Genomic DNA, 55730 nt, shown 5'->3' with positions numbered 1-55730 from the left:
CAGGTTGCTGTCGTGGGAGTAGGTGAGCGTGGCGTTGAATTGACCGGTGAGGAACTTGGGGTCGGCGTTGAATTCGGCAAAGGCGTAGTGATAACCGCTGAACAGGGCCAGGCGCTTGCCCCGCAGGTCAGCGAAATAGCTTTGCGGGCGATCCGGCTGGCGCTGGGTGACAAAGATCTCCGCATCTTCCAGGCCCATGTCCACAGACGTATGCGGTACATCCTGCCAACCCCAGTCCGGGTTCTCGAAAATCGCCATATCGACCCGACCTTGCTTGAAGTCATTGAAACGGCGCGGGATCGAAGTCGGCACCAGCACGAACTGGTAGTCGGTTTGCAATCGATTCATGGCTTCGACCATTTGCGGCAACAGGCCGGTGTCGGCGCCATTCTCGGGGCGAACGGTGTAAGGCGGAAAATGGGCTGCGCCGATCCGGACCAGTTGCGCCGCTTCAACCGGCAACGTCAAGAACATGGCCAGTGCGGCCAGCACAATACGCGAGGTCATCCCCATCGATGAAAACGTCAAGATAACCCACTCCCCAAAAGTACCCATCACGACTATCAAGCTAGGTGATTTCAGCCGCTTAGCCAGCGCACGGCCCTTTGAAAGCGCCGCTTGATTATTGTTTTTCTTCAAGTACCAGAATCAGGGCCTGCTCGGCCAACTCATCGAGGCTCAGGCTGCCTTCGGCGCGAAACCAGGTCGTGGTCCAGGACAACGCGCCTGTGAGGAAACGCCGAGTAATGAACACGTCACCGCGAATATACCCGGCATCCTTGGCCTGGCCCAAGACCTCGAGCCACAAGTCCTCATAAATATCACGCAAGGCCAGCACTTGCCTTTGCCCTTCCTGGGATAACGAGCGCCATTCATAGACCAGCACCGCCATCGCCTCGCCGCTGCCGCCCATGATCGACTGCAACTCACAGCGGATCAATGCCAGCACGCGCTCACGCACGCCGCCCGCCTCGGCCAGGGCTGCACGCATCAATGCGGTGTTGTAGCGGATGGTTTCTTCCATCACTGCCCGCAGGATGTCGTCCTTGCTTTTGAAGTGGTGAAAGAGGCTGCCCGACTGAATGCCCACGGCGCTCGCCAGATCACGCACCGTGGTGCGCTCGAAGCCTTTGTTACGAAACAGATGAGCGGCGGTCTGGAGCAGTTTGCCGCGCGCGCTGTCCGGGTCGGTCAGTTGCCCGTGGTCGACCAGCTCACGCATCACGCTCAGGGCTCTTTGCTCGTCCACCCGCTCTCTCCTACAGTCGATCGATCAACGTGCGGCCACGGCACCAAAGCGCAGAGGTGGCGCGGGCAATTTAAGCTGGCCGGCGCAACCTAGCAAGCGCTCGGGACAAAGACCCGCGACATTGGCGCGGCTCTGCACTCATCGGCAGGTTTTGTTGCAGGTCGAAACAGGCACTAGGCGGATGCGCCGGCTTTGACTACGCTCAAACCCATCAGCACGCCGATACCGGGAACCCTGCGATGCCTCACTGGCTGGTGATTGATCTGGAGGCCACCACCGATGAAGGGGGTTGGCCGGTAACCGAAATGGAAATTATCGAGATCGGCGCCACGCTGGTGAACCGTGCCGGCCGAGAGGTGGATCATTTCCAGCGTTTCGTACGCCCTCTGAGACGACCGCTGCTCACGCCGTTCTGTCGCGAACTGACCCACATCACCCAAGCCAACATCGACAGCGCCGCACCGTTGACCGACGTCTGGCCAGCGTTCGAACGCTGGCTGGCGCCCTATCACTCGAACCTGGAAAGCTGGGTCAGCTGGGGTGATTACGACCGCAAGCAACTGCTTCAGGAGTGGCAGCATCAGCAACTGCACAGTGTCCTCGCCCAACTACCGCACATGAACCTCAAGCAACGCTTCGCCAAGGCCCGCCGCCTGGAGCGACCGCTGGGGCTCAATGGCGCGCTGCAACTGGCCGGCCTGCAATTCTGCGGTCAACAGCACCGCGCCCTGGAGGATGCGCGCAATACGGCGCGGCTACTGCCCCTGGTGCTTCCAGGTTGAGCCGCGGCCCACACCCCGGCGCGGCAGATGACGTGTGTTGAAGCCTTGTGCATACTGGCCGGCCTTTTTCAGCCCTTTTCGAGGAATCGCCCATGTTTAAAGTCAACGAGTACTTCGACGGCACCGTCAAGTCGATCGCCTTTGGCACTGCCGACGGCCCCGCGACCATCGGCGTCATGGCACCGGGCGAATACGAATTCGGCACAGCCCAGCGGGAAATCATGCACGTCGTCTCCGGCGCCCTGACCGTGAAACTGCCCGACAGCACCGACTGGGAAACCTTCGAAGCCGGCAGCCAGTTCAATGTACCGGCCAACAGCAAGTTTCAGCTCAAGGTAACCGTCGACACCGCTTACCTGTGCGAATACCGCGGCTGAGTCTGCATCGCCAATAAAAATGCCCGTGTCCAACGACACGGGCATTTTTCATTTCGAGCGCGGTGTTTATTCGAGCACTTCAACCGGCATGCCGACTTCAAGCCGACCGTTACCGTCGTTGACCAGGTTCTGGCCGAACATCGCACCGTCCGGTGTCGAACGATACTGCTGCAACGTCGCGAAGGGCTCGCGGTTCGGATCGCGCTCGCCGGTTTGTGGATCGACCGTGGTCATGATGCAGCGCGAGCATGGCTTGACCACTCGAAACTCTACCTCGCCAATACGGATACGCTTCCAGCCATCCTCGGCAAACGCCTCGCTGCCCTCGATCACCAGGTTGGGCCGAAAGCGCAGCATCTCCAGCGGCCGACCGACTCGATTCGACAGGTCCAGCAATGACGCCTGGCCGATCAGCAGCAATGGGAAGCCATCGGCGAACGCGACTTTGTCGTCATCCTTGCCGTAACCGGCTGCGGTGGTACGCGCCAGTTCCACCGGCACATGCACCAGCCGGGTAGGATGGCCGATGAATTCGCTGACCCAGGCAGCCGCCTCGTCACCGGCATCCGGCACACGCAAGGTGTCGCGCCAGATGATCACCCCGCGCCGCTGCTCTTCAAGGACCGCCGGCAATGACACGTCAACGGTGCCGTGGCCTGGCGCGCTGAGCGTCAGGCCTCCTGCCTCATTCCACAAGGCCGAGAGTTGGCTCATCTTCGCCACGGCGCGTTGGGTCAGGAAACGGCCCGTGCCCTCATCCACCAGCATCCAGCGCCGGTCACCGTCCAACCCGAGCTTATCCAGGCCAATCCCTTGCAGGGGCTGGCCCTTGCCGGACTTCAACGGATACCGATACAGCGCACTCAGCCGCAACATGGTCAACTTCCCTGGAGGCGAAAAAATGCCACCTTATACGAGCCGACCATCGAAGCAAACCACCACCGGATTCAGCCGAGCATCAACCGCTGGCGCACCACATCGACCAGCTTGTCCGGCTGGAACTTGGAGAGAAAATTGTCGCAGCCGACCTTCTTGACCATCGAATCGTTGAAGCTGCCGGACAGCGAGGTGTGCAGGACCACGTAGAGCCCACGCAGACGCGGGTCGTTGCGGATCTCGGTGGTCAGGCGGTAGCCGTCCATTTCAGGCATTTCCGCGTCGGTGAAGATCATCAGCAATTTATCGGTCATCACCTCGCCGGTATCCGCCCAGGCCTTGAGCATGTTCAGGGCTTTCAGACCGTCACTGGCGATGTGCATTTTCACCCCCAACTGACCCAGGGTGTCACGCAGTTGGGAGAGCGCGACGTTGGAGTCATCCACCAAGAGCACTTCACGTCCGCGGGCACGCTCCAGCACCGGGTCTTCGAGTTTTTCCCGGGAGACCTTGGCGTTGTACGGCACGATTTCGGCCAGGACTTTTTCCACGTCGATGATTTCCACCAACTGATCGTCCACCTTGCTGATGGCGGTCAGGTAATGTTCACGGCCGGCACTGGTCGGGGGCGGCAGGATGGCTTCCCAGTTCATGTTGACGATGCGGTCTACGCCGCCCACCAGAAATGCCTGAACCGAACGGTTGTATTCAGTGACGATGATGGTGCTATTGGCCCCCGGCACCAACGGACGCATGCCGATGGCCTGGGACAGATCGATCACCGGAAGCGTCTGGCCCCGCAGATTGACCACGCCGCACACGAACGGGTGGCGCTGCGGCATCAACGTCAGCTTCGGCAGTTGCAGCACCTCCTGGACCTTGAATACGTTAATGGCGAACAACTGTCGCCCCGCCAGGCGAAACATGAGAATTTCCAGGCGATTCTCACCCACCAGTTGGGTTCGCTGATCTACTGAATCGAGAATGCCGGCCATCGATGACTCCTGGACTTGTTCGGATGAAATCTTATAAGAGGGCTATCGGCCGGGTGAGCCGGATCTTGACCCCTGCATGAAAGATGACCGAGGGGAATTGATATCACATTAACATCATGCTTTACTGGCCTCACGGTTTCATTTGCCATTTTCCCCGCTGCGCGACCTCGGTTTGCGTACAAGGTTCCCTTGCATAAGGGATTCCCCTAGAAACAATCAGGTCCAACCTGATATTCCTACTATCCAATAGCCATTAATGTGACGCCATTCTCATTGCTGAATGGAGTCAGGCCTTTGTGCGCGACCGCAGGACTTCGGACCTCCAGCCTTTTGGCCGATCCCGCCAATGCAATCGTTTGCGATTTTGTCATTGCCGGACGGCAACGACATGCTGACGTGTCTTCGTTCGTTGCTGGCGGTGCAGTCCAGCCGTTCGCCACACGCGATTTTCTTTCGCCTGACATGATGTTGTGGAGATAAGCATGCCGAACGATCGTAAGAACTGGAGTCAGCGCCTTCCTGAATTTCTGACCGAAGCCGAGACGCTTCTGGCCAAGTCGGAGGAATGCCTGAGCCATTTGCAACTGATCAACAACGACAAGGACGCCATCGATTGCATGCTCAGCACCTTGTTGAAGCTGGCAAACAAGGCCGACGCCCTCGCGCTGGAAGCCGTTTCGGAGTTTTCGCTGCATATCCATGGCTTGCTCAGCCATGCGCAAAACCACATGGAGCTGCATGAGCAGGCCTTGGGCGCGCTGAAGGATTGTTTCACCCTGATGGCCTGGCAACTGGAACTGGTCGATCACACCACCGGCCAGCTCGGCCTGGACAGCAGCGAACAGGCTTCGCTGATCGAAGCATTTGCGGTCCAGGTAGGCCAGGATCCCTGCGAGACAGTGCCGGCGTCGCGGCCGATGGGTCTGGTGCCCTACCCCCAGAAACAAGCCTGATCACTATGATGCCGGCTCAGTGTGATGGGCCTGGCCATGACGATTTTTTCGCCTCCATGCCGAGCGCGACCAACGATTTATGAAGTGGTACTATCTCCCCGTCAGTCGTTTCAGACAGCGGCACAAAAGCCGTCAACTGAAGATGCCTTCGACCTGAAACGTTTACCCGACCCGGCCTGTCAGATGAGCTGACCGGCTTGCCCGCAGCGAACATTCATTGGCTCCATCCGCTATGTACGCCAGCCTCAAGTCATTCATCACCTGGCCTCCCTCCCGAGAAAACGCCCGCCGCTTCACATTATTACTGTGTATCTGCTCGGCCCTCGGCTGCCTGCTGACTTACCTGTTCGCCCATACGGTGCCATTGAGCCTGCTGGCGCTGAATGTCGCGGCCATGATCTGTGTCTGGATCCACCATCGGCTGTCGCGCAAATCCATCAAGTTCCAGCCCCAGGAACTGGCCGACCGGTTACTTGAGGTCCAGGAAAACGAGCGCCATCGACTCAGCCGCGAATTGCACGACGACATCGGCCAGTTGCTGACCGCGGCGAAACTGCAAAGCGAATGGCTCAAGCGCCGGATGCCGGAAGAATTGCAGGGCCAATGCGCGGTCCTCTGCGACACCCTGGACGAAACCCTGAACAAGGTCCGCGATGTGTCAGCGATCCTCAACCCCAGGCAGTTGACCAGCCTGGGACTTGAAGCCAGCCTGCGTGCGCACCTGCTCAAGACCCTGGCCAACACCCCGGTGAAATGGAGCCTCGATTGCCAGCAGCGCATGACAGGTATTCCGGAGGAAATGGCAGTCGCCGCCTTCCGAATCACCCAGGAGGCCGTCACCAATATCTTGCGCCATGCCCAAGCGAAAAATCTGCTGGTGCGCCTGCAACGCTTACCCGAAGGACTGACGCTGCTGATCAGCGACGATGGCCAGGGATTCGTTCCCGCCACCCACCCCGCTCGCGAAGGCCAACGCGGCATGGCCGGAATGTCAGAGCGAGCCGAGCAACTGGGTGGCACCCTCAAGGTGATCAGCGAGGCCGGCAACGGCACACACATCGAAGCACGCTTTCCCTGGGCGCCCCGAGCCCTGGAACGAGCCAGTAAGAATAAGGTTCTCCATTGATTTGTAATTTGCTCCTGGTAGACGACCACTCGCTGATCAGGGCTGGCGTGCGTGCCCTGGTCATGGACCTGCCCGGCTATGCGGTCATCGGCGAAGCCAATGACGGCACGCAATTGCTGGAGCTGGTAGAACGACTGGTTCCCGATATCGTGCTGCTGGACATCTCCATGAAAAACACCAGCGGCCTGGACGCCTTGCGACAGCTCAAGCAGGCGCGCCCTCACAGCAAGGTGCTGATCCTGTCGATGCACACCGATCCGGCGTTGATCATGCAGGCCCTGGAATCCGGAGCCCATGGCTATCTGCTCAAGGACGCGACTCCCACCGAGCTGGAGCATGCCCTGGAGGCGTTGCGCAATGACGAACGCTACCTGAGCCCGGCCATCGCCCACACCGTGATCAACCAGGCGCTGACACGCGTCCAGAAACATCAGCCCGACCCTGCCCAGACCCACAACCTGACCGCGCGCCAATTGGAGATACTGCGACTGATCGTGCGCGGCAAGTCCACCCGGGAAATTGCCAACGGCCTGAGCCTGAGCATCAAGACCGTGGAAACCCACCGGGCACAAATCATGAAGCGACTACAAATTCATGACGTGGCCGGGCTGGTGCTGTTCGCGGTGCGCGAACAGATCATCAGCCTGGACGATTGAGCCTCGCCGAGCCCCCCAGCAGCGGTGAATCGGACGGCAGGTGCAGACGCAGCGCCTTTGGACGTACAGTGAACCGCAGACTGTCGACCTGCAACGGTTCGCCATCAAGATTGATATCCAGGCCTTGGGCGACCTTGATTTCCACCCATGGCAAGCGGGCGCGCACAAACATGTTGTCGATACCCAGGCCACCGGCCAGCAAATCTTTCAGCGTGCTGACCACTTCCTGAGGCGCCGGCAGGATGCTGATATCCAGCAATCCGTCATCGGCCAGCGCCTCCGGACACAGCACATGGCCGCCCCCGGCCTGCCGGCCATTGCCGATACCCAGCGCCAGCAAATCGCCCTGCCATTGGAAGCCGGGCCCCTGCAACTCGCCATAGGCCGCACTTAGCTCACTGAAGCGCGATAGGCCCGTGAACAGATAAGCAGCACCTCCCAGGACTTTCTTCAGGTCCTCGGAGGTGTTCGCCGTCACCTGGCTGCCAAAACCGCCTGTCGCCATGTTCAGGAAAATCTGGCCGCCGACTTCGCCTACATCAACAGCCTGGGGCGCAACATCCAGCAAGTCCAGTGCCTGGGCCGGCTCCAGCGGGACGCCGGCCGCCCGGGCAAAATCATTGGCAGTGCCCAGCGGCAGCAACACCAGGCTGGCATCGCTCGACCTGTGGGCAATCGCCTCGGCGATATCACGCAAGGTCCCATCACCGCCACCTGCGATCAGCCGCGTGTAGCCAGCGTCCAACGCCTCATCGACGCAGCGTCGGGCATCACCGGCCTCCCAGGTCAACCGTACTGCCAGGTCCCAGCCCTGCTTGCGCTTGAGCATCACTGCGGCGCGAACCTCGTCGTTGAGCGCTTGCTTGCCATGCAAAATCATCAGCGCCTTGCCTTTGCTCATCGTTGTCTCCGTCAATGGAAGGTTCTGGGGAATGGGACCGCTCATTCGACCAAAAAAGCCCGGCTTGTCTCAATTTAATAAAAAACACGATATCCGACGCCCAGGAAAAACGGTGGAGCAACCCACCTGATCGATACGTCTCCATTCGAAGAATTTTCTTACAAGACCTGGCGAATCAGGTCAATTGACCCTCTAGCCGTATTGAGACACCTTGGCGCTCTGTTGTGCTGGACCTTTAAAACGCTCATTTACACAAGGACGTGCTAACTCATGAATGGATACATCACGACCCACCGGGGCCGGATCAGTGGTTCGAACCGTTATGGCCAAAGGGATAAAGCGTCCCATGCGTAGCCATGAATACAAGATCTCGGCCCCGCAGCCCCCGTCCTTCGGGAGTAGGCGGGCCGATACTCGAAACGAATGCAAAAGTTGCAGTAATCCCATTGGAGGAATTGATTTGGAACCGCGCGTCGTTGAACTGGAAACCCACCTCAAATACATCCGCAAAGACATGGATGAAATCCGCACCGACGTAAAGGTGATCCGCCACAGGCTGGCTTATTCGGCCGGCGCGGCAGCGGTGGTCATCGGTCTGCTGGGATGGATTGCGAACAGTCGTTTCGATCAGGTGGTGATGCTGCTCACGCGATAAGGCAACGGACAGAGGGCCCGAGTATTCGACTTGGGCCGCAGCTCGTTACCGCAGTAGCACTAGGCCAGGACCTCGCTCAAGGGGATAAAGCCTACCGGATCACCCTCGACCAGCGTCTGCCCTTCGAGCACTTCGACAAGGCCTTCAGCCCAGGCTGCACTGCGCAGAACACCGGAGCTTTGGTTTCGGTAGATGATCGCGCGACCATTCTCCATGCGGCCTCGCAGGTATTCTCGTCGACTGCCGGCTTTCGGCCAGGCGAACCCGGCCGGCACCGTGAACTTGAGCGGTGTTACCGACTGGACGCCCTGGCGTCGTAGCAGGTAAGGCCGCGCCAGCAGCGCGAACGTCACCAGTGTCGAGGCGGGGTTTCCAGGCAGGCCTATCACTGGCACACCACGAAAATGCCCGAACGTCAGCGGCTTCCCAGGCTTGATGGCGAGCTTCCAAAGCGTCAACTCTCCCTCCTCGCGCAATGCGATACCCAAAAAGTCCGCCTCCCCCACCGATACGCCGCCAGTGGACAGGATCAGGTCGACGTCCGACAACTGTGCCAGGCGCTTGCGAGTGGCCGGCAAATCATCGGGTAGGATGCCCGCGTCAACGACTTCACAACCCAGGCGCTGCAACCAGCCACAGAGCAACACGCGGTTACTGTTATAAATCTGACCCGGGCCCAGCGCCTGGCCGGGCTCGACCAGTTCATCCCCCGTAGACAGGACGGCAACGCGCACCTTGCGCACCACTTCCAGCGATGCACAGCCCAAGGATGCCGCCAGCCCCAGCTCGATCGGCCCCAGGCGAGTACCGGCAGAGAGGACTTGCTCCCCAACGGTTGTTTCCTGCCCTTGAGGGCGGATGTTCTGCCCACGGACCAGAGGCTCGGTAAACCGCACCCGCTGGTCGCTTTCAATCACAGCGTTTTCCTGCATCTCGACGCAATCGGCGCCAGCAGGGACTGGCGCCCCCGTGAAGATCCGTGCACAGGTTCCAACCGCCAGCGGCTCCGGGGCCTGTCCGGCGAAAATCCGCTGGCTGACCACCAACGGCTCTGCGTTCCAGTCAGCCAGCCGCAAGGCATAGCCGTCCATGGCGCTGTTGGGCCATGGAGGCAAATCAAGGGTCGATACCAGATCCTCGGCGAGCACCCGCCCTTGTGCGGCGGCCAAAGGCAAACGCTCGCGCTGGACAATCGGCGTGGTCGCCGCCATCTCGAGCAGTCGCTCCAAGGCGACTTCGACAGCCATCAAGCTGCCGGCCTTGCCCGGTTTACCCACGGGATTCACAAGCCGCTGCCTGTTTCAGATGGGGTACGAAGTTACACGGGCGATGCCGCGCATCCAGTTGCTCGGCGAGGATCCCGTCCCATCCGGTGCGTACCGCATTGGTGGAGCCCGGCAGGCAGCACACCAGCGTGCCATTGGCCAATCCCGCCAGCGCCCGGGACTGAACCGTGGAAGTGCCGATGTCCGCCACGGATATCTGCCGGAACAGCTCACCGAAACCGTCAACCTGCTTGTCCAGCAAGCATGCAACGGCTTCCGGAGTGCTGTCGCGACCCGTAAAGCCGGTGCCGCCCGTGATCAACACCACTTGCACCACGTCCTCGGCAATCCAGGTCGCGACTTGCGCCCGAATCTTGTACAAATCATCTTTGAGCAGGACCCGCTCCGCCAGGTTGTGGCCGGCCGCCGTGAGCCGGTCGACAAAAACCTGCCCGGACGTGTCGGTCTCCAGGGTACGGGTATCACTCACCGTCAGCACCGCGATATTGAGCGATACGAAAGGTACATCAGCCTTGGCTTTCATAGGCTCGTCCAGTTGTGGAGGAAACAGCCCGGTGTTATATCACAGCGCTTCATTTTTTCGCCTCTGCGGAGACACGCCATGACCACAAACACGCCGCTGCCATCATGCTCCATTCTGCTCCTGGCGGGCGGCCGTGGACAACGCATGGGCGGGCAAGACAAGGGTTTGTTGGAGTGGCAAGGCGAGCCGCTGATTGCCCATCTCCATCGCCAGACCCGGGCGTTGAGCGATGACCTGATTATCTCTTGCAACCGCAACCCGGAACGTTATGGGTTGTATGCCGATCAATTGGTGCATGACGACGAAGGTGGCTTTCCCGGTCCATTGGCCGGTATCCGCGCGGGCCTCAGGGTGGCCAGGCATCCGTATCTGCTGGTGCTGCCCTGCGACGTTCCACAGATCGACTCGAACCTGCTCGACAGCATGCGCGAAACGGCAAGCCGACATCCCGATGTGCCACTGATGGTGCGTCATGGCGAACATTGGGAGCCGCTGCTGTGCGTTATTCCTCGCGCCCTGGCCGGGACCTTCGAGCAGGCCTGGAACGCAGGCGAACGCAGCCCCGGCCGTATCATGCGCAACCTCCACGCTGTAGCCTTGCAATGCTCTGCCAACGATCCTCGGCTGGCGAATCTCAATACACCGGAACTGCTGGCCCAACACAAAGGCGTGTCAGATTGACACTAGCCAGGAACTTGCATGCGATGTATACGTCTGAAGGTTAGTAACTTGAAGAATCCATTTCGGAGAAACACCATGACTCAACGGACCCTCGCCACTTTCATGCTCGCACTGGGCCTTGCCACTCTCGCCGGTTGCGCATCGCCAACAGTGATCACCTTGAATGACGGTCGCGAAATCCAGGCCGTCGACACGCCCAAGTACGATGAAGAGAGCGGCTTCTACGAATTCGAGCAGTTGGACGGCAAGCAAACCCGCGTGAACAAGGATCAGGTTCGTACCGTTAAGGACCTGTAATCTTCAACACCGCAGTCAGATACAGGAAAGCCCGCACTCTATGCGGGCTTTTTTATGCCTGTCCGAAAGTCGGGCTGATTACCACTGCAGCACGATGCCGCTTTCAAAGACACGCTCCTGGCCAGTGACAGGATCGATGAAACGCAACCCTTGGGCCAGCAGCTTGAGCGGATTGGCGTAATCGTCCTGCGCGTCGCGGATGACCTCGGGGTAAAACGGATCGTTGCAGATACCCGCGCCAAGGGCATTCATATGCACCCGCAGCTGATGCTTCTTGCCCGTGACCGGGTACAGACCGTAGCGCCACAGCTCGCCGTTTCTTTCCAGCACTTCAATGGCCGTTTCGGTATTGGGTTCACCCGGCCCTTCCTGCATTCGGAAGAACGGCTCGCCATCGATCATTCGGCTTTTATGCACCCGAGGAAAGGCCAGCGCAGGCAACGCGCGGGCAATGGCCTGGTAGCGTTTCTCGATCCGACGCGTGGGAAACAGTGTTTGATAAGCCGAACGGGTCTGCGGGTTGGCTGAAAACAACACCAGGCCGGCCGTGTGCCGATCGATACGGTGCAGCGGCACCAGATGGGGATTGTCCAATCGCCGGATCAGGCGTCGCAACAAGGTTTGCTCGACATACTCGCCCGCCGGGGTGACCGGTAGAAAATGCGGTTTGTCCGCCACCACCAAGTGCTCGTCGGCGTACAGGATCGACTCCACCACCGGGATCGGCTTTTCGTCGGGCACTTCACGAAAATAGTGGATACGCAGGCCTTCACGGTACGGCAAGTCGACATGGATCGCCCTGCCCTCCCCGTCCAGCACCCGCCCTCGGGCAATTCGGTCCAGCCACTGTTCGCGACTGATGGCGCTGAAATGCTCGCACAGACACTCCAACACTGTTTGCCAGGCGCCGGGAGGCAGATACAGCGTGCTGGCCTGATGGTGCGCGGCGGAAAACGAGGAACCGGACATTAAAAACTCTTAGCTTTTTTGCAGGGCAGCATTATCCGACAGTCTCGCCCGCTAACCCAACACTGATTGCTTCACGCCGGGATCGACGTTGGCTTTGCCGCCGCCTCGGTGAACTCTTTCAACCAGCGCAGCACCTCCACCGCCTCCCAGCGACCCGGATCGTACAACGCATACAACAGGCCCTGGTAACCCACCACATCCAGCTGTTTGTGGTAACCGGCACGCTGGAACAACGCTTCGATCTCAGCGAAGCAGGTATTGAAATGCAGTTTGTTGAAGGGCGTCTTGCCTTCGGTCACCAGCCCGTCCAGGCGTAACTCCTGGACCGCCTCGCGCACAACCTCCACGGACATCCGGTTCACGCTATTTTTCAGTTGTTCGACATTGACCAAGGGATGCACTCCAGATAGCTGTATGGGCATACAGTAACCGAAACACCCCTCTATCGCCAACAGTCGTATCGGGAACCGACGGACGAAGCATTCAAATCAGGAATGCCACTATCTGTTCGGTCTCGAAGGGCCATTCCAGCTCGGCCCCGGTATCCAGCCTGCGCAGCACAGGAATACGCAACGCATAATCGTCCATCCAGGCTTCGTTTTCTGAAATATCCACCAGCTCCACCAGCAAGCGCTCTTCAACAACGAAAGGCATCAGCATTGCCTCGGCGACTTCGCAGAGATGGCAACCCAGGGTGCCGAACAACTGGCATTCAGGAAGCATGGCAAGTAGACCTAAAAAAGATAGACGGTCATTCTAGGCTCGCCCCGCGAAACCGTCGAGTTGCTGCCTCGCTTCGGGGTGTTTCGGTAAAACGCTGATGCAAATCACTGATCGCCAATGCTTTTCCAGCGACGCTTGTCGCATTTTCCCCTCTACGCTGTGCGTTGTAGCCTTGAATTGGAGTACACCTTGTTTGCCAACCTGCTGATCATCCTCGCCTCGTCCCTGGTGGTCATCGCCCTGTTCCGGCGACTGCGCCTGCCTCCGGTGCTGGGGTATCTCTGTGTCGGATTAGCGGTCGGACCGACGGCGCTGGACTGGGTGAACGACAGCGAAGAACTGCCAGACCTGGCCGAGCTCGGCGTGGTTTTCCTGTTGTTCTCGTTGGGGCTGGAGTTCTCCTTGTCGAAGATGCTCGAACTGCGCCGACTCGTGTTCGGCCTCGGCAGCCTGCAGGTGCTGTGTTCGGGTGCGATCCTGGCCGCCTTGCTGGCTCTCTCTGGCGCCCCCGTGATCGCGGCGCTGTTGCTCGGTGCGGGACTGGCCTTGTCATCCACGGCCATTGTCAGCAAGGAATTGACCAGCCTGGGGGAGATTTTCAGCAGCCACGGCCAGAACGCCATCGGTGTGCTGCTGTTCCAGGATGTCGTCGCGGTGCTGTTGTTGACCCTGGTGCCGGTGTTCGCCGGCAGCAGCGAGCACCCGTGGTACTGGGCACTGCCCCTGACCCTGGGCAAGACACTGGTGCTGTTCGGCGGCTTGCTATTGGCCAGTCGCCTGTTGCTTCCCCGGCTGTTCCATGAAGTGGCCGCGTCAAAGTCCGCTGAGCTCTTTGTGCTACTGGCGCTGGTGATCGTGTTGCTGACGGCCTGGCTGACGCATCTGCTCGGCCTGTCACCGGCCCTGGGGGCGTTTCTGGCGGGCATGCTGCTGGGAGAAAGCCACTACCGGCATCAGATCGAAGCCGATATCCGACCGTTTCGCGACATCCTGCTGGGGCTGTTTTTTGTCAGCATCGGCATGCTGATCGATCTGCAGCTGTTTGTGGATGACGGCGCGCTGATCCTTGGGTTGACGCTGGGCTTGATGCTCATCAAGGGCTGCGTGGTCGCCGTGCTGGTGAAATGGCGCGGCAGTGACGGAGAGACCGCCTGGCGCAGCGGCCTGGCCCTGGCCCAGGGTGGCGAATTCTGTTTCGCCCTGATGGCCTTGATGCAGCAGAACCGTCTCATGCCCGCCGACCTCAGTGGCCTGCTGCTGGCTGCGACGTTCTGCTCGATGCTACTGACCCCGCTGTTGCTGCGCGCCGCGCCACGCATCGCCGCCCGCCTGTACCGCAAACCCAACGAAGCGGCGCAACTGGACCAGATCAGCGCGCTCAACGCCGGCCTATCGGGTCACGTGGTCATTTGCGGGTATGGGCGCGTCGGCCAGTCCATCGGACGATTCCTGCGCCGCGAAAACCAGGCGTTCGTTGCCCTGGATGATGACCCGGTCATTATCCAGGAGGCCATCGTTGGGGAAAACTGCGTGCATTATGGGGATTCACGACGGGGGGACCTGCTGGCCGCCGTCGGACTGAGCCGCGCCAGGTTGCTGGTGATTGCGGTCGACAAGACCGACATTGCCATCACGGTGCTCAAGGAAGCCCGGAGGCTCAACCCGAAAGTGCCGATCCTGGTGCGCACCCGCGATGACAGCCAACTGGCCGAGTTGCAGGCTGCCGGGGCCAGCGAAGTGGTCCCGGAGCTGCTGGAATCGAGCCTCATGCTGGCATCCCACGCCCTGATCATGCTTGGCCTGCCCGAGCAACAGGTCCAGCAACATGTGGATCAGGTCCGCCATGACCGCTATCGCCTGCTGCATGGCTTTTACCCGGGTAATCAGGACAAGGAGCCGTAGCGCCATGGTCAGTCCTGGCTGACCGCGCCGATCTTGTGAATCGACAGGTCGGCACCGTAATACTCCTCTTCCTGCGTCAGCCGTAGCCCCAGCACGAACTTGATCACGCCATAAACCACGAACCCTCCGGCCAGGGCGATGAAGACACCCAATGCCGTACCGATCAATTGGCTGATCAAGCTGACCCCGCCCAGGCCGCCCAAGGCGCCCTGGCCGAAGACGCCACAGGCAATGCCGCCCCACACACCACACAGCCCATGCAACGGCCAGACGCCGAGCACATCGTCGATTTTCCACTTGCCCTGGGCAGCGGTGAAACACCAGACGAACAAAGCACCGGCAATGACACCGGTCGCCAGCGCGCCTACCGGGTGCATCAGGTCGGAACCGGCACAGACCGCCACCAAGCCGGCCAATGGGCCGTTGTGCAGAAAGCCCGGGTCGTTGCGCCCGACAATCAGTGCCGCCACGGTCCCCCCCACCATGGCCATCAATGAATTGACCGCCACCAGCCCGCTCACCCCAGGCAGGGTCTGGGCACTCATCACGTTGAAACCGAACCAGCCGACAATCAGGATCCACGATCCCAGGGCCAGGAACGGAATGCTTGATGGCGCGAACGCCACCAGGCGACCGTCCCGGTAGCGGCCGTTACGCGGTCCAAGCAAGAGCACGGCGGCCAATGCCAGCCAGCCACCCATGGCATGCACCACCACGGAACCGGCAAAGTCGTGGAAACTGGCACCGAACCGCGCTTGCAACCAGGCTTGCAAACCAAAGTTACCGTTCCAGATCAACCCTTCGAAGAACGGATAGACAAACGCCACGATCAGTACCGTGGCGCACAACTGCGGCGCGAATCGGGCACGTTCGGCGATTCCGCCGGAAATAATGGCCGGGATGGCGGCGGCAAATGTCAGCAGGAAGAAAAACTTCACCAGGCTGTAGCCATGATCGGCGCTGAGCACCGCTGCCGGTTGCAGAAAGGTCACGCCGTAGGAAATCCAGTAACCTATGAAAAAATAGGCCAAGGTCGAGACAGCGAAGTCGCTGAGGATTTTGGACAATGCGTTGACCTGGTTCTTTTGCCGGACGGTTCCCACTTCAAGGAACGCAAAACCGGCATGCATCGCCAGAACCATGACCGCACCGAGCAAGATGAATAGCGTGTTGGAGCTGTGGACGAGATTCTCCACAGCGCTTTGCATATTTTCCATGGTGTTGGGCAGACCTGAAAAAGTTGAAAAAAGCACCAAACCGGTTCGTCCGCCCTGCCAGCGCACCAAGTTGAAACGATGCACTAGCCTGTCGAAAGCTAGTGAACCGCTTTGGTGCGAAAAAACCGACAACACGACGTCCCGCTTTGAGGCGCTTCGCGGGTTTTGATTATTTGGGTTAAGGTTTCGCGGGGTTGTGCCCAGCTTCAGCGCACAGGTGCAGGGTGTCGCACCAGTACATGGCAAAAGCCTGAGCAAAAGTTGTACCAGTCACTTTCACTGAACCTTCCGACAAGGCTCATACTCGAACGCTTCAGACGTCACTTACGGAGATTCACCGATGGCCAGAACCCAGGCAAAGACTGCTCAAGAAATCCTGATGGAAGATTTTCAGACACTGGTCAGCGACACCGAGCGGTTGCTGGATCACACCGCGACGCTGGCGGGTGATCAGGCGGATGAATTGCGCGGCCAGATTCACGAAACCCTGCTGCGCGCTCGCGAAACCCTCAAGTTGACCGAAGACTCAGTGCGCGAACGTGGCCAGGCTGCGGTCGCCGCCACCGAGGAGTACGTACAGGCCAACCCTTGGCAATCCGTCGGCATTGCAGCGGGCGTGGGCTTTTTGATCGGTCTACTGGCAACACGGCGCTGATCATGGGTATCGAACAACCGGGCTCGTCCGAAGCGGGCACACAACCTACGGCGCGCCGCCTGGGCGCGGCATTCCTTGGACTGCTGCACAGTCACGTCGAACTGTTCGGCATTGAATTGCAGGAACAAAAGGCCCGTACCGTCAGCCTCCTGCTGTTTGCCGGGCTTGCGCTGGTGTTCGGCTTGCTGCTGTTAGTCGGGCTTTCGGCGCTGGTGCTGATCCTGGTATGGGATACCTATCGTCTGGCGGGAATCATCGGCCTGTGTCTGTTTTATCTGCTGGCGGCGCTGTTCTGCGGTCTTCGACTCAAGGCAGCGATCTACGATGAGTCCTCGCCCTTCCACGCCACCCTCGAAGAATTGGCCAATGATCGGGAGCGCCTGCTGCCATGAGCCTGCCTGATATTCCCCAAGCCCGGACACGCCAGGAAATGCGCAAGGCGCTGGTGCGCCTGCGTATGGAAATGCACCGCCAGGAAATCCGTCAGGAAACCCGCCAGTTGCTGCAGCCTTTGCAGCGAGTGCGCGGCTTGACACAGAGCTGGCACGAAGGTTTCGGCATCAAGCACGCGCCGTTGTGGGGCGTGGCGGCGGTGTCCTTGCTCGGTTTCATCACCGGCAAACGCAGCCGCAGCGGTCGCGCCGGTGGCCTGGCCGGCCTGATCCGGCTGGCAACAACGCTGCTGCCATTGATCAAACTGGCCAAGGACGTACGTAAACCCTGACCTGGCAGTGCGTGGCGAGAGAGCTTGCAGGGTGCCCCACGAACCGGGAAGCTAGGGCATTGTCCTCATCAAACGGAGTAACCGGCCTTGGATTGGCATACCCTGCTGACTCGCGAACGCCTCGGAAAAACGTTGCACAGCCCAGAAGAACTGGGCCGTAGCCCCTTCCATAAAGACCACGACCGCATCATCTTTTCCGGCGCCTTCCGTCGTCTCGGGCGCAAGACACAGGTTCATCCGGTCTCCAGCAACGACCACATCCATACGCGCCTGACCCATTCGCTGGAAGTCAGTTGCGTCGGACGCTCCCTGGGTATGCGGGTGGGGGAAACCATCCGCGGCACCTTGCCGGACTGGTGTGAACCGAGCGACCTGGGCATGGTGGTGCAATCGGCCTGCCTGGCCCACGACATCGGTAACCCACCGTTCGGTCATTCCGGCGAAGACGCTATCCGCTACTGGTTCCAGCAAGCCGCAGGCCGCGGTTGGCTTGACGCCATGAGCGAAGCCGAGCGCAACGACTTTCTGAACTTCGAAGGTAACGCCCAAGGCTTCCGGGTTCTCACACAGCTTGAGTACCACCAGTTTGACGGCGGAACCCGGCTGACCTACGCCACCCTCGGCACCTATTTGAAATACCCCTGGACCGCCCGCCACGCCGACTCCCTGGGCTACAAGAAACACAAGTTCGGTTGCTACCAGAGCGAACTACCCCTGCTCGAGCAGATCGCCCACAAGCTCGGCCTGCCACAGCTCGAAGACCAGCGCTGGGCACGGCATCCATTGGTGTACCTGATGGAAGCCGCCGATGATATCTGTTACGCCTTGATCGACCTGGAAGACGGCGTAGAGATGGACCTGCTGGAATATCCACAGGTGGAGTCGCTGCTCCTGGACCTGGTGGGCGACGATCTTCCAGACACTTACCGTCAACTTGGGCCACTGGATTCCCGTCGGCGCAAACTGGCGATCTTGCGGGGCAAGGCCATCGAGCACCTGACCAACGCCGCGGCCAGGGCGTTCGTCGAGCAGCAAGAGGCGTTGCTGGCCGGCACACTGCCAGGCGACCTGGTGGAACATATGCACGGTCCAGCCAAACGCTGCGTGCTGAATGCCAAGGACATGGCCCGCAAGAAAATATTCCAGGACAAGCGCAAGACCCTCAACGAGATCGGCGCCTACACCACGCTGGAGATCCTGCTCAACGGCTTTTGCGGAGCGGCCCTGGAACAGCACGGTGGCCGTACGCCCTCGTTCAAGAATCGGCGCATTCTCGACCTGCTGGGCAACAACGCCCCCGATCCCAACGGCCCGCTGCATAGCGCTTTCCTGCGAATGATCGATTTCATCGCCGGGATGACCGACAGTTACGCCAGCGAAATGGCCCAGGAGATGACCGGCCGCACCCGCCAATGAGAGGCGATACGGGGGCTCGGGCGTAGAGCCTGTGGGAGCGAGCTTGCTCGCGATAGCGGTAGATCAGTCAACTTCAATGCTGCTGATCCGATGCGATCTCGAGCAAGCTCGCTCCCACAGGGGATTTGGGATGGATGCCACGTTGAACAATGCCTGCACTTCAGACAGCAGTGTGTAACCCGCTACAACTATTGAATTACCTTGCGGGCCACTTGTTTACATAAATAACATTCTGAAGGAAATATCCTTTCACAAACGGCCAATAAGCCCCCCTTCCCTTTTAACAACTTACTAAAAACCTAATTACACCGTAGTACCTTGCCTCTTTTTTTGTAGGAAACATCTGAAACTGAGGATGCACGCCTCGCGCCTCGTACGACCCCGGCTTTAACTGGGCTAAGGTGCGCGCTTTATTTAAGCGCGTAGGATACTTTACTCATGAACTCCGTTTTCATTGTCGACGATCATCCGGTCATCCGCCTCGCCGTTCGCATGCTCCTGGAACATGAGGGCTATAAGGTCGTAGGGGAAACTGACAACGGCGTCGACGCGATGCAAATGGTGCGCGAATGCATGCCTGACCTGGTGATCCTGGACATCAGCATTCCCAAACTTGACGGGCTGGAAATCCTGTCGCGCTTCAATGCCATGACCACGCCACTGAAAACGCTGGTGCTCACGGCACAATCGCCAACGCTCTTCGGTATCCGATGCATGCAGTCCGGCGCCTCCGGTTACGTTTGTAAACAAGAAGACCTCAGTGAACTTGTCAGCGCCATCAAAGCCGTACTGTCCGGCTACAACTACTTCCCCAGCCAGGCACTGAACCCGGTACGCCAGGATGATCCGCGCAGTATAGAGCTGGATCTTTTCAAGAGCGTCAATGATCGGGAGTTGATGGTTTTGCAACTTTTTGCCCAGGGCCGCACCAACAAGGAAATCGCCAAGGGGATGTTCCTAAGTAATAAAACCGTCAGCACCTATAAAAAACGCCTGATGCAAAAACTAAAAGTCAAATCCTTGGTAGAACTGATTGAAATGGCCAAGCGCAACGCGCTGGTATGAGAAGGAACAGGATGCTCGAATGCATAAAGAATTGTCTCCTGCTGATCGGCGCAGGCTTATATGCAGGAACCCTCGCAGCGGCCTCGGGAATGCCCGAGGCCTATACGCTTCTGGGTCGATCGACCCCGGCCCATAGCGAGGCCAGGCTGGATGACGCCCACCGTGCCTGGCTCCAGGACCGGCGGGAGTTGGTCCTGGGAACCTCTGCGCCGGACTATCCGCCCTTCGATCTCTCCACCAGCGGGCGCGACTATGAGGGCATGACTGCCGACTACGCCGGCGTCATCGCCAAAGCGACCGGTCTGCCCATGAGGGTCCTGCGATTCGATTCCCGTGAGGCGGCCATTGCGGCGCTCAAGAATGGACACATCGACATGCTGGGGACCGCCAACGGTTTCGAAGCCCGTACCCCCGGCATTGCCCTATCGACGCCGTATGCAGTGGACCAACCCGTCCTTGTGACCCGAATGAATGAAAACCGTCCCCTGACTGAAGACCTCAAGGGGCTGCGGCTCAGCATGGTCTATCACTACCTGCCATTGCAGGAAATAGAAAAACTCTACCCCAAGGCGCTCATTACCACCTATCCCTCCTACCAGAACGCCATAAACGCCGTCGCCTTTGGCCAGGCCGATGTATTTCTCGGCGATACCATTTCCACCCATTACATGATCAGTAAGGGTTACCTGAGCAACATCCGCATGGCCAGCTTTGGCAAACATGAGTCCCACGGGTTTGGTTTCGCGGTGCGGCGTGACGATACCCGGCTGCTGGAAGTCATCAACGCCACGCTGAACCAGATTTCCATCGCCGAGCAAGCGGCCATTTTCAAGCGATGGAGCGCAGGCAGTGACCTGTTCCTCACGGAACACAAGATACAACTGACCGACCGGGAAGAGCGCTGGCTGGCCCGGCATCCAGTGATTCGGGTGGCCGTGAACGAAACGTCGGCCCCCTTCACGTTCTTTGATTCGGACGGCGACTTTCGCGGGATCAGCGCCGACCTGCTGGAGCTGATCCGGCTGCACACTGGCCTGCGCCTGGACATCCAGCGGCATCGGAACGACAGCGAAATGATTGCCGCGGTCCTGAATGGCGAGGCCGACATGATTGCCGCGCTGTTGCCGAGCAGCGAACGGCAACAACAGTTGAAATTCAGCCGCCCTTATGTCGACAGCTCGTTCGTCCTGCTGACCCGCAAGCCCTCCGATACACCGGCGACACTCGACCAATTCGGGACCCGAAGCCTGGCGATCGCCAAAGGCAATCCGGTTATCGCTTGGCTGCGCAACCAGTATCCGAACATCAAGATAATCGAAACCATAGACCCCTTGCAGGCTATTGAAATGCTCGCCCAGGGCCAAGTCGATGGCAGCGTGCATTCTCTGGTCATGGCCAACTATTTCATCTCGTCCCACTCACTGCGCGACACCTTGCAAATCAGCAGCACGGTTGGCACTCAGCAGGCCATGTTCTCCTTGGCCACCGCGAAAAATGCCACAGAGTTGAATGCCATTCTCGACAAGGCCTTGACCAGCATCGACCCCGACGAGCTGGGCGTCATCAACAACCGCTGGCGCGGCTACGTCTCGGCCTCGGAACAGACCTGGCGCACCTTTAACCGCCTGTTCTTCCAGATCGTCGCAGGCGTCGGCCTGTTGCTGCTGCTTTCGCTGGCGTGGAATGCCTACATGCAGCGCCAGATCCGGCAGCGACAACGGGCGGAACTGGCCCTCAACGATCAGCTCGAATTCATGCACTCGCTGCTCAACGGCACCCCTCACCCCATTTACGTGAGAGATCGCAATGGCTTCCTGCAAAGCTGCAACGACAGCTACCTGGAAACGTTCGGGGCCAAACGCGAAGACGTCATCGGCAAGAACGTCATGCCCGGGTCCATGAGCAATGCTTTCGAAGCGCAGGAGTACCAGGCGGACTACCAGCGCGTCATGGCCGAAGGCACCGCCCTGATCGTGGATCGGCCGCTGCACATCGGGGATAGAAAGCTGACGATCTATCACTGGATCCTCCCCTATCGCAATTCCGCCGCTCAAGTACAAGGCATCATCGGCGGATGGATCGACATCAGCGAGCGGCGCCAGCTCTTTGAGGAACTGCGAGCCGCCAAGGAACGGGCAGACGATGCCAACCGGGCCAAAAGTACCTTCCTGGCGACCATGAGCCATGAAATCCGCACCCCCATGAACGCGGTGATCGGCATGCTTGAACTGGCCTTGAAACATGCCGACAAGGGCCATTTTGACCGCTCGACAATCGAGGTCGCGTACGAATCGGCCGCCGGGATGCTGGAGTTGATCGGCGATATCCTGGACATTGCCCGAATCGAATCAGGTCATCTGAGCCTGGCGCCCGAGCGCGTCAATCTCAGGGCCATGCTGCAGTCGGTCATTCGGGTCTTCGAAGGCGTGGCCCGGCAGAAAAACCTGGCGTTGTCGCTGCACTTTGAGCCTGGCGAAGGCAACCCGGACGTGTTGATGGACCCATTGCGATTCAAGCAGGTGCTGTCGAACCTGATCAGCAATGCCCTCAAATTTACCGAACAGGGTCAGGTGCAGGTCAAGGTCCAGCTGTCTCGAACCGCCAAGGACAACGTCGTGCACATGCACCTGGAGGTCAGTGACAGCGGCATCGGCATCAGCCCGGCGGATCTGCAACGGTTGTTCGAACCTTTTGCCCAAGTCGACAATACCGGCCGGATGGCCCGCAAAGGTGCGGGGCTGGGCCTGGTGATCAGTCGCAACCTGTGCCAGATGATGGGCGGTAGCCTGCACATGAGCAGCCAGCCGGGCACCGGCACGCAGGTCCAGGTTGGCCTGCAACTGACCGTCTTGCCCACGACGACGGTTGGTGCACTTCCCGATCCGGTGATCGAGACGACCGCGACGGCGTTGAACGTTCTGGTGGTGGACGATCATTCCGCCAATCGCTTGTTAATGTCGCAGCAGCTGGAATACCTCGGTCATCACTATCAGGTCGCCCACGATGGTGCACAGGGGCTCGAGGCCTGGCATGCGGGGCATTTCGACCTGGTCATCGCCGATTGCAACATGCCCATCATGAGCGGTTACGAACTGGCGCGATCGATTCGGCGGCAAGAGGCCGAACAACAACTGCCGCCCTGCACCATCCTGGGGTTTACCGCCAATGCACAACCGGAGGAAAAGCAACGCTGTCAGGACGCCGGCATGGACGACTGCCTCTTCAAGCCGATCAGCCTGAGCGCCTTGAGCCAATGGATGAAGGCGATAAAACCCGTCAGCCGGCCACGGGTGTTCAATATGCTGAGCCTGCAGGCATTGACCGGCGGTGACCCCTCATCCACCCGGCGCCTGTTGGCCGAATTGCTCAACAGCAACCGCTCGGACCGCCAGGAATTGCTCGAGGTCGCCCGTGGCGGCAACCGCCAGGCACTGATCGAAGCGGCGCACAAAATAAAAGGCGTCGCCCGGATTGTGCAGGCGACCTCGTTGATCCAGCGGTGCGAGGCGCTGGAGCAGGCGTGTCATCAAGCCCAGGCGCCTGAGCGAATGATCGAATGCGCCGAAGCCCTCGACCACGCCATGACGGAACTGGGGCAGGCCTTGGAAACAGAGATCGCCAAGGCAAAATAATCCGGCATTTACTATGCTGTTCGCTCAGCCGTGCGTGTCAGGGGGCGTTCTCAATCAGTTGCCCCACCGCACTGGAGAAACTGATTGAGAACGCCCTCTATCACTTGGAGTGACTGCAATGCCCAGCGCACCGCGTCCGGAAAAACGCCGGTTTCCCCTGCATGTCCACATCAGCCTGATGTTTACCCTGCTTCTGCTGCTGACGGGTGTGGTGCTGGGCATTTTCAATTACCGACAAACCACGCAAATCATCCTGTCCAGCAGCGAAAAGCTGTTCAACCGCATCGAGCAGGATGTGCGCCTGGATTTGTACGACACCTACGAACCGATCCGCCATCTGTTGGGCCTGCTGGCCGACTACCCGGCGACTCGCTCGCCCCATATGGCCCAACGCCTGGCCTTGCTCGTGCCCTTCAGCCAGGCGCTACGGGACAACCCGAACCTGGCGTCGCTGTACCTGGGCGACAGCAACGGCAACTTTCTGATGGTCCGGCCACTGCGCACCGCCGACCTGAAAGCGACCCTGAAAGCGCCGGCCAACGCGGCCTATCAGGTCTGGACCGTGGAGCGGGCGAACAACGAAGGTCCGGTCCGCTCCCAGTCGTTGTTTTACGACGAGGCCCTGGTGCTCATCAATCGCCATGACATTGCCGACGAATCCTACGATCCGCGCAGTCGCAGCTGGTTTCGCAGCGCACTGAACAACACAGGCCAGATCACCACCGAACCCTATGTGTTTTTTTCTACCCGCCATATCGGCACCACCCTGGCCCGGCGCAGCGGCGAGGGGGCGGTCATCGGTGCCGACCTGACCCTGGCGGCCCTGTCCCAAACCCTGGCCAAGCACAAAGTGACCGCCGGCACCGAGATCGTGCTGCTCGACCCCGAAGGCAACGCGGTGGGCTACCCCGACAGCGACCGGCTGATTGCCGACATCCAGTCGGCTCGCCTGATCAAGGCCCGTGACCTCAGCCCGGCCATCGCCGCCGCGCTCGACGACAACACTGGCACCCCACGTCTGACGGCGCTCGGACGCCAGTGGATCGTGTCTCGCAGCCACATGCAGGAAGGCGGGCCGCGGGGTCTGGAACTGGCGTTGCTGGTCCCTGAAGACGAGTTGCTGGCCGATGCCTATCGCCTGCGCTGGCAAGGCGCGCTCATCACCCTCGCCACCTTGCTGCTGTGCCTGCCCCTGGGTTGGCTGACCTCCAGGATCCTGGTCAAGCCCCTGCATGCGCTGGTGCAGGAGGCCGATGCCATTCGCAGCTTTGATTTCAACTACCCGGTGTCGCGTCGCTCCCCTGTGCTGGAGGTCGATCAGTTGAGCGTCTCGATGGCGCGAATGAAAGAAACCTTGGCAAGCTTCTTTGAAATCACCGCCAGCCTGCGCGCCGAAACCCGCTTCGCTCCCCTGCTGGAACACGTGCTGTTCGAGACCGTAAAAATCGCCCAGGCCCAGGCCGGCCTGATCTACCTGCGCGAAAACGACGAGGATCGGGTCAAGCCGTACGGGCTGGTGATCGATGGAGCCCCTCGTGACCTCAAGGCCTTCGAGCTGAAAGGCTATGGGCTTGACACTGACGACAGCCCGCCATGGCTCCAGCCACTGGCCACCTCGGAAAACCTCGTGACCTCACTGGGCTTCGAGCAGGCCGCCGACCTGCGGAGCGTCCTGCTGGCACTGGACGCTCCACGGGTTCATCTGATCGGCATTCGCCTGCGCAATCGCCATCAGGAAACCATCGGCGTACTGGTACTGCTGATCGCCGACAGCGGCACCGAAGCCGACCTGGAAAAACTGCAACCAGACCGCATCGCCTTTCTGCAGGCAGTGTCCGGTGTCGCCACCGTGAGCATCGAAAGCCAACGCCTGCAAGCCCGGCAAAAGCAACTGCTGGACTCGTTCATCCAACTGCTGGCCGGTGCGATCGATGCCAAGAGCCCCTACACCGGTGGCCATTGCCAACGGGTACCGGCCCTGACGCTGATGCTCGCCCAGGCTGCCGCCGCCAGCCAGGCGCCGGCGTTCCAGGCCTACCGACCGACGGAAGATGAATGGGAAGCGCTGCACATTGCGGCCTGGCTGCACGATTGTGGCAAGGTCACCACGCCGGAGTACGTGGTGGATAAAGCCACCAAACTGGAAACCCTGAACGATCGGATTCACGAAATCCGCACCCGCTTCGAAGTGCTCAAACGCGACGCCTGGGTCGACTACTGGCAGGCCGTGGCGACGGGGGGTGAACCGTCAGCGCTGGCCCAGCGGCGCGACGCGGCATTGGCCAGCCTCGATGAGGATTTTGCCTTTGTCGCCCGCTGCAATCTGGGCTCCGAAGCCATGGCCGACGCCGATCTGCAACGCTTGCAGCACATCGCTCAGCGCCGATGGACCCGGACCCTCGATGATCGCCTCGGGGTGTCCTGGGAAGAAAATCGGCGCCAGGCGCGCACGCCCAAGCCAACCCTCCCGGTCACCGAGCCGTTGTTGGCGGACAAGCCCGAGCACCTGCTGGAACGGCACGCCGCCGAGCTGATCCCGACGGACAACCCGTGGGGCTTCCAGCTCGATGTGCCGCCATGGAAATACAACCGTGGCGAACTCTACAACCTGAGCATTACCCGAGGCACGCTGACCCGTGAGGAACGCTATGTCATCAATCATCACATGGTGCAGACAATCCTGATGCTCAGCCAGTTGCCCTTCCCCAGCCACCTGAACAATGTGGCAGAGATCGCCGGCGGTCATCACGAGAAGATGGACGGCAGCGGCTACCCCAAGCGGCTCAAGCGCGAGGAGATGAGCCTGCCGGCCCGCATGATGGCGATTGCCGACATTTTCGAAGCGCTGACGGCGGCCGACCGCCCCTACAAGAAAGCGAAGACCCTGAGCGAAGCCCTGGGCATCATGGCCACCATGTGCCGTGACGCCCACATCGATCCCGAACTGTTCGGGTTGTTCATCGATGAACAGATCTACCTCGATTACGCCAGCCAGTTCCTCGACCCGCAGCAGATCGACGACGTCGACCCGGACAGCCTGCGGGTCAAGGCGGGGCTGAAGGCATGATCAGCAATCCGTCAGGCGCAGGAAGATCGCTGCCAACTGTTCAATGCCGGCCTGGTCATGCTCGGTAAAGCGCGCCAGTTTCGGGCTGTCCAGGTCGAGCACGCCGATCAGGCGTCCGTCCTTGACCAGTGGCACCACCAGCTCGCTGTTCGAGGCGCTGTCGCAGGCGATGTGGCCGGCGAAGGCATGGACATCTTCGACACGCTGGGTCTGGCGGGTCGCCGCAGCGGTACCGCACACACCGCGGCCGAAGGGAATCCGTACGCAGGCAATCTGGCCCTGGAACGGTCCCAGCACCAGTTCTTCGTTGCGATTGAGGTAAAAACCAGCCCAGTTCAAGTCGTCCAGCTGACTGAACAGGAACGCCGAAAATTGCGCGGCATTGGCAATGAAATCACGCTCATCGGCCAGCAAGGATTCAAGCTGTGCCGATAACAAGCCGTAGCCGTCGAGGCCTGCTCCCGTATTCTGCAAATCGATCATGCCTTGTGCTCCAACAGTTTCAGGCCCACCCAATAACGGGCAAACTGATAAGCGCAACGCCCGTTGCGGTTGCCGCGTCCGGTGGCCCAGCGCACCGCCTGGATGTCCAGCGCCTCGTCGCGCTGCCAGGCCAGCCCGGCCTTGGCCGCCAGCTCGCCGATCCAGTGCTCCACCACGTTGAGGAAATGCTCCTGGGTAAACGGATAAAACGACAGCCACAGCCCGAAACGGTCGGACAAGGCGATTTTGTCCTCCACGGCTTCGCTGGGGTGAAGCTCGCCGTCGACACGTTTCCAGTTTTCGTTGTCACTTTCCTTCTCCGGCACCAGATGGCGGCGGTTGGAGGTGGCGTACAACAGCACGTTGTCCGGCGCCTGCTCGAGCGAACCATCCAACACGCTTTTGAGCACGCGGTAATCTCCTTCACCCGACTCGAACGACAAGTCATCGCAGAACACCACGAAGCGCTGTGGCAGTTTCGCGATCTGCTCGACCACCCGGGGCAGATCGGCCAGGTGGTCGCGCTCGATCTCGATCAGCCGCAGGCCATGCTGGGCGTGCTCGGCCAGCAACGCACGCACCAGGGACGATTTGCCGGTGCCCCGCGAACCCCAGAGCAGCGCATGGTTGGCGGGCATGCCGTCGATGAACTGTCGGGTGTTGCGACCCAATTGTTCGACCTGGCGATCCACGCCAATCAGGTCCGACAGGCGCATGTCGAGGCTGACCTGAAGCGGCAGCAGATAACCGCTACGCCCGTCCCGCTGCCAGCGCGCGGCCAGGGTCTGGGTCCAATCGATCGCCAGCCGGGGCGCGGGCAGCAAGGGTTCGATACGCGCCAGCACGGCATCGGCGCGCTCAAGAAAAGCATTCAATCGGGAATCCACGTCTTCTCCTCGGACAGGTTCACAGTAATGATGGCGCCAATGCGACGAAACGTCGTAGCCAATGGCGGGTCTATCCCACACAACACACACCGGCAGCACCGGTATTCAGAGATGATCAGCTATGCTTGACCGGCGAAGGGAAACGTAAGTGGTTCATCACTCCATGGACATCAGATTCACCCAACGGTTGTCCTATAAACAGGCCCGACTGACCGTCCTGGTGGGCTTCGTGCTGGGCACGTTGCTCAGCCTGATGCAGATAGGCATCGATTATGCCAGCGAAGACGCCTCGATCAACCGTGAAATCCTGTCGTTGCTGGAAATCAGCCACAACCCGGCCTCGCGCATCGCCTACAACATCGACTCCGAACTCGCCCAGGAGCTGTCCATGGGCCTGTTGCGTTCACCGGCCATCATCGGTGCCGAGCTGATCGACAATAACAATACCGTGCTGGCCAGCGTCAAACGGCCAGAGTTGCAAAGCAGTTACCGGTTCATCAGTGACTTCCTGTTCGGCGCCCAGCGCCAGTTCGAAGACCGACTCTACCTGGACCACTTGCCCGGCGAATCCTTGGGCCTGTTGCGGCTGGACGTCGACACCTACGCGTTCGGCAGCCGCTTCCTGCGCCGCGCCGAGGTCACGCTGCTCAACGGTTTTGCCCGCAGCCTGATCCTGACCGGCCTGCTGCTGGCGTTGTTCTATGTGATGCTGACCAAGCCCCTGGTCCGGGTCATTCGCGAGCTGAGCAGTCGCGACCCGAGCAACCACGAACAGAACCGCCTGGAATGCCCTGCCGGCCACCAGTCCGATGAAATCGGTGTACTGGTGTCGGTCGCCAACCAGCAGTTCGACAATATCTCCACCGAAATCCAGCAGCGGCGCACGGCCGAAAACCGTCTGACCGAATACCTGGCGCAACTGGAAAACATCGTCTCGGCACGCACCGCCGAACTCAAGGCCATCAACGCCCGCCTCAGCCAATCCAACGAAGAGCTGGAGGTGGCCCGGCGCACGGCGCTGGACATGGCCGAAGCCCGCTCTGCCTTCCTGGCCAACATGAGCCATGAGATCCGCACGCCACTCAACGGCCTGCTGGGAATGATCGCCCTGTCCCTGGACGGCCCCCTGACGGCCGAACAACAGCAACAGCTATCGATTGCCCATGACTCGGGCAAGGTCCTGGTCGAACTGCTCAACGATATCCTCGACCTGTCGAAATTCGACGCCGGCCAATTGGAACTCGAGCGCATCCCGTTCGACCTCGGCGCCCTGGTCGAGGATACCGCCAACCTGCTGTCCCAGAACGCCGCCCCCAGCGTCGAGCTGGCCTGCCTGATCGACCCGCAGTTCCCGGCGCAGATCCTTGGCGACCCGACCCGGGTGCGGCAGATTGTCAGCAACCTGCTGTCCAACGCACTGAAGTTCACGCGCTTCGGCCGGGTCGATGTGAAATTGAGCCACCACGACGGCGGTGTGCGGATCGAGGTCTGCGACACAGGCATCGGTATCCCCCAAGAGGCCCAAGCGAGAATTTTGCAGCCATTCACCCAGGCAGGCGCGGGTATTACCCGCCAGTTTGGTGGCACCGGGCTGGGCCTGGCGCTGACCTACAACCTCTGCGAAGCCATGCAGGGTCGGTTGACCATCAGTTCCGAAGCCGGCTTCGGCAGCCAGTTCTGCGCCAATCTGCCCCTGCCCTGTCATACCCCTGCGGCGCCTGTCGAACCCCTGCGCGGTAACGTCGTCGCCATTACCTCCGCCAGCAGTGGCCTGGCCGAGTTGCTGGAAATGTTGCTGCCGGTCTGGGGGCTCGACTACGTGAGGCGCTCCGTGGATGACAGGCTGCTGGGGCTCAAGCCGGATATTCTGATCACTGATTGCCCGGAATGCCTGTTCACCCTGCGGCCAACCTTCGACGCTCCGATCCTGTTGGTGACCGCCTATGGCAGTTTCATGCCCAGCGAAGAGGCCGCTGCCCTCACGCCCCTGTTACAGCAGGCTCGACCGCTGGCACGCCATGCGCTGTACCAGATCCTGCGACGCGCCCTGCAAAGCGAGGCAACCACCATCAATGACGAGCAGATCGAGGCCCGGGCGCCGTCCAAGCGCGGACGGGTGTTGCTGGTGGAGGATAATCCAGTCAACCAACTGGTGGCCAAGGGCATGCTGGTCAAGCTGGGCTGCGAAGTCATCGTCGCGGGCCATGGCGCCGAGGCCCTGGATCAGCTTGAACAACAGGTTTTCGACCTGGTGCTGATGGACTGCAACATGCCGGTGATGGACGGATACGAAGCCAGCCGGCAGATTCGCCGAAGCGGGCGCTGGCCGGATCTGCCGATTGTCGCGCTGACGGCCAACGCCATGCCCGAGGAACGCGAGCGCTGCCGGGCGGCCGGCATGAGCGATTACTTGTCCAAGCCGTTCCGCCGCGAAGAGTTGGCGGCGCTGCTGGATCAGTGGGTTCCTACTACGTCAGCGCTTTGATCTGCCCCAGCAGATGATCGAGGCCGTCGCGCAAACTCGCCAGGCGGTCCAGATCGACCCCGCTGTCGCACAACAGGCGAGCCTTGAGCGGGCCGACCTGCTCACGCAAGGCCCGACCTGTCGCCGACAGACTCAAGTGCACCTCCCGCTCGTCGCGGGCCGAACGCTGGCGCTGGACCAGGTCCAGTTGTTCCAGGCGCTTGAGCAGCGGCGTCAGCGTGCCCGAATCCAACAGCAGCCGTTCGCCCAGGGCCTTGACCGTGGGTTGTTCCGGAGCGTTCACCTGCCACTCCCACAGCACCAGCATCGCGAGGTACTGCGGGTAGGTCAGGCCGAGCTGATCCAACATCGGCTTGTAGCCACGGATCACCGCCCGGGATGCGGCGTACAGCTTGAAGCACAACTGGCTGTCGAGCTTCAGCGAATCGACTGACAGATCATTCATTTGAGCAGCGCTTCAATCTCGCCGGTCAGGTCCTGGGGTTTAGTCGTCGGGGCAAAACGCTTGACCACCTGACCGTCCTTGCCGATCAGGAACTTGGTGAAATTCCACTTGATCCCTTTGGAGCCCAGCACGCCAGGCGCCCGTTGCTTCAGTTGGACAAACAAGGGATGGGCGTTGGCACCGTTGACTTCGATTTTCTTGAACAGTGGAAAACTCACACCGAAGTTCAGTTCACAGAACTCGCTGATCGCGCCTTCGTTGCCCGGCTCCTGCTTGCCGAACTGATTGCAAGGAAAGCCCAGCACCACCAGGCCTTGGTCCTTATAGGCCTGCCACAACGCCTCGAGGCCCTTGTATTGCGGGGTGAACCCGCACTGGCTGGCGGTATTGACCACCAGCACCGCCTTGCCGGCGAAATCGGCGAGGGTCTTTTGCTCGCCCTTGATGGTGGTGCACGGGATGCTCAGCAGGTTGTCGCTCATGGCGAGGCTCCGAAGGTATGGGGTCAGGCGGAGAAGATAGCGAGCGATTCAATTGTGTGCAATTTAATTATCGAAACCGGTATTGGCATCGATGAGTTGCAGCCAAACACAGAGCTGTGGCGAGGGGATTTATCCCCGCTGGGTTGCGCAGCGACCCCAAAAGGCTGAAAGCGATCAGCCTGAGACACCGAAGTTACGGTTCTTGGGGCTGCTGCGCAGACCAGCGGGGATAAATCCCCTCTCCACAAAGGACTGTGTTCAATTCACTCGCGGGCCACGAGGTCCAGGCACACCGAGTTGATGCAGTAACGCAGGCCCGTGGGCGGCGGGCCGTCAGGGAAGACGTGGCCCAGGTGGGCGTCGCATTTGGCGCAGACCACTTCGGTGCGGATCATGCCGTGGCTGACATCCCGCACCTCCACCACCGCGCTGCCCTCGATCGGCGCGTAGAAACTCGGCCAGCCACAGCCGGAATCGAATTTGGTCTGCGAATCGAACAGCGGCTCGTTGCAGCAGATGCAGTGGTACACACCGTCGGTCTTGGTGGCGTTGTATTTACCGGAGAATGGCCGTTCGGTGCCCTTCAACCGGCAGACGTTGTACTGTTCCGGGTCGAGCATGGCGCGCCATTCTTCAAGGGTTTTTTCCAACTTTTCCATCGTCCTACCTCGGCAATTGAAAAAGCCCGATCCGACGCTTTTCCGCAGATCGGGCGGCACGTATGATTGCGCCTCGTCAGGCGCCAGTCTGGCAGCCACATCATGCGCATTCAAACGGATTGTCACGCATTTACCGCGTCGGGCCTGGGCACAGACGCAGGATCCCCAGTACGGTAGTTCATACGCCGCCTGGATCGTTCATTTTCGGGAACACATCACCATGCAGGTCAGCAAATCGAACAAGCTCGCCAACGTCTGCTACGACATTCGCGGCCCGGTGCTCAAGCACGCCAAACGCCTGGAAGAGGAAGGCCATCGCATCCTCAAGCTGAACATCGGCAACCCGGCACCCTTTGGTTTCGAAGCGCCCGATGAAATCCTCCAGGACGTCATCCGCAACCTGCCGACCGCCCAGGGCTACAGCGACTCCAAGGGCCTGTTCAGCGCCCGCAAGGCCGTGATGCAGTACTACCAGCAGAAGCAGGTCGAAGGTGTCGGCATCGAAGACATTTACCTGGGTAACGGCGTCTCCGAGCTGATCGTGATGTCGATGCAGGCCCTGCTCAACAACGGCGATGAAGTGCTGGTGCCGGCGCCGGACTACCCATTGTGGACCGCCGCCGTAAGCCTGTCCGGCGGTAACCCGGTGCATTACCTGTGCGACGAGCAGGCCAACTGGTTCCCTGACCTGGCGGATATCAAGGCCAAGATCACGCCCAATACCAAGGCGCTGGTGATCATCAACCCGAACAACCCGACCGGCGCGGTGTACTCCAGGGAAGTGCTGCTGGGCATGCTGGAACTGGCCCGCCAGCACAACCTGGTGGTGTTTTCCGACGAGATCTACGACAAGATCCTCTACGACGATGCCGTGCACATCTGCACCGCCTCCCTGGCACCGGACTTGCTGTGCCTGACTTTCAACGGCCTGTCCAAATCCTATCGGGTCGCCGGTTTCCGCTCCGGCTGGATCGTCATTACCGGACCCAAGCATCACGCCCAGAGCTATATCGAAGGCATCGACATGCTGGCCAACATGCGCCTGTGTGCCAACGTCCCGAGCCAACATGCGATCCAGACGGCACTGGGCGGCTACCAGAGCATCAACGACCTGGTCCTGCCCCAGGGGCGCCTGCTGGAACAACGCAACCGTACCTGGGAACTGCTCAACGACATTCCCGGCGTCAGTTGCGTCAAGCCGATGGGTGCGCTGTATGCCTTCCCACGCATCGACCCCAAGGTTTGCCCAATCCACAACGATGAAAAATTCGTACTCGACCTGCTGCTGTCCGAGAAGCTGCTGGTGGTCCAGGGCACGGCGTTCAACTGGCCGTGGCCGGATCACTTCCGCGTCGTGACCCTGCCGCGGGTCGATGACCTCGACCAGGCCATCGGTCGGATCGGCAACTTCCTCAAGTCCTACCGTCAATAAGCCTCACCGCGTGCGAGGAGTCCTCGCCTCGCACGCTGTTTGATTCAGCAACATATCCATGCCACTGGTTTCGGCCGGCCCTCTACACTAGGGGCTGACCAGCCGACGGACACCCGGGCTCAACGTTCACGGGGTACAGGCAGCACATTTCTTTTCCACGGTCACTTTCAGAAAAGTCTTTCAATCATTTAGGACGCCTGTAGGACACAGTTTGAAATAGTCAGTGAGTTGAATAGCCTGCGGCAGCACCTTATATACCCCGCATGACGCTACATTTTTAGCATGAGGAGATTTCTACAACCATGATGCGCATCCTGCTGTTTTTGGCCACTAACCTGGCGGTCGTGCTGATTGCCAGCATCACCCTGAGCCTTTTTGGCTTCAACGGGTTCATGGCGGCCAATGGGGTTGACCTCAACCTCAATCAGCTGCTGATCTTCTGTGCGGTGTTCGGTTTCGCCGGTTCCCTGTTCTCGCTGTTCATCTCCAAGTGGATGGCGAAGATGAGCACCAGCACCCAGATCATCAGCCAGCCGCGCACTCGCCATGAACAATGGCTGCTGCAAACCGTCGAGCAGTTGTCTCGCGAAGCCGGTATCAAAATGCCGGAAGTCGGGATTTTCCCGGCCTACGAGGCCAACGCCTTCGCCACCGGCTGGAACAAGAACGACGCACTGGTCGCGGTCAGCCAGGGTCTGCTCGAGCGGTTTTCACCCGATGAAGTCAAGGCCGTGCTGGCCCACGAGATCGGCCACGTCGCCAACGGCGACATGGTGACCCTGGCGTTGATTCAGGGCGTGGTGAACACCTTCGTGATGTTCTTTGCCCGCATCATCGGCAATTTCGTAGACAAGGTGATCTTCAAGAACGAAGAGGGCCAGGGTATCGCCTACTACGTGGCGACCATCTTTGCCGAACTGGTCCTGGGCATCCTCGCCAGCGCCATCGTCATGTGGTTCTCGCGCAAACGCGAGTTCCGCGCCGACGACGCCGGTGCACGCCTGGCGGGCACCAGCGCCATGATCGGCGCCCTACAACGCCTTCGCGCCGAGCAAGGCTTGCCCGTCCACATGCCCGACACCCTGAATGCCTTTGGCATCAACGGTGGTATCAAACAAGGCCTGGCGCGCATGTTCATGAGCCACCCGCCGCTGGAAGAGCGTATCGACGCACTGCGTCGTCGCGGCTAATCGTTCAGGCTTTTTAGACCTGCAGCAAAGCGGTTCACTCTAAGAAAAAACGGTGCTTCTTCCTGAGGTGGAGGCGCCGTTTTTTTTGGGGCAGGTCTTTATGGGTCTTTATGGGTCTTTATGGGTGGGCTTTTTAGTTCGTGTGTATATCCGTTTCTGCGGTAACGGCCGCTGGCGGTTCCGCTTTTACAGCGGCTCACTTTTGAGAAGCGCAAAAGTAAGCAAAACGCTCATGCCCACCACTCGGTGCCTCGCTAGGGCTCGGCATGCCCGAACGCAGGCATTGCTCCGTGGGCCGCCGCGAAGGGCCATCCATGGCCCAGCGCGGCTAACCCGGCATCCATGCCGGGTTGCTCACTGCGCAATGCCTGCGTTCGGCCAGCGTGGTTAATGGGGCGCCGAGATCAACGTCCACTGCGAGGCGGCCTGATAGCCGACCTGGTTCTTGATGGGGATCGCGTTTCCCCTGTGGGAGCGGGCTTGCTCGCGAAGGCGATGTCACTGTCGATGAAGATGTTGAATGGACTGGCCTCATCGCGAGCAGCTCGCTCCCACAGGTTTTTGTGTCGTGTACAGATGCTGTGAACACCCGCGAATCCATGTGGGAGCGAGCTTGCTCGCGATAGCGGTGGTTCAGCCACATAGATGCTGGACGTCTCCTGCTCCTGCTTTTGCTCTGCTCGGATATACACACGTCCCCCTCAGTAAAGGGCTGGCCCCCTTCCCCCCTTGGAAATCCGATACGCCCGCTCATCCAGCCGCGTCACGCCAGCCTGCAAGAACTTCCAGCTTTCACCCAGCACATCCTGCTCCTGCAAGACCTCCAGCCGCCAGGCATCCCCCAGCAGCCGCCGCACTTCGTCATCCCCGACGGAAAACGGTGGCCCGGGCATTTGTGCCTGATCGTAATCCAGGGTAATCAACAGCCCCACGCACTCCGGCAGGATGTTCTGCAGATGGGCCGCATACCGCTCCCGCATCGACACAGGCAAGGCAATCAATGCCGCGCGGTCGTACAACGCAGTGCAACCGGCCACCTCCTGCGCACCCAAGGCAAAGAAATCGCCACAGCGAATCTCAATGCCACCGGCCCGGAACACTTTGAAAGCCCCCTCTTCACTCACGCGAGGCTCAAGCTGATGCTCGAGGAAAAAATCGACAGTGGCTTTTTCCGACAGCTCCACGCCCAGCACCGAATATCCCTGATGGGCGAGCCACAACAGATCCAGGGTTTTCCCGCACAGGGGCACCAGTACTCGACTGCCCTGCGCCAATCCCAGTTGCGGCCAGAAACGTTGCAGATAGGGGTTCACTTCTGGCAAGTGAAAGCCGATCTGATTCGATGACCACCGCTTATGCCAAAACTCCGGCTCCATGATTCGCTCCAAAAAATCGATCAAAACGGGCTAAAACTTATATTAGATTTAGATCATTGACCTGGCGGAAGATGACACCATCTTAACGCTCAGGAGTCCGTTCATGCTGCCCAGCCTGTTTATTTCCCATGGCTCACCGATGCTGGCCCTGGAACCCGGCGACAGTGGCCCGGCACTGGCCCTTCTCGCCGCCCAACTGCCCCGGCCCAAAGCCATCGTCATCGTGTCCGCCCACTGGGAAAGCAATGAACTGCTGGTCAGTGCGAACCCGCAACCGCGCACCTGGCACGATTTCGGCGGCTTTCCGCCGGCACTGTATGAGGTGCAGTACCCTGCGCCGGGCGATCCGCAACTGGCCGCGCAAGTAGCAGGCATGCTCGATGCCGTACATCTGCCGGCACGCCTCGACAACCAGCGACTCTCCGACCACGGCGTCTGGGTACCACTGTCCTTGATGTACCCCGAGGCCGACATCCCGGTGGTACAAGTCTCCCTGCCCAGCCGCCAGGGACCCGCGTTGCAGACACAGGTTGGCCGGGCCCTGGCGAGCCTGCGCCAGCAGGATGTCTTGCTGATCGGCTCTGGCAGCATTACTCACAACCTGCGCGACCTGGATTGGAATGCCGGCCCGGAAAGCATCGAGCCCTGGGCGAAGGCCTTTCGCGACTGGATCGTTGAGAAGCTGGCGGCCAACGATGAGGCTGCGTTGCATGATTACCGTCGCCAGGCACCGAACGCCGTGCGCAGCCACCCCAGCGATGAGCATTTGTTGCCGCTGTATTTTGCTCGGGGTGCCGGTGGGCAATTCAGCGTGGCTCACCAAGGGTTCACGATGGGGACGTTGGGGATGGACATTTATCGGTTTGACTGAGGGGCACCGAGGCGATCCAATCGCGAGCAAGCTCGCTCCCACATTGGATTTCGGTGTTCACAAACCCCCTGTGGGAGCGAGCTTGCTCGCGATTGGCCTCCACCCACTCCCCCTGAAGGCACACCAAACACCAGGCATAAAAAATCCCCGAACCAGTCGGGGATTTTTTATGTTCGATCAATCAGCCCGAGAGCCGATCAATCTTCGCGATAGCGACGCAGCTTGAGCTGCTTGCCGGCTACGCGAGTGTCCTTCAGTTTGGTCAGCAGACGCTCCAGACCATCTTCCGGCAGTTCCACCAGGCTGAAGCTGTCACGCACCTGGATGCGACCGATGGCTTCACGCGCCAGACCGCCTTCGTTGAGGATGGCCCCCAGCAGGTTCTTGGCGGCGATACCGTCACGGGCACCCAGCGCGGTACGGCAGCGGGCACGGCCTTCGGCCAGCGGGATCGGTGCACGACGTTCACGATCACCACGGTCAGGACGATCACCGGTACGTTCAGGACGGTCACCACGTGGTGCGCTGTTCGGCACCAGTGGACGCTCCTTCTCGATCGCAGCCAGGGTCAGCGCCTGGCCATTGGTGGCCTTGCGCAGCAGAGCAGCGGCCAGGGCACGCGGGGTGCAACCGATGTCGGCAGTCAGGCGATCCAGCAGATCACCGTGGGTCGATTCGGCGTCAGCTACCAGCGGCGACAGGCTGTTGGTCAGTTTCTTGATGCGGGCGTCGAGAACGGCCTGGGCATCCGGCAGGCGAACTTCAGCTACTTTCTGACCGGTTACACGCTCGATCACTTGCAGCATGCGGCGTTCACGCGGGGTGACCAGCAGCAGGGCACGACCTTCGCGACCGGCACGGCCAGTACGGCCGATGCGGTGAACGTAGGACTCTGGATCGTACGGCATGTCCACGTTGAACACGTGGGTGATGCGCGGAACATCCAGGCCACGGGCGGCGACGTCGGTTGCCACGACGATGTCCAGGCGGCCATCCTTGAGGGACTCGATGACGCGCTCGCGTTGGTTCTGGGCAATGTCACCGTTCAGCGCAGCGGCTTTGTAGCCTTTGGCTTCCAGGGCACTGGCCAGGTCCAGGGTCGCTTGCTTGGTCCGTACGAACATGATCAGGGCGTCGAAATCCTCGACTTCCAACAGGCTCAGTACAGCCGAGGTCTTCTGGTCGGCGTGAACCAGCAGGTGAGCCTGCTCGATCGCGGTGACGGTCTGGGTCTTGGTCTGGATCTTCACGTGTTGCGGATCGCGCAGATGGCGTTCGGCAATGGCACGGATCGACTGCGGCAGGGTAGCCGAGAACAATACGGTCTGACGGGTGGCTGGCAGGGCCTTGAAGATGACTTCCAGGTCATCCATGAAACCCAGCTTGAGCATTTCATCGGCTTCGTCGAGAACCAGGTGGTTCACGGTCGCCAGGACTTTCTCGTCACGACGCAGGTGGTCGCACAGACGACCCGGAGTGGCGACAACGATCTGCGCGCCATTACGGATGGCTTTCAGTTGTGGGCCCATCGGGGCGCCGCCGTAAACGGCCACAACGGTAACGCCAGGCATTTGCTTGGCGTAGGTTTCGAAAGCGGTGGCTACTTGCAGCGCCAACTCACGGGTTGGCGCCAGGATCAGGGCTTGCGGCTCGCGCTTGGCAGGATCGATGCGATGCAGGATCGGCAGGGCGAACGCGGCGGTTTTACCCGTACCGGTTTGCGCCTGACCAATCATGTCGTGGCCGGCCATGATGATCGGGATCGATTGCTGCTGAATAGCCGAAGGTTCTTCGTAGCCGGTCGCAATGACAGCTGCAAGAATGTTCGGATTGAGATTAAAAGCGGCGAAGCCGCCGGTTTCCTGGGTCATGGGTCTGCCTCTAAGTGCATCCGCAAAGACCCATGCTCCAAAGCTGCGCGTGCCGTGTTGAGACTCAAGAGTCGCCCTGGCTGCTTTGTCGGCGGGGATTTGCGAAAACGAATGAATGAAAAAGAACGTCGCGGAAGCATCCGTTGTGCGGACATGCAGCCGAAGCTGACTTCGGAGAATTGCGCTACCTTGACGCGGCCCGGCTAAAGGCCGGCGCGCACTATACCGGAATTCGCCCGAAAAGGGAGCTTTTTTTATCGCAGAGCCCCAGTACGGAGCTCGCTGTCAGAGGGCCTTGGGACAGCCAGCTAAAACGGTTCACCCCCAGACGACACGAACTTCATTGTGGCGAGGGGATTTATCCCCGCTGGGCTGCGAAGCAGCCCCCGACTTATCTGAGACATTTGCGAATGACTGAGCCTCGATAGGGCCGCTGCGCGCCCCAGCGGGGATAAATCCCCTCGCCACAGGATCTTCGCGGTGCTCTGATTTGTGTCAGGTCGCAGGCCGGATCGCCTTGATCAACGACTGCAACGAATAACCCAACCGCGGCGCCAGCCCTTCGGCCCGGGCGACCAGGCTTTCCATGTCCAGCATCTGGTCCAGATCTGCCGGCACGATCAGGATCACATTGCCCTCTTTCACCGGCAGTTCCCAATAGTGTCGGTGGTACAAGCCGCGCAACAGCGCCGCGCCCAATGGTTTGCCGTCATCGGTGGCCCATTGGTTGATCACCAGCCAGCCGCCCGGGTTGAGGCGCTTCTGGCAGTTTTCCAGGAAGCCCCAGGCCAGGTGCCCGACGCCAGGGCCTACATCGGTATAAAGGTCGACGAAAATCAGGTCCGCCGGCTCGGCGGTCTCAAGCAGCTCCAGGGCATCGCCGACGCGGATGTACAGTCGCGGATCGTCGTCCAGCCCCAGGTATTCGATGGCCAGGCGCGGAACATCGGGGCGCAGTTCGATGGCCTCGACGTCTTCCAGCGGCAGGAACTTGAGGCAGGCCTGGGTCAGCGTACCGGCACCCAGCCCCAGGAACAGCGCGCTTTCCGGCTGCTCGTGACACAACGCACCGATGAGCATGGCGCGGGTGTAGTCATATTCGAGCCAGCTCGGATCGGCTGTGAACACGCAGCTTTGCTCGATGGCATCGCCAAACTCCAGAAACCGGTAATCGGCCACTTCGAATACGCGAATCATGCCGAACTCGTCGTGCACCTCGGCGAGCAAATGCTCGACGCGCTCCTCTGTCATTTCATCTCCTGATGGTTGCCGTGCCGGCATGAGCCTGCGGATACGGGACAAAGGCGCGATTGTCCGCGAAGCAACCGGAACAGGTCACGTACTAATTTGCTGATAACATGGCCGTCCGAGCGTAAATCACCTAGAGATCATGATGAGCCAACCCTGGAGCCCTGACAGCTGGCGCGCCCTGCCGATCCAGCAACAACCCCGTTACCCCGACGCGACGCACCTGTTGCGGGTAGAGCAGACCCTGGCCAGCTATCCACCCCTGGTGTTTGCCGGTGAAGCCCGGGAGTTGCGCCGTCAGTTCGCCGAGGTCACCCAGGGCCGGGCGTTCCTGCTGCAAGGCGGCGATTGCGCCGAAAGCTTTGCCGAGTTCTCGGCGGCCAAGATCCGCGACACCTTCAAGGTGCTCTTGCAGATGGCGATCGTCATGACCTTTGCCGCCGGCTGCCCGGTGGTCAAGGTCGGGCGCATGGCCGGACAGTTCGCCAAACCGCGCTCGGCCAACGACGAAACCATCGACGGCGTGACCCTGCCGGCCTACCGCGGCGACATCGTCAACGGTATCGGTTTCGACGAAAAAAGCCGCGTACCGGACCCGGAGCGGTTGTTGCAGTCCTATCACCAGTCCACCGCCACCTTGAACCTGCTGCGCGCCTTTGCCCAGGGCGGTTTCGCCGATCTGCACCAGGTGCACAAGTGGAACCTGGACTTCATCGCCAACTCGGCCCTGGCGGAAAAATACAGCCACCTGGCCGACCGCATCGACGAAACCCTGGCATTCATGCGCGCCTGCGGCATGGACAGCTCGCCGCAACTGCGCGAAACCAGTTTCTTCACCGCCCACGAAGCGCTGCTGCTCAATTACGAAGAAGCCTTCGTGCGCCGTGACAGCCTGACCAACGATTACTACGACTGCTCGGCCCACATGCTGTGGATCGGCGACCGCACCCGTCAACTGGACGGTGCTCATGTCGAATTCCTGCGCGGTGTGAACAACCCGATCGGGGTCAAGGTAGGGCCAAGCATGGACCCTGACGACCTGATCCGCCTGATCGACGTGCTCAACCCAAACAACGATCCGGGCCGGCTGAACCTGATCGCGCGAATGGGCGCGAACAAGGTCGGCGATCACCTGCCGCCGCTGTTGCGCGCCGTGCAGCGTGAAGGCAAGCAAGTGCTGTGGAGCTCCGACCCGATGCACGGCAACACCATCAAGGCCAGCAGCGGCTACAAGACCCGGGATTTCGCGCAGATCCTCGGCGAAGTGAAGCAGTTCTTCCAGGTCCACGAAGCCGAAGGTACCTATGCCGGCGGGATTCACATCGAAATGACCGGGCAAAACGTCACCGAATGCATCGGCGGCGCGCGACCGATCACCGAGGATGGACTGTCGGACCGTTATCACACCCACTGCGACCCGCGGATGAATGCCGATCAGTCGCTGGAGCTGGCGTTCTTGATTGCCGAGACGTTGAAGCAGGTTCGGCGGTAGGTTCTTCTTCGCCGGTTAGACGGCTATCGCGAGCAAGCTCGCTCCCACAAGGGGTCCCGGGTGACCACAGGTTTTGTGTTCACAGCAGATCCAATGTGGGAGCGAGCTTGCTCGCGATAGGGCCTGCTCAGTCACCACCGATCTGGGCCAATGCCACCGCCAACCGCACCCCACCCACCCGCTGACAATTCAGCTGAACCCGCTCCAAGCCCAGCCAGTCGGCCATGCGCCGCAGGTTAATCGCCAAGGCCTGCACGCCCTCCTCGTCCAGCCCTGGCTCCTCCTCGTGCACCGCATGCACCGCCAATCGCCCCAGGGCCCGCTCCGCCCGCAGGTCCACCCGAGCGGCGATGCGTTCATTGTGCAGGAAAGGCAATACGTAATAGCCATACACCCGCTTGTGGACAGGGGTGTAGATTTCCAGCCGATAGCGGAAATCGAACAACCGCTCGGTGCGGCTGCGCTCCCAGACCAGCGAATCGAACGGCGACAACAAGGCGCTGGCCGCTACTTTGCGAGGAATCTTCGCCGCGGGTCGGCACCAGGCCGGTTGCTTCCAGCCCTGCACCTCACAGCGCAATAGTTCGCCGGCCTCTTCCAATTCGGCCAGCCGTCCACGGCTGTCGGCCGGCCCCAGGCGAAAGTAGTCGCGCAGGTCCTTCTCGGTCGCGACGCCCAAGGCCTCGGCGGCATGCAGCAATAAGGCGCGCTGGGCCTGGGCCTCGTCTGGCAGGGGCTGTTGCAGGACCGAGGCTGGGAATACCCGCTCCGGCAGGTCGTAGAGCCGCTCGAACCCGCGCCGCCCCGCCACGGTGACTTCGCCGGCGGCGAACAGCCATTCCAGCGCATGCTTTTCGGCGCTCCAGTCCCACCAGGGCCCGGCCTTCTCCTGGCGCGTGGACAAGCTGCCGGCACCGAGGGCGCCCTGCTCCCGGACCGAAGCGAGGACACGGCGAATGACATCCTGGCGTTCATGACCGAAACGCGCCAACTGTTGATAAATACCTTCGCCACGGGACGCCCGAATCATCCGCCAGCGCATCAGCGGATACATGGACATCGGCAGCAGCGACGCTTCATGGCCCCAATATTCGAACAACGTGCGACGTCGTCCTTGGCTCCAGGCCGCTTGATCGAGCAAATCTGGACTGTAGTGACCGAGACGGGAAAACAGCGGGAGATAATGCGAGCGCACCAAAGCATTGACTGAGTCGATCTGCAGGACGCCGAGGCGTTCGATCAGGCGGTTGAGGCGCGAGGGTTGCACCGAAGCTGGCGATGAACGCCCATCGAATCCTTGGGCGGCCAACGCCAGACGCCGGGCCTGTTTGAGGGTAAAGGACACAGTCGCGGGCATGGAGATCTCCTTGTCTGCTCGCAACCTACCTCACCAATAAGGGGTTTGTGTAGGGAAGGATGGCTCATTTGTGCATTGGGTCATCCCAGAATGGCCGAACCACTTCCTGTTCCACGTCGGCACGACTGACGCCAATGTCCTTGAGCGCCTCGTCGCTCATTCCGGCGAGCAATTCGCGTTCATGGTGCAATTCGTACCAGCGGCTAAACTTGTGCAACAGGGCGCTGATCGAGAAGCCATGGGAGAGTTTGTCTATCAGTAGATAACCTTTTTGACCTTTCATCGTGATGTCCTCCGTTGGGGATGGCTCAAGTCTCGCGCTAACGCTAAGATCAATCCAACGAATGTTTCTTATGCAATACATCTCGGAGATTGATCAATTGTCGAGTTACCCGAGCATCGATACCGAAGTGCTGCGGACCTTTGTCGCCATCGCCGACCAGGGCGGTTTCACTCGTGCCGGGGAATTGGTCAATCGCACCCAGTCTGCCGTCAGCATGCAGATGAAGCGGCTGGAAGAAGATGTATTGCAGCGGCGGCTGTTCGAGCGTGACGGGCGCCAGGTCAAGCTCACCGCCGAAGGCCAGGTATTGCTGGGTTACGCCCGGCGGATCCTCAAGCTCCACAGCGAAGTGTTCAATACCCTGCGCGAACCGCACATGGTCGGCACGGTGCGCATCGGCACGCCAGACGATTATGTGATGCGCTTCCTGCCGGGGATCCTGCAGCGTTTCGCCCAGTTCTATCCCCTGATCGAAATTGAAGTGCACTGCGAATCATCCAAGCAGTTGCTGCAGCGCCAGGACCTGGACCTGTCCATCGTCACCCGCAAGCCGGGAGACGAAATCGGCCAGTTGCTGCGCAAGGAACGTTTTGTCTGGGCCGAGGCCGCGTGCTTCAACGTCCACGAAAAAACACCGCTGCCGCTGGCGATGTTCAACAGTGACTGCTTCTGTCGGCAATGGGCTTGCAATGCGCTGGATGCCATGGGTCGCGATTATCGCGTGGCGTACAACAGCTCCAGCCTGTCGGCGCTCATGGCGGTGGTTGGCGCGGGCCTGGCGATCACCGCGCAGCTGGAGAGCCTGCTGCCCCCGGACATGCGCGTACTGGGCGAGGCCGAGGACCTGCCGGAACTGCCCGAGGCCAGCATCATGCTGATCCGCAACCTGCACAACCCGTCGCCGATTACCGAATGCCTGGCCGAGCACATCGTCGAAGGTTTCAAACTTTAAGGGCGAGCAGCACCGCGCACAGCACCAGGAAACCGCAGAACAGCCCGTGCAGCAGTCGCTCCGGCAGGGCGTGGGCGACTTTCACCCCCCAACTGATGCTCAGCAGGCCACCGACGGCCAGCGGCAGGCCGATCCCCCAGTCCACCTCATGGTGTAACGCATAGGTGGCGAGGGTCACGCCGGTACTGGGCAAGGCCAACGCCAGGGACAACCCTTGAGCCACCACCTGGGTGGTGCCGAACACGCTGGTCAGGATCGGCGTCGCGACAACGGCCCCGCCGACGCCGAACAGACCGCCCATGGTCCCCGACGCCGCCCCCAGCACGCCGAGCCATGGCCAGCCATAGCGCATTTGCGCCGAGGCTGGCGTGGTGGCGGCGAACATCCGGACAAGGTTGTAGACCGTCAGCGCAATCAGGAACGCCACGAAGCCGATCCGCATGCTTTGCGCATCGATGCCGACGGCCCAGATCGAGCCAAGCCAGGCAAAGCAAAAACCCATGGACGCCAGCGGCAGGACATGGCGCAATTCGATGCGATTGCGCTGGTGATAGCGCCACAACGCGAGCATCACGTTGGGCACCACCATGACCAGGGCCGTACCTTGAGCCAGTTGCTGGTCGAGACCGAACCAGACGCCCAGCACCGGAATTGCAATCAGCCCACCGCCGATCCCGAATAATCCCCCCAGGGTGCCCAACACGGCACCGAACACCAGAAACATCACAAATTCGATCACAGACGACTCCCCTCTCCAGGACGCATATCCTACGCAGTCGGCGCCAGCGAGGAAACGCAGCATCTGACAGATCGTCAGAATTATCTGGCGCATTAAAGGCTCGCCCGCTAAATTCGTACGATCATTGATCTGAAGGTTTTGCCATGAGCACCCCGCGTAACACCCCCGAACCCTGCGAAGCCCTGCTGCTCGACAACCAGGTCTGCTTCGCCTTGCACTCCACGTCGCTGATGATGACTAAAGTCTATAAGCCATTGCTGCAAGCCTTGGGCCTGACTTATCCGCAGTACCTGGCGATGATGGTGCTGTGGGAGAAAGACGGTTTGACCGTCGGGGAAATCAGCACCCGCCTGCTCACCGACCCCGGCTCGCTGACCCCGCTGCTCAAACGGCTTGAGGTCGAAGGCCTGTTGAGCCGCACCCGCAGCCGTGAAGACGAACGCGTGGTGATTGTCGAACTCACCGAACAGGGCCGTGCCCTGCATGAAAAGGCCCGCGACATCCCCCAATGCATCCTCGCCGCCAGCGGCCAGACCCTGGAGCAGTTGAAAAAGCTGCAACAGGACCTGCAACAATTGCGCAGCCACTTGCAAGACAGCCTCTGACTTTCCCCTGTGGGAGTGTGCTCGCCGGGACGGCGGCACATTTCAACATTGATGTCGATTGCCCCCCGCTATCGCGAGCAAGCTCGCTCCCACAAAGAGATTGGCGGCGCGCCTGAATTTTGCGTCAACCACGATCAAATGTGGGAGCGAGCTTGCTCGCGATAGCGTCAGCCCCGCCTCCGCTTAAACCATCAGTCCATCCGCAAAAAAAAATCAACTCACCGAACAGCTCTAACTCAAGGGTTACACGTCCTTTCAGTTGATTTATTCGATCTCGCTTCAAAAATTTATCTTGCGCGCAAAATATTTGCGCTGTACATTCACTTCACACCTACTTAGCGCGCAAACATTTAGCGCAACAAACCAACCTGAAGCGAGGCTCTCACCATGCAAACTCTCTACACCGCAATCGCAACCTCCACCGGCGGCCGTGATGGGCGTGCCATCTCCAGCGACAACGTCCTCGACGTCAAACTCGCCACGCCCAAGGAACTCGGTGGTGCTGGCGGTGCGGCAACCAACCCCGAGCAGCTGTTCGCCGCCGGTTACTCGGCCTGCTTCATCGGTGCACTGAAATTCGTTGCTGGCCAAAGCAAACGCAAGATCCCGGACGACGCCTCGATTACCGCCCATGTCGGTATCGGCCAGATCCCCGGCGGTTTCGGCCTGGACATCGACCTGCACATCAGCCTCCCGGGCCTGGACCAAGCCGATGCGCAAAGCCTGGTGGATGCGGCTCATCAGGTCTGCCCCTACTCCAACGCCACTCGCGGCAACGTTGATGTACGCCTGCACGTAACCGTCTAACCCACCGACCCCGGACCCGAACCTAAGGAGAGACACATGAACACACTCAGCAAAGCCTTGACCGGTACCCTTCTCGCCCTCAGCGTCGGCAGCGCCTTCGCCGACGGCATCGTGGAACACAACACCCAGGCGTTTCTCGATGCATTGAATGCCGGCACCGGCAAGCCACTGGAGCAGCTATCACCCAAGGACGCCCGTGCCGTACTGGTCGGCGCCCAGGCCGGTGTGAAACTGACCCTGCCCAAGGCCGACGTCAGCCAGAAGACCATCCAGGTCGATGGCCAGTCGATCAGCCTGACCATTGTTCGCCCCGCCGGGGTCAAGGGTGAGTTGCCCGCGTTCATGTTCTTCCACGGCGGTGGCTGGGTCCTGGGCGACTTCCCGACCCACGAACGCTTGGTCCGGGATCTGGTGGCGGGCTCGGGCGCCGTCGCGGTGTTCGTCAACTACACGCCCTCCCCCGAGGCGCATTACCCCGTAGCCATCAACCAGGCTTATGCCGCCACGAAATGGGTGGCCGAGCATGGCAAGCAGATCAATGTCGATGGCAAGCGCCTGGCCGTGGCGGGCAATAGCGTCGGTGGCAACATGGCGGCCGTCGTGGCGCTGATGGCCAAGGACAAAGGCACGCCGGCGCTGCGCTTCCAGGCACTGTTATGGCCAGTGACGGATGCCAGTTTCGAGACCGCGTCCTATAACCAGTTCGCCGAGGGACACTTCCTCAGCAAAAACATGATGAAGTGGTTCTGGGACAACTACACCACCGATGCCGGGCAGCGTAGCGAGATCTATGCCTCGCCGTTGCGGGCCACCACCGCACAACTCAAGGGCCTGCCGCCCGCGTTGGTGCAGACCGCCGAGGCCGATGTATTGCGTGATGAGGGTGAAGCCTACGCGCGCAAACTGGACGCAGCCGGTGTGCCCGTCACGGCGGTGCGCTACAACGGCATGATCCACGACTACGGTTTGCTCAACGTGGTGAGCCAGGTGCCGGCGGTGCGTTCGGCGATGTTGCAGGTGTCCGAAGAGCTCAAGCAACACTTGAAGTGACTGAGCATCACCAAGCCAGACACAACCTTCTTGGTGAAATAAAAAAGCCCGACTCAATGGTCGGGCTTTTTCATACACAAGACTTCGCTTATTTAGCGCGGCCTTTGTAGGAACCGCCTTCGCGGGTATCGATCTCGATCATGTCGCCGATTTCGATGAAGTCAGCAACCGACAGCTCGGTACCGTTCTTCAGTTTGGCAGGCTTCATCACCTTGCCGGAAGTGTCGCCGCGAGCGGAACCTTCGGTGTAGTCAACCTGACGCACGATGGTGGTCGGCAGTTCTACGGAAACCAGGCGCTCTTCAAAGAAAACGGCTTCGCAGACGTCGGTCATGCCTTCTTCGATGAATGGCAGAACGCTTTCGAGGTCTTCGGCGTTCAGTTCGTACATGGTGTAGTCAGTGGTGTCCATGAACGTGTAGGTGTCACCGCTGATGAAGGACAGGGTCGCTTCTTTGCGGTCGAGGATCACGTCGTCCAGTTTGTCATCGGCGCTGTAGACGATCTCGGTCTTGTAACCGGTCAGCAGGTTCTTCAGCTTGGTCTTCATGATCGCGCTGTTACGACCCGACTTGGTGAACTCAGCTTTCTGAACCAGCCAAGGATCGTTTTCGAGACGGATCACGGTCCCGGGTTTCAGTTCTTTACCAGTTTTCATTGCGAATATCCGAATTTGGATGGGATTTACAAAAATCTAGGCCGCGTATCATAGCCAATTTCCATAAAACTTCACCAGCGCCGTGGCAAGATCGGGTCGCGAAGCCTGTTCCAGACACCACGCCTGGGCGTGATCAGCCAGTTCCTGGTGATACTGGCAGGTGGATTCCCAGTGCTCGGTCATGTCCTGGCCGGCATTCCAGGCTTGCCAAAGACCGCTGATCGCTTTTTCCGCCGCCGGCGAAAGCCCTCGGGTGTAGAGCCTGAGGAACGCCTCGAGTTTTTCCAGATGAACGTCTTCTTCCTGCTGGTAAATGTGCCAAAGGAGCGGTCGACCGGCCCATTGGGCGCGTACGAAGGAGTCTTCACCCCGCACGGCATTGAGATCACAGCACCATAGCAACTGATCGTATTGATCCTGCCGGATGAAGGGCAACACCTGCACCGTCAACGCACCGCGTCGATGCACCGCACCGGCCATCAGGCCGTCGACCCCGAGCCAACGCTCGACATCGCCCAGCACTCGTCCTTCGGGAACCAGCACATGAAACGCCTGGGCATCGCTGGCCATTGCGTCAAACCAACTTGCCAGCCCGGCGTTTTCGTAAGCAAACAGCGAGATCAGCCGTGCGCCCGCTACCCGATCGACACCCAATCCCTGCAGGAATACTCGTTGCGCCTCGGCGTCCTGCTGAAATTGCTGACGACGCTCCAGCAGACCCGCCTCGCGCAGCAGGCCACCCGTCCCCTCCTGAAACCCCGGGAAAAAGAAATACTTCTGCACATGCTTGTATTTGACCGACGGCAAGCCGTGGCAACCGATCACCCAGTCCTCGGCGCTCAGGTAATCGAGGTTCATCCACAAGGGTGTTGCCTGGCGTTCGGCCATTGCATCCATATAGGCACTCGGCAACTGGCAGGCGAACGCAGCGATCACCACATCAGCCGCTTCGGTAGGCAGCCACGCCTTGGGCCAATGGCACACCTGCACGCCCTGCTGCCATTGTTCGCAAAGGGTGACGTCGATTTCCGGACACAGCCGTTCGAAAGCACGCAAGTCATCGACCCACAGCCGCACCGCGCATCGATGCTCGGCCACCAATTGCCGAGCCAGGCGCCAAGTGACGCCAATGTCGCCAAAGTTATCGACGACGGTGCAAAAAATATCCCAGCGCACGGTCATTCCCGACTCCCTGTGGCAAAGGCCCGATTGTCCCGCATTAGAGTGATGATGCAGAAGAGCCGACGGCGATTAATCTTCATGCGACAATCACCGCCTACCCGTGCCCTGCCAGGAAGCAGCCATGCCCGATCACTCGACACCCTCGCGCCTTACCGCTTTGCAATTGACCGTCAGCATTGCCCTGGGCCTGTGGCTGGGGTTCCTCGCCATCGTGTTGACGGGCTGGCTGCTGTCCAGGTTCCTGTTCAACGAACAATTGGCTCCGGTGGCCGCCGCCGTCCATCAACTGGCGCAACCACCGGCGGTGCAACCGCCCCCCGAACCGCCAACCCCCATGTTCGAGCAGTATCAGCAAAACCTGCAAAGGAACGAGCAGCGCCAGGCCCTCGATCAGGCCCGAAGCAACCCGCGCAACCAGTCCAACCCCAAGTGCCAGTTCTGGCTGCAACAGGACCAGAATGCACCCAGTGAAAAAAGCCGCGCCAACGTTTTGCAATTCTGCGATTGATCATGAACAAACAGACCGTCCACCAGTTGATTCTCGATAAGCTCAAGATTGATCTCGACATTGCCGAACGCGCCGCGCAGACCGCCTACGAAACCGCGACCCATGAAGAAAATATCGCCGAGAACAAGTACGACACCCTGGGCCTTGAAGCCTCGTACCTCGCCGCCGGGCAAGCCAGGCGCGTGGAAGAAATCCGCCAGGCCCTCGCTCTTTGCCAGAATCTGACGCTAAGGCCATACGACGAACAGCGCGGCATTCAGGTGGGCACGTTGATTGGCTTGGAGGATGAAGACGGTCGCCAGCAATGGCTGTTCCTGGGGCCCGATGCGGCGGGGTTGAAGGTGTCGCTGGTGGGGCAGCCGATCACGGTCATCACCCCTCGCTCGCCGCTGGGCCGAAGCCTGTTGGGCAAATTCGAAGGGGATGAAGTGGAGATCGTCGTGGCGGGCGCCCGGCAACAGTTCGCTGTCACCGAGGCGTTCTAAGGCTGGGGCTTAGTGCACCGGCAGTTCGACACCGTCGAACAGCTCTTCGAGTTCCTGCTTGTTGTGGCATTGGATGGCCTTGGCCATCACTTCGCGGGTCAGGTGCGGTGCAAACTTCTCGATGAAGTCGCACATGAAACCCCGAAGAAAGGTGCCACGACGGAAGCCGATCTTGGTCACGCTGGATTCGAACAACTCGCTGGCATCCAGCACCACCAGGTCACTGTCGAGCTTGGTATCGACGGCCATTTTCGCCACGATGCCCACGCCCAGGCCAAGTCGAACATAAGTCTTGATCACATCGGCGTCGGCGGCGGTGAACACCACTTTCGGGGTCAGGCCGCGATGGCTGAAAGCTTCGTCGAGTTTCGAACGGCCCGTGAAACCAAATACGTAGGTCACGATCGGGTATTCAGCCAGGGCTTCGAGGGTCAGCTTCGGCAGCTTGGTTAGCGGATGGCCCTGGGGCACGACCACGCAGCGGTTCCACCGATAGCACGGCATCATCACCAGATCACCGAACAACTCCAGGGCCTCGGTGGCAATGGCGAAGTCCACGGTGCCGTCGGCGGCCATTTCGGCGATCTGCATCGGCGAGCCCTGGTGCATGTGCAACGCCACGTCCGGGTATTGCTTGATGAAGCTGCTGATCACTGGCGGCAGCGCATAGCGGGCCTGGGTGTGGGTGGTGGCAATCGACAGGGTGCCTTTTTTCTCGTTGGAGAATTCCTGGGCGATCTGCTTGATGCTTTCGACCTTGCGCAGAATCTCGCCAGCCGTGGTGATGATGCGCTCACCGGCCGGGGTCACGCGGGTCAGGTGCTTGCCGCTGCGGGCGAAGACTTCGACCCCCAACTCGTCTTCCAGCAGGCGGATCTGCTTACTGATGCCAGGCTGTGAGGTGTAAAGACTTTGGGCAGTAGCGGAAACGTTGAGGTCGTGGTGCGCCACTTCCCAGATGTAGCGCAGTTGTTGAAGCTTCATATGTATCCCTCAAAGCAGTTGGACGCCACGGGCATCAGCGACGGTATATAACTATATGAATGGTCAGCTCAATAAATCTAGAACTTTTTATAAAAAGCCATCATTTAGCCTCAAGCCTCCCCCTGCCGTCGGCGCTGCACCAACGGCACCAGGTAAACCGGCACACGGGATAACTGCAATACCCGTGCGGCGGTCCTACCCAAAGGGGTTTCACCGCTGGCTCCCTGGCAATGACTGCCTACGATCAGCAAATCGACGGAGAGTTTCGCAGCCTGTTCGAGAATGACCTGGGACGGATCGCCCTGATACACCCTGACCGACTTGATCAGCTTCAAGTCCTGCTGCCCCTCCCCCAACTCCTCTCGAAAGCTGTCGAGCACCCGGTGTTCGATATTGGCCATTACCGTATTCAGACCCTGGCGGTGAAATTCGTTCAGCGCCTGCTCGTCGAGATAGCTTTGCAACACCGATTCGGCGAACAGCCCCATCGGTTCTACCGCATGCACCACATACAACTCGGCTTCGAACGTCCGTGCCAGCGCCAAGGCATGCTGCATCACATAGGGGGCATAGAGCCCCAAGTCTGTGGCGTACAGCATCGAACGAATCATGTGACCTCCTCGTGTGCCAAGATGGCGGAGATTGATTCAGCTTAGCAGTGCCTTGAAGTGCGCGACGTGCGGCGTAACGTCCTGAACAACGGGCAGTTAGAGCTTCACTTCGTTACTGATGCCGTGGGGCACGTGCCCGGTGGCGACCACTTCGCGAGCCAGTTCGCAGTGGCCGGTCTGATCGTCGAAAAATACGTCGGCGGCAAAGGCTTCAAGGAACGCCGATTTGGTCAGGCCGCCCAGAAACAACGACTCGTCCAAACGAATATCCCACTCGCGCAACGTGCGGATAACCCGCTCGTGAGCCGGCGCCGAGCGGGCGGTGACCAGCGCCGTGCGGATTGGACAGGCATCCTCGGGAAACTCACGCTGCAACGTATTGAGCGCCGCCAGGAAGCCCTTGAACGGCCCGCCTCGCAGCGGCTCGCGGGCGGATTGACGCTCACTGGCCTGAAACGCTTCCAGACCACCGGTCTGATAGACGCGCTCCGACTCATCGGAGAACAGCACCGCATCTCCGTCGAAGGCAATGCGCAGCTCTTCGCTGGCGGCGCGGCTGGCACCGCCCGACAGAATGGTCGCCGCGGCAAATCCGGCATCCAGGGCGCTGCGCACGTCTTCGGCATGGGTGGACAAGAACAGATCGCAGCCGAACGCCTTGAGATAAGGGTACGGACTGCGTCCGCCAACGAACGCTGCACGGGAGATCGCCAGGCCATAATGATGAATCGAGTTGAACACCCGAAGCCCCGTGTCGGCACTGTTGCGCGAAACGAGGATCACCTCGACCCGGGCACGCCCCAGATGTTGGTTGAGGCTCAGCAGTTTTTGCACGAGGGCAAAGGCGTCTCCAGGTTCGAGGACTTCGTCTTCATGCTCGATCTGGTATTGCCGATAGGCCTCGACGCCGCTCGACAGATACACCTTGTGACTTTCACGCAAGTCGAACAGCGCCCGCGACGAAATCGCCAGCACCAGTTTGTCGTCGATGTTACTTGCCATGTCACTCCCCCATTTTGCCCAATCAGCGGTTGCGTCGGTCCATAAACGCCAACGCCTGATACAAGGCTTCGATTTTCGGCAGCTCACACCCCGCCGCTTTCGCCGCCGCCAATGGCCGACCATAGATCGCCTCCAGCTCCAGCGCGCGTTTGTGGGAATAATCGTGGTACATGCTCGGCCAGTAGTCGGGCATCTTTTCGGTCATCATGAACAGATACTCGGCATAGCCCGGTGCAACATGATGGCCGCAAGCCTGAGCACCGCGCACCACCTCCCCCATCAGCGCCTGGATCAATCCACGGCTGTGGCCGTCGGCCATCAACGGCGAGGTACTGGCCCCCAACAGCACCGATAGGCCGTTGTACGGCACGTTCCACACCAGCTTCTGCCAGCGAGCCTGTTGCAGGTCGGGCATGGCCTGGGACTCCAGACCGGCGGCACGGAACAGTTGCGCCCCGGCCTCGACAATCGTCATGCGTTCCGCCTGATCGCGGCAAGGACCACTGTGGTAACCGAGATTGACGGCACCGAGGGCCTGGTGAGCGACGACGCCAGGACTGACGCGATGCACGCAGATCAGGCACAGGCCGCCCAACAGGTGCAACGAATCAGGCAGCAACGGCCGAAGGTCATCTTCGACATCCAGGCCGTTCTGCAACAGCAGGACTTTTGCACCGTCAGCGGCGGCCTGGGCGATGGCCGGGGCGAGGTCGGCATTGCTGGTGGTCTTGGCGCCGACCAGCAGCCAGTCGCAAGGCGGCATGTCGGCCGCCGAGCGATAGGCCTGGACCGGGTTGAGGGTCAGCGGGCCATGAACCGCGCTATCGACTCGCAAACCACCTTCGGCCACGGCGCCGAATTCGCTGCGCAACAAGAAATGCACGTCAAAGCCGGCGCGTGCCAGCATCACCCCGTAGAACCCGCCTATCGCCCCGGTGCCGATCATCCCGATCCGCGGTTTAACGCCTGCCTGCATCTTTACGACTCCTCTGGTAAACGGCCCCTGTACACTATCGGCGTGGGCCGTATGGCATGCAATCTTCATTACATCCGCTCACGAATCTGTTGCAGAGCTCTCTTCAAGGCTTTTCCCCTGCCAATAGGGCATTAAACCGGCCCCAGCCCATTGTCGAGCAGCCTCGTAACGCGATAAGGTTCGGCTCCCCGACGCGCTTAACATTCGCTGTGCACCGCCGCGCGGGGATCGCTGGCGGCCGGCACCCGTGACCTGACGAGTAACACGATGGCTGATTTACCGATCAATGACCTTAACGTCGCCTCCAACGAGACCCTCATCACGCCTGACCAGCTCAAGCGCGATATCCCCCTGAGCGACGCTGCCCTGCGCACCGTGACCAAGGGCAGGGAAGTCATTCGCAACATTCTCGACGGCACCGACCATCGCCTGTTCGTGGTCATCGGGCCCTGCTCGATCCATGACATCAAGGCCGCCCACGAATACGCCGAGCGCCTGAAGGTGCTGGCGGCGGAAGTCTCCGACACCTTGTACCTGGTGATGCGGGTGTATTTCGAAAAGCCCCGGACCACCGTCGGCTGGAAAGGCCTGATCAACGATCCGTACCTGGACGACTCCTTCAAGATCCAGGATGGCTTGCACATCGGTCGTCAGTTGCTGCTGGACCTGGCCGAAATGGGCCTGCCCACCGCCACCGAAGCCCTGGACCCGATCTCCCCGCAATACTTGCAGGACCTGATCAGCTGGTCGGCCATCGGCGCGCGCACCACCGAATCCCAGACCCACCGCGAGATGGCTTCCGGTTTGTCCTCGGCCGTCGGTTTCAAAAACGGCACCGATGGCGGCCTCACTGTGGCGATCAATGCCTTGCAGTCGGTTTCCAGCCCTCACCGTTTCCTGGGCATCAACCAGGAAGGTGGCGTGTCGATCGTCACCACCAAGGGCAACGCCTACGGTCACGTAGTGCTGCGCGGTGGCAACGGCAAGCCAAACTACGACTCGGTGAGCGTTGCGCTGTGTGAACAGGCGCTGAACAAAGCGAAGATCAAGCCGAACATCATGGTCGACTGCAGCCACGCCAACTCCAACAAGGATCCGGCGCTGCAGCCACTGGTCATGGAGAACGTGGCCAACCAGATCCTGGAAGGCAACCAGTCGATTATTGGCCTGATGGTCGAAAGTCATCTGAACTGGGGTTGCCAGGCGATCCCCAAAGACCTCGCCGACTTGCAGTATGGCGTTTCCATCACCGATGCCTGCATCGACTGGAGCGCGACCGAGAACACCCTGCGTAGCATGCACGCCAAACTCAAGGATGTGCTGCCCAAGCGCCAGCGCAGCTGATCGGCCTGCTTCAACACATAAAAGCAACGCATAAAAAAACGCCGGACTTTACAGCCCGGCGTTTTTTTGGGGAATCCGTTGTCTCAGAGCTTCGCCGCGTGCCGCTGGTGACGCTCCATGTAACGCTCCACGTAGGAGCAGGATGGGATCACCGTGTAACCCATTTCTTCGGCGTACTGCAGCGCCCTTTCGGTCAGCGCCGCCGCAATGCCCCGGCCGCGCAAGGCGTTGGGCACGAAGGTGCGATAGATATCCAGGGTCTGTTTACCCAGGTCCATATAGGTCAGATAGGCACGATGACCGTCCACATTGGTCTCGAACTGATGACCAGCCTGGTCATGGTGGATGGACAACGCCTCGCTCATCACTACTCCTCGCGGGTCTGAATGCTGACCCCTACCTTACCGATGTTTTTCCGGCGAAGGAACATCTACGCCACCCCGTGCCTGTCTGGTCACCGAGCGCCAAAACCCAACCGCTCAAACCCGAGCACGTCCTGAATAGTAGGCACCAATGACGCAAATGCTCAAGGCACGCCT

At 60.3% G+C, this 55730-nt stretch carries 57 protein-coding genes (1 of these 57 running past the window's edge); 28 read left to right on the top strand and 29 right to left on the bottom strand.

Features of this window, described 5'->3' with window-relative positions:
• Positions 1–507, bottom strand: the 5' portion of a protein-coding gene (locus tag LOY70_RS09235; RefSeq protein ID WP_265035689.1) for a substrate-binding periplasmic protein. The gene continues 270 nt to the left of window position 1, outside the view; only the first 507 of its 777 coding nucleotides appear in the window; its start codon is at positions 505–507; its stop codon lies off the left edge, out of view.
• A gap of 115 nt (positions 508–622) precedes the next feature.
• Complete coding sequence (locus LOY70_RS09230; protein ID WP_265035687.1) at positions 623–1249, bottom strand: TetR/AcrR family transcriptional regulator; 627 nt, start codon at positions 1247–1249, stop codon at positions 623–625.
• 239 nt (positions 1250–1488) lie between these two features.
• Between LOY70_RS09230 and LOY70_RS09225 the strand changes: the two genes are divergently transcribed.
• A complete protein-coding gene (locus LOY70_RS09225) occupies positions 1489–2031 on the top strand; it encodes an exonuclease domain-containing protein (RefSeq protein WP_265035685.1) in 543 nt (180 codons plus the stop codon).
• A 92-nt stretch (positions 2032–2123) separates the two neighbouring features.
• Positions 2124–2408 (top strand): pyrimidine/purine nucleoside phosphorylase, encoded by a 285-nt coding sequence (locus tag LOY70_RS09220; RefSeq protein ID WP_265035683.1) that lies wholly within the window; start codon positions 2124–2126, stop codon positions 2406–2408.
• A 66-nt stretch (positions 2409–2474) separates the two neighbouring features.
• On the opposite strand, the gene LOY70_RS09215 is transcribed toward LOY70_RS09220, so the two are convergent.
• A complete protein-coding gene (locus tag LOY70_RS09215) occupies positions 2475–3284 on the bottom strand; it encodes an MOSC domain-containing protein (RefSeq protein ID WP_265035682.1) in 810 nt (269 codons plus the stop codon).
• A 71-nt stretch (positions 3285–3355) separates the two neighbouring features.
• On the bottom strand, positions 3356–4279 hold the full coding sequence (locus LOY70_RS09210; RefSeq protein ID WP_265035680.1) for a chemotaxis protein CheV: 924 nt from the start codon (positions 4277–4279) through the stop codon (positions 3356–3358).
• 482 nt (positions 4280–4761) lie between these two features.
• Here LOY70_RS09210 and LOY70_RS09205 point away from each other — a divergent pair, with 482 nt between their 5' ends.
• The 3 genes from LOY70_RS09205 (at position 4762) to LOY70_RS09195 (ending at position 7014) form a co-directional block, all read left to right on the top strand.
• On the top strand, positions 4762–5232 hold the full coding sequence (locus tag LOY70_RS09205) for a hypothetical protein (protein WP_265035679.1): 471 nt from the start codon (positions 4762–4764) through the stop codon (positions 5230–5232).
• 232 nt (positions 5233–5464) lie between these two features.
• Positions 5465–6358: a sensor histidine kinase gene (locus tag LOY70_RS09200; protein ID WP_265038000.1), complete on the top strand. Its 894-nt coding sequence runs from the start codon at positions 5465–5467 to the stop codon at positions 6356–6358.
• A complete protein-coding gene (locus LOY70_RS09195) occupies positions 6355–7014 on the top strand; it encodes a response regulator transcription factor (protein WP_265035677.1) in 660 nt (219 codons plus the stop codon). Before LOY70_RS09200 ends, LOY70_RS09195 begins: the two co-directional genes overlap by 4 nt.
• Here the strand turns inward: LOY70_RS09195 and yegS are convergent.
• A complete protein-coding gene (gene yegS, locus LOY70_RS09190; RefSeq protein ID WP_265035675.1) occupies positions 6998–7915 on the bottom strand; it encodes a lipid kinase YegS in 918 nt (305 codons plus the stop codon). The genes LOY70_RS09195 and yegS overlap by 17 nt on opposite strands.
• 346 nt (positions 7916–8261) lie before the next feature.
• On the opposite strand from yegS, the gene LOY70_RS09185 reads away from it, so the two are divergent.
• Complete coding sequence (locus LOY70_RS09185; protein WP_265035673.1) at positions 8262–8570, top strand: hypothetical protein; 309 nt, start codon at positions 8262–8264, stop codon at positions 8568–8570.
• Positions 8571–8629: 59 nt separating this feature from the next.
• Here LOY70_RS09185 and glp read toward each other — a convergent pair whose 3' ends face one another.
• Together glp and moaB are read right to left on the bottom strand one after the other, a co-directional pair.
• On the bottom strand, positions 8630–9817 hold the full coding sequence (gene glp, locus LOY70_RS09180; RefSeq protein ID WP_265037998.1) for a gephyrin-like molybdotransferase Glp: 1188 nt from the start codon (positions 9815–9817) through the stop codon (positions 8630–8632).
• 22 nt (positions 9818–9839) lie between these two features.
• On the bottom strand, positions 9840–10379 hold the full coding sequence (moaB, locus tag LOY70_RS09175) for a molybdenum cofactor biosynthesis protein B (RefSeq protein WP_265035672.1): 540 nt from the start codon (positions 10377–10379) through the stop codon (positions 9840–9842).
• Between the two features lie 78 nt (positions 10380–10457).
• On the opposite strand from moaB, the gene mobA reads away from it, so the two are divergent.
• Both mobA and LOY70_RS09165 read left to right on the top strand, forming a co-directional pair.
• Complete coding sequence (gene mobA / locus LOY70_RS09170; RefSeq protein ID WP_123342039.1) at positions 10458–11060, top strand: molybdenum cofactor guanylyltransferase MobA; 603 nt, start codon at positions 10458–10460, stop codon at positions 11058–11060.
• Positions 11061–11135: 75 nt separating this feature from the next.
• The gene (locus LOY70_RS09165) at positions 11136–11357 is read left to right on the top strand and encodes a YgdI/YgdR family lipoprotein (RefSeq protein ID WP_003183689.1); all 222 of its coding nucleotides are present in this window, start codon (positions 11136–11138) and stop codon (positions 11355–11357) included.
• Positions 11358–11435: 78 nt separating this feature from the next.
• On the opposite strand, the gene LOY70_RS09160 is transcribed toward LOY70_RS09165, so the two are convergent.
• From LOY70_RS09160 to LOY70_RS09150, 3 genes are all read right to left on the bottom strand, one after another.
• Positions 11436–12326, bottom strand: coding sequence for a pseudouridine synthase (locus LOY70_RS09160; protein ID WP_265035668.1), 891 nt, complete (start codon positions 12324–12326; stop codon positions 11436–11438).
• Between the two features lie 71 nt (positions 12327–12397).
• Positions 12398–12718: a transcriptional regulator gene (locus LOY70_RS09155; protein ID WP_025212645.1), complete on the bottom strand. Its 321-nt coding sequence runs from the start codon at positions 12716–12718 to the stop codon at positions 12398–12400.
• Positions 12719–12809: 91 nt separating this feature from the next.
• The gene (locus LOY70_RS09150; protein WP_265035666.1) at positions 12810–13049 is read right to left on the bottom strand and encodes a glutaredoxin family protein; all 240 of its coding nucleotides are present in this window, start codon (positions 13047–13049) and stop codon (positions 12810–12812) included.
• Positions 13050–13238: 189 nt separating this feature from the next.
• Between LOY70_RS09150 and LOY70_RS09145 the strand changes: the two genes are divergently transcribed.
• Entirely contained in the window at positions 13239–14951 is a 1713-nt protein-coding gene (locus LOY70_RS09145) for a cation:proton antiporter (RefSeq protein WP_265035664.1), read from the top strand.
• Positions 14952–14959: 8 nt separating this feature from the next.
• Here the strand turns inward: LOY70_RS09145 and LOY70_RS09140 are convergent, their stop codons facing one another.
• Complete coding sequence (locus tag LOY70_RS09140) at positions 14960–16168, bottom strand: ammonium transporter (RefSeq protein ID WP_265035662.1); 1209 nt, start codon at positions 16166–16168, stop codon at positions 14960–14962.
• Between the two features lie 340 nt (positions 16169–16508).
• Here LOY70_RS09140 and LOY70_RS09135 point away from each other — a divergent pair, with 340 nt between their 5' ends.
• The 7 genes from LOY70_RS09135 to LOY70_RS09105 all read left to right on the top strand — a co-directional run bounded on the left by LOY70_RS09135 (position 16509) and on the right by LOY70_RS09105 (position 26727).
• Positions 16509–16823, top strand: coding sequence for a DUF883 family protein (locus LOY70_RS09135; protein ID WP_123342042.1), 315 nt, complete (start codon positions 16509–16511; stop codon positions 16821–16823).
• Between the two features lie 2 nt (positions 16824–16825).
• The gene (locus LOY70_RS09130; protein WP_025212640.1) at positions 16826–17215 is read left to right on the top strand and encodes a phage holin family protein; all 390 of its coding nucleotides are present in this window, start codon (positions 16826–16828) and stop codon (positions 17213–17215) included.
• Positions 17212–17547: a hypothetical protein gene (locus LOY70_RS09125; protein WP_025212639.1), complete on the top strand. Its 336-nt coding sequence runs from the start codon at positions 17212–17214 to the stop codon at positions 17545–17547. The genes LOY70_RS09130 and LOY70_RS09125 overlap by 4 nt, the downstream gene beginning before the upstream one ends.
• 87 nt (positions 17548–17634) lie before the next feature.
• Complete coding sequence (locus LOY70_RS09120) at positions 17635–18963, top strand: deoxyguanosinetriphosphate triphosphohydrolase (RefSeq protein WP_123342044.1); 1329 nt, start codon at positions 17635–17637, stop codon at positions 18961–18963.
• A 438-nt stretch (positions 18964–19401) separates the two neighbouring features.
• Positions 19402–20028, top strand: a complete 627-nt coding sequence (locus LOY70_RS09115; RefSeq protein ID WP_123342045.1) for a response regulator transcription factor — start codon at positions 19402–19404, stop codon at positions 20026–20028.
• An 11-nt stretch (positions 20029–20039) separates the two neighbouring features.
• The gene (locus LOY70_RS09110) at positions 20040–23660 is read left to right on the top strand and encodes a transporter substrate-binding domain-containing protein (protein WP_265035659.1); all 3621 of its coding nucleotides are present in this window, start codon (positions 20040–20042) and stop codon (positions 23658–23660) included.
• A gap of 118 nt (positions 23661–23778) precedes the next feature.
• Positions 23779–26727, top strand: coding sequence for an HD domain-containing phosphohydrolase (locus LOY70_RS09105; protein ID WP_265035657.1), 2949 nt, complete (start codon positions 23779–23781; stop codon positions 26725–26727).
• Here LOY70_RS09105 and LOY70_RS09100 read toward each other — a convergent pair whose 3' ends face one another.
• Together LOY70_RS09100 and LOY70_RS09095 are read right to left on the bottom strand one after the other, a co-directional pair.
• The gene (locus LOY70_RS09100) at positions 26728–27210 is read right to left on the bottom strand and encodes a GAF domain-containing protein (protein ID WP_025212634.1); all 483 of its coding nucleotides are present in this window, start codon (positions 27208–27210) and stop codon (positions 26728–26730) included.
• Positions 27207–28097 carry an ATP-binding protein gene (locus LOY70_RS09095; RefSeq protein ID WP_123342049.1) on the bottom strand — a complete coding sequence of 297 codons (891 nt, stop codon included), beginning with the start codon at positions 28095–28097 and terminating at the stop codon, positions 27207–27209. Before LOY70_RS09095 ends, LOY70_RS09100 begins: the two co-directional genes overlap by 4 nt.
• 163 nt (positions 28098–28260) lie before the next feature.
• Between LOY70_RS09095 and LOY70_RS09090 the strand changes: the two genes are divergently transcribed.
• The gene (locus LOY70_RS09090; RefSeq protein WP_265035653.1) at positions 28261–30582 is read left to right on the top strand and encodes a response regulator; all 2322 of its coding nucleotides are present in this window, start codon (positions 28261–28263) and stop codon (positions 30580–30582) included.
• Here LOY70_RS09090 and LOY70_RS09085 read toward each other — a convergent pair.
• From LOY70_RS09085 to msrB, 3 genes are all read right to left on the bottom strand, one after another.
• Entirely contained in the window at positions 30566–31027 is a 462-nt protein-coding gene (locus LOY70_RS09085) for a MarR family winged helix-turn-helix transcriptional regulator (RefSeq protein ID WP_265035651.1), read from the bottom strand. The genes LOY70_RS09090 and LOY70_RS09085 overlap by 17 nt on opposite strands.
• On the bottom strand, positions 31024–31509 hold the full coding sequence (locus tag LOY70_RS09080; protein ID WP_265035649.1) for a glutathione peroxidase: 486 nt from the start codon (positions 31507–31509) through the stop codon (positions 31024–31026). The genes LOY70_RS09085 and LOY70_RS09080 overlap by 4 nt, the downstream gene beginning before the upstream one ends.
• A 263-nt stretch (positions 31510–31772) precedes the next feature.
• Entirely contained in the window at positions 31773–32168 is a 396-nt protein-coding gene (gene msrB, locus LOY70_RS09075; RefSeq protein ID WP_265035647.1) for a peptide-methionine (R)-S-oxide reductase MsrB, read from the bottom strand.
• Between the two features lie 220 nt (positions 32169–32388).
• Here msrB and LOY70_RS09070 point away from each other — a divergent pair, with 220 nt between their 5' ends.
• Positions 32389–33600 carry a pyridoxal phosphate-dependent aminotransferase gene (locus LOY70_RS09070; RefSeq protein ID WP_025212629.1) on the top strand — a complete coding sequence of 404 codons (1212 nt, stop codon included), beginning with the start codon at positions 32389–32391 and terminating at the stop codon, positions 33598–33600.
• Between the two features lie 302 nt (positions 33601–33902).
• Complete coding sequence (htpX, locus tag LOY70_RS09065; RefSeq protein ID WP_003199411.1) at positions 33903–34790, top strand: protease HtpX; 888 nt, start codon at positions 33903–33905, stop codon at positions 34788–34790.
• A gap of 701 nt (positions 34791–35491) precedes the next feature.
• Here the strand turns inward: htpX and LOY70_RS09060 are convergent.
• Entirely contained in the window at positions 35492–36166 is a 675-nt protein-coding gene (locus LOY70_RS09060; protein WP_265035643.1) for a thiopurine S-methyltransferase, read from the bottom strand.
• Between the two features lie 103 nt (positions 36167–36269).
• Between LOY70_RS09060 and LOY70_RS09055 the strand changes: the two genes are divergently transcribed.
• Positions 36270–37037: a DODA-type extradiol aromatic ring-opening family dioxygenase gene (locus tag LOY70_RS09055; protein WP_265035641.1), complete on the top strand. Its 768-nt coding sequence runs from the start codon at positions 36270–36272 to the stop codon at positions 37035–37037.
• A gap of 197 nt (positions 37038–37234) precedes the next feature.
• On the opposite strand, the gene LOY70_RS09050 is transcribed toward LOY70_RS09055, so the two are convergent.
• Together LOY70_RS09050 and LOY70_RS09045 are read right to left on the bottom strand one after the other, a co-directional pair.
• A complete protein-coding gene (locus tag LOY70_RS09050) occupies positions 37235–38908 on the bottom strand; it encodes a DEAD/DEAH box helicase (protein WP_123414533.1) in 1674 nt (557 codons plus the stop codon).
• Positions 38909–39403: 495 nt separating this feature from the next.
• Positions 39404–40159: a spermidine synthase gene (locus tag LOY70_RS09045; RefSeq protein ID WP_265035639.1), complete on the bottom strand. Its 756-nt coding sequence runs from the start codon at positions 40157–40159 to the stop codon at positions 39404–39406.
• 142 nt (positions 40160–40301) lie between these two features.
• Here LOY70_RS09045 and LOY70_RS09040 point away from each other — a divergent pair, with 142 nt between their 5' ends.
• On the top strand, positions 40302–41648 hold the full coding sequence (locus LOY70_RS09040) for a class II 3-deoxy-7-phosphoheptulonate synthase (protein ID WP_265035637.1): 1347 nt from the start codon (positions 40302–40304) through the stop codon (positions 41646–41648).
• 127 nt (positions 41649–41775) lie between these two features.
• On the opposite strand, the gene LOY70_RS09035 is transcribed toward LOY70_RS09040, so the two are convergent.
• Together LOY70_RS09035 and LOY70_RS09030 are read right to left on the bottom strand one after the other, a co-directional pair.
• Positions 41776–43005 carry a winged helix-turn-helix domain-containing protein gene (locus LOY70_RS09035; protein ID WP_265035635.1) on the bottom strand — a complete coding sequence of 410 codons (1230 nt, stop codon included), beginning with the start codon at positions 43003–43005 and terminating at the stop codon, positions 41776–41778.
• 64 nt (positions 43006–43069) lie between these two features.
• Positions 43070–43288: a DUF1127 domain-containing protein gene (locus LOY70_RS09030; protein WP_053120494.1), complete on the bottom strand. Its 219-nt coding sequence runs from the start codon at positions 43286–43288 to the stop codon at positions 43070–43072.
• Positions 43289–43385: 97 nt separating this feature from the next.
• Between LOY70_RS09030 and LOY70_RS09025 the strand changes: the two genes are divergently transcribed.
• Positions 43386–44240, top strand: a complete 855-nt coding sequence (locus LOY70_RS09025) for a LysR substrate-binding domain-containing protein (protein WP_025212621.1) — start codon at positions 43386–43388, stop codon at positions 44238–44240.
• Here LOY70_RS09025 and LOY70_RS09020 read toward each other — a convergent pair.
• The gene (locus LOY70_RS09020) at positions 44230–44979 is read right to left on the bottom strand and encodes a sulfite exporter TauE/SafE family protein (protein WP_265035630.1); all 750 of its coding nucleotides are present in this window, start codon (positions 44977–44979) and stop codon (positions 44230–44232) included. The genes LOY70_RS09025 and LOY70_RS09020 overlap by 11 nt on opposite strands.
• 143 nt (positions 44980–45122) lie before the next feature.
• On the opposite strand from LOY70_RS09020, the gene LOY70_RS09015 reads away from it, so the two are divergent.
• The 3 genes from LOY70_RS09015 (at position 45123) to LOY70_RS09005 (ending at position 47441) form a co-directional block, all read left to right on the top strand.
• Positions 45123–45584, top strand: a complete 462-nt coding sequence (locus tag LOY70_RS09015) for a MarR family winged helix-turn-helix transcriptional regulator (protein WP_123342062.1) — start codon at positions 45123–45125, stop codon at positions 45582–45584.
• 387 nt (positions 45585–45971) lie between these two features.
• Entirely contained in the window at positions 45972–46391 is a 420-nt protein-coding gene (locus tag LOY70_RS09010) for an organic hydroperoxide resistance protein (protein WP_025212618.1), read from the top strand.
• Positions 46392–46427: 36 nt separating this feature from the next.
• On the top strand, positions 46428–47441 hold the full coding sequence (locus LOY70_RS09005; RefSeq protein WP_265035628.1) for an alpha/beta hydrolase: 1014 nt from the start codon (positions 46428–46430) through the stop codon (positions 47439–47441).
• Positions 47442–47529: 88 nt separating this feature from the next.
• Here LOY70_RS09005 and LOY70_RS09000 read toward each other — a convergent pair whose 3' ends face one another.
• Entirely contained in the window at positions 47530–48099 is a 570-nt protein-coding gene (locus tag LOY70_RS09000) for an elongation factor P (RefSeq protein ID WP_025212616.1), read from the bottom strand.
• A 48-nt stretch (positions 48100–48147) separates the two neighbouring features.
• Entirely contained in the window at positions 48148–49281 is a 1134-nt protein-coding gene (earP, locus tag LOY70_RS08995; protein ID WP_265035626.1) for an elongation factor P maturation arginine rhamnosyltransferase EarP, read from the bottom strand.
• A gap of 121 nt (positions 49282–49402) precedes the next feature.
• Between earP and LOY70_RS08990 the strand changes: the two genes are divergently transcribed.
• Positions 49403–49789 carry a hypothetical protein gene (locus tag LOY70_RS08990; RefSeq protein ID WP_265035624.1) on the top strand — a complete coding sequence of 129 codons (387 nt, stop codon included), beginning with the start codon at positions 49403–49405 and terminating at the stop codon, positions 49787–49789.
• Positions 49790–49791: 2 nt separating this feature from the next.
• Positions 49792–50274 carry a transcription elongation factor GreAB gene (locus tag LOY70_RS08985; RefSeq protein WP_265035622.1) on the top strand — a complete coding sequence of 161 codons (483 nt, stop codon included), beginning with the start codon at positions 49792–49794 and terminating at the stop codon, positions 50272–50274.
• A 9-nt stretch (positions 50275–50283) separates the two neighbouring features.
• On the opposite strand, the gene cysB is transcribed toward LOY70_RS08985, so the two are convergent.
• The 4 genes from cysB to LOY70_RS08965 form a co-directional block, all read right to left on the bottom strand.
• Positions 50284–51258, bottom strand: a complete 975-nt coding sequence (gene cysB / locus LOY70_RS08980) for an HTH-type transcriptional regulator CysB (protein ID WP_265035620.1) — start codon at positions 51256–51258, stop codon at positions 50284–50286.
• Between the two features lie 110 nt (positions 51259–51368).
• Entirely contained in the window at positions 51369–51869 is a 501-nt protein-coding gene (locus tag LOY70_RS08975) for a universal stress protein (RefSeq protein ID WP_025212613.1), read from the bottom strand.
• 96 nt (positions 51870–51965) lie between these two features.
• Complete coding sequence (locus tag LOY70_RS08970; RefSeq protein WP_265035617.1) at positions 51966–52871, bottom strand: 5'-nucleotidase; 906 nt, start codon at positions 52869–52871, stop codon at positions 51966–51968.
• 22 nt (positions 52872–52893) lie between these two features.
• The gene (locus tag LOY70_RS08965) at positions 52894–53847 is read right to left on the bottom strand and encodes a putative 2-dehydropantoate 2-reductase (RefSeq protein WP_265035615.1); all 954 of its coding nucleotides are present in this window, start codon (positions 53845–53847) and stop codon (positions 52894–52896) included.
• A gap of 267 nt (positions 53848–54114) precedes the next feature.
• On the opposite strand from LOY70_RS08965, the gene LOY70_RS08960 reads away from it, so the two are divergent.
• Positions 54115–55191, top strand: coding sequence for a 3-deoxy-7-phosphoheptulonate synthase (locus LOY70_RS08960; protein ID WP_003183777.1), 1077 nt, complete (start codon positions 54115–54117; stop codon positions 55189–55191).
• Between the two features lie 83 nt (positions 55192–55274).
• Here the strand turns inward: LOY70_RS08960 and LOY70_RS08955 are convergent, their stop codons facing one another.
• On the bottom strand, positions 55275–55556 hold the full coding sequence (locus LOY70_RS08955; protein WP_003183779.1) for a GNAT family N-acetyltransferase: 282 nt from the start codon (positions 55554–55556) through the stop codon (positions 55275–55277).
• Positions 55557–55730: the final 174 nt, after the last annotated feature.

The organism is Pseudomonas sp. B21-054, assembly GCF_026016345.1.
GTDB lineage: Bacteria > Pseudomonadota > Gammaproteobacteria > Pseudomonadales > Pseudomonadaceae > Aquipseudomonas.
Note: the sequence above shows the minus strand (reverse complement) of the source record. Positions and strands in the feature narration are given on the sequence as shown.

Coding starts and splice junctions, on each gene's coding strand:
- LOY70_RS09225 (WP_265035685.1), top strand. CDS start 1,489: ATGCCTCACTGGCTGGTGATTGATCTGGAGGCCACCACCGATGAAGGG.
- LOY70_RS09220 (WP_265035683.1), top strand. CDS start 2,124: ATGTTTAAAGTCAACGAGTACTTCGACGGCACCGTCAAGTCGATCGCC.
- LOY70_RS09215 (WP_265035682.1), bottom strand. CDS start 3,284: ATGTTGCGGCTGAGTGCGCTGTATCGGTATCCGTTGAAGTCCGGCAAG.
- LOY70_RS09210 (WP_265035680.1), bottom strand. CDS start 4,279: ATGGCCGGCATTCTCGATTCAGTAGATCAGCGAACCCAACTGGTGGGT.
- LOY70_RS09205 (WP_265035679.1), top strand. CDS start 4,762: ATGCCGAACGATCGTAAGAACTGGAGTCAGCGCCTTCCTGAATTTCTG.
- LOY70_RS09200 (WP_265038000.1), top strand. CDS start 5,465: ATGTACGCCAGCCTCAAGTCATTCATCACCTGGCCTCCCTCCCGAGAA.
- yegS (WP_265035675.1), bottom strand. CDS start 7,915: ATGAGCAAAGGCAAGGCGCTGATGATTTTGCATGGCAAGCAAGCGCTC.
- LOY70_RS09185 (WP_265035673.1), top strand. CDS start 8,262: ATGCGTAGCCATGAATACAAGATCTCGGCCCCGCAGCCCCCGTCCTTC.
- glp (WP_265037998.1), bottom strand. CDS start 9,817: ATGGCTGTCGAAGTCGCCTTGGAGCGACTGCTCGAGATGGCGGCGACC.
- moaB (WP_265035672.1), bottom strand. CDS start 10,379: ATGAAAGCCAAGGCTGATGTACCTTTCGTATCGCTCAATATCGCGGTG.
- mobA (WP_123342039.1), top strand. CDS start 10,458: ATGACCACAAACACGCCGCTGCCATCATGCTCCATTCTGCTCCTGGCG.
- LOY70_RS09165 (WP_003183689.1), top strand. CDS start 11,136: ATGACTCAACGGACCCTCGCCACTTTCATGCTCGCACTGGGCCTTGCC.
- LOY70_RS09160 (WP_265035668.1), bottom strand. CDS start 12,326: ATGTCCGGTTCCTCGTTTTCCGCCGCGCACCATCAGGCCAGCACGCTG.
- LOY70_RS09150 (WP_265035666.1), bottom strand. CDS start 13,049: ATGCTTCCTGAATGCCAGTTGTTCGGCACCCTGGGTTGCCATCTCTGC.
- LOY70_RS09140 (WP_265035662.1), bottom strand. CDS start 16,168: ATGGAAAATATGCAAAGCGCTGTGGAGAATCTCGTCCACAGCTCCAAC.
- LOY70_RS09135 (WP_123342042.1), top strand. CDS start 16,509: ATGGCCAGAACCCAGGCAAAGACTGCTCAAGAAATCCTGATGGAAGAT.
- LOY70_RS09130 (WP_025212640.1), top strand. CDS start 16,826: ATGGGTATCGAACAACCGGGCTCGTCCGAAGCGGGCACACAACCTACG.
- LOY70_RS09125 (WP_025212639.1), top strand. CDS start 17,212: ATGAGCCTGCCTGATATTCCCCAAGCCCGGACACGCCAGGAAATGCGC.
- LOY70_RS09115 (WP_123342045.1), top strand. CDS start 19,402: ATGAACTCCGTTTTCATTGTCGACGATCATCCGGTCATCCGCCTCGCC.
- LOY70_RS09110 (WP_265035659.1), top strand. CDS start 20,040: ATGCTCGAATGCATAAAGAATTGTCTCCTGCTGATCGGCGCAGGCTTA.
- LOY70_RS09105 (WP_265035657.1), top strand. CDS start 23,779: ATGCCCAGCGCACCGCGTCCGGAAAAACGCCGGTTTCCCCTGCATGTC.
- LOY70_RS09100 (WP_025212634.1), bottom strand. CDS start 27,210: ATGATCGATTTGCAGAATACGGGAGCAGGCCTCGACGGCTACGGCTTG.
- LOY70_RS09090 (WP_265035653.1), top strand. CDS start 28,261: ATGGACATCAGATTCACCCAACGGTTGTCCTATAAACAGGCCCGACTG.
- LOY70_RS09085 (WP_265035651.1), bottom strand. CDS start 31,027: ATGAATGATCTGTCAGTCGATTCGCTGAAGCTCGACAGCCAGTTGTGC.
- LOY70_RS09080 (WP_265035649.1), bottom strand. CDS start 31,509: ATGAGCGACAACCTGCTGAGCATCCCGTGCACCACCATCAAGGGCGAG.
- msrB (WP_265035647.1), bottom strand. CDS start 32,168: ATGGAAAAGTTGGAAAAAACCCTTGAAGAATGGCGCGCCATGCTCGAC.
- LOY70_RS09070 (WP_025212629.1), top strand. CDS start 32,389: ATGCAGGTCAGCAAATCGAACAAGCTCGCCAACGTCTGCTACGACATT.
- htpX (WP_003199411.1), top strand. CDS start 33,903: ATGATGCGCATCCTGCTGTTTTTGGCCACTAACCTGGCGGTCGTGCTG.
- LOY70_RS09060 (WP_265035643.1), bottom strand. CDS start 36,166: ATGGAGCCGGAGTTTTGGCATAAGCGGTGGTCATCGAATCAGATCGGC.
- LOY70_RS09055 (WP_265035641.1), top strand. CDS start 36,270: ATGCTGCCCAGCCTGTTTATTTCCCATGGCTCACCGATGCTGGCCCTG.
- LOY70_RS09050 (WP_123414533.1), bottom strand. CDS start 38,908: ATGACCCAGGAAACCGGCGGCTTCGCCGCTTTTAATCTCAATCCGAAC.
- LOY70_RS09045 (WP_265035639.1), bottom strand. CDS start 40,159: ATGACAGAGGAGCGCGTCGAGCATTTGCTCGCCGAGGTGCACGACGAG.
- LOY70_RS09040 (WP_265035637.1), top strand. CDS start 40,302: ATGAGCCAACCCTGGAGCCCTGACAGCTGGCGCGCCCTGCCGATCCAG.
- LOY70_RS09035 (WP_265035635.1), bottom strand. CDS start 43,005: ATGCCCGCGACTGTGTCCTTTACCCTCAAACAGGCCCGGCGTCTGGCG.
- LOY70_RS09030 (WP_053120494.1), bottom strand. CDS start 43,288: ATGAAAGGTCAAAAAGGTTATCTACTGATAGACAAACTCTCCCATGGC.
- LOY70_RS09015 (WP_123342062.1), top strand. CDS start 45,123: ATGAGCACCCCGCGTAACACCCCCGAACCCTGCGAAGCCCTGCTGCTC.
- LOY70_RS09010 (WP_025212618.1), top strand. CDS start 45,972: ATGCAAACTCTCTACACCGCAATCGCAACCTCCACCGGCGGCCGTGAT.
- LOY70_RS09005 (WP_265035628.1), top strand. CDS start 46,428: ATGAACACACTCAGCAAAGCCTTGACCGGTACCCTTCTCGCCCTCAGC.
- LOY70_RS09000 (WP_025212616.1), bottom strand. CDS start 48,099: ATGAAAACTGGTAAAGAACTGAAACCCGGGACCGTGATCCGTCTCGAA.
- earP (WP_265035626.1), bottom strand. CDS start 49,281: ATGACCGTGCGCTGGGATATTTTTTGCACCGTCGTCGATAACTTTGGC.
- LOY70_RS08990 (WP_265035624.1), top strand. CDS start 49,403: ATGCCCGATCACTCGACACCCTCGCGCCTTACCGCTTTGCAATTGACC.
- LOY70_RS08985 (WP_265035622.1), top strand. CDS start 49,792: ATGAACAAACAGACCGTCCACCAGTTGATTCTCGATAAGCTCAAGATT.
- cysB (WP_265035620.1), bottom strand. CDS start 51,258: ATGAAGCTTCAACAACTGCGCTACATCTGGGAAGTGGCGCACCACGAC.
- LOY70_RS08975 (WP_025212613.1), bottom strand. CDS start 51,869: ATGATTCGTTCGATGCTGTACGCCACAGACTTGGGGCTCTATGCCCCC.
- LOY70_RS08970 (WP_265035617.1), bottom strand. CDS start 52,871: ATGGCAAGTAACATCGACGACAAACTGGTGCTGGCGATTTCGTCGCGG.
- LOY70_RS08965 (WP_265035615.1), bottom strand. CDS start 53,847: ATGCAGGCAGGCGTTAAACCGCGGATCGGGATGATCGGCACCGGGGCG.
- LOY70_RS08960 (WP_003183777.1), top strand. CDS start 54,115: ATGGCTGATTTACCGATCAATGACCTTAACGTCGCCTCCAACGAGACC.
- LOY70_RS08955 (WP_003183779.1), bottom strand. CDS start 55,556: ATGAGCGAGGCGTTGTCCATCCACCATGACCAGGCTGGTCATCAGTTC.